The organism is Marinobacter sp. SS21, from assembly GCF_028369065.1.
Lineage (GTDB): Bacteria > Pseudomonadota > Gammaproteobacteria > Pseudomonadales > Oleiphilaceae > Marinobacter.
The window spans coordinates 1-57,193 of the sequence record NZ_JAQNDA010000013.1; the positions used below are offsets into that span (position 1 = coordinate 1).

Genomic DNA, 57,193 nt, shown 5'->3' on the forward strand with positions numbered 1-57,193 from the left:
GATTTTTGCCGGATCTGAGCCCATTCAGGTCGGACGCCTGGAACGAAAAATGCCCCGGAGAGAGTCCGGGGCATTTTTGCTTGGCCGCCTGAAGGCTGTATAACTCGTTTTTACACAGCCTCCATGAGGCGCCCTTTGTGTCTCCGGGGTCAGCGTTACTTGGTGCTGACAAACTCCGGATAGGCTTCCATACCGCACTCGGACAGATCCACGCCTTCGTACTCGTCTTCCTCGCTCACCCGCAGGCCAATCACCGCCTTGATGATGCCCCAGACGAACATGCTGGCCACAAAGACCCAGGCGAAGATGGTGATGGCGCCGATGATCTGGCCGGAGAAGCTGGCGTCACCGTTGGTGACCGGAACCAGCAGCAGACCCAGCAGACCGCACACACCGTGGACGGAGATGGCGCCGACCGGGTCGTCAATGCGCAGCTTGTCCATGGTGACGATGCTCAGCACCACCAGCACACCACCCAGGGCACCGAACAGGGTTGCGGTCAGCGCGCTCGGCGTGGACGGCTCAGCGGTGATGACCACCAGGCCCGCCAGGGCGCCGTTCAGCAGCATGGTGATATCGGCCTTGCCGAACATCAGGCGAGCCATAACCAGGGCGGCAATGGCGCCACCGGCGGCAGCGGCGTTGGTGTTCAGGAAGACCATGGCAACTGCGTGGGCGTTGGAGATGTCGCCCAGCTTCAGTACGGAACCGCCGTTGAAACCGAACCAGCCCATCCACAGGATGAAGGTACCGAGTGTCGCCAGCGGCAGGTTGGCACCCGGGATGGCGCGAATCTCGCCATTGGCGCCGTACTTGCCTTTACGAGCGCCGAGCAGCAGAACACCGGCCAGGGCCGCGGAGGCACCTGCCATGTGTACGATGCCGGAACCGGCGAAGTCGCTGAAGCCCAGATCACCCAGGGAGTAGAGGCCGAACACGGACGCGCCGCCCCAGGTCCAGGCTCCTTCCATCGGGTAGATAAAGCCGGTCATGACCACGGCGAACAGCAGGAAGGCCCACAGTTTCATGCGCTCGGCAACCGCGCCGGACACGATGGACATGGCGGTGGCTACGAACACAACCTGAAAGAAGAAGTCGGAAGCGCCGGAGTAGATGGAGCCGCCTTCGAAGCCGTCTTCACGGCCGGCGAATTCGCCCAGCACGCCGGCCACGTCGACATCGCCCATGCCGGACAGGAAGATGTTGCCGCCGTACATGATGGCGTAGCCGCACACCAGGTACATGGTGCAGGCAACCGCAAACAGGGCAACGTTCTTGGTCAGAATCTCAGTGGTGTTCTTGGCGCGTACCAGGCCGGCTTCGAGCATGGCGAAGCCCGCAGCCATCCACATAACTAATGCGCCGCAAACAAGGAAATAAAAGGTATCTATTGCATACTGCAGGTGAAAGATATTGCTTTCCATTAAGAAGCCCTCCGCACGAGGCTTTTTCAGGTAGTTGGTTTTTTGCGCTGGCTGTTCCGGTAATCGGGGGGCGTATTAAACCGCCTCTTCTCCAGTTTCACCGGTCCGAATCCGGATGGCCTGCTCCAGTTCGGTGACGAAGATTTTGCCATCGCCAATCTTGCCGGTGTTGGCCGCCTTGGTGATGGACTCGATGACCTGGTCCAGCAGGTTGTCGCCAATGGCTACCTCAACCTTCACCTTGGGCAGAAAATCAACCACATACTCGGCGCCGCGGTAGAGTTCGGTGTGGCCTTTCTGGCGACCGAAGCCCTTAACCTCAGTGACGGTAACGCCTTGAACGCCAATCTCGGATAGTGCCTCACGGACATCATCCAGCTTGAAAGGCTTGATGATAGCTGTCACAAGTTTCATTGGTATCTCCTTGGTAATTCCGTCTCAACTACTTTAGGCCAAATTGGCCGGAGTTGAACTCGGGATGCTGCCACCTCGCACACGAATTGTGCGGATTGCGTACGAGGTTATTAGCATCGTGTGTGCCAACGCAAAAAAATCTTATAAAAACAATGGTATGCCTTTTGATTGTTCCGACGCGGTACGTCGTGGCGCCCCATTATAGCGCACATGACGGGTCGTCGATCCATCATGGTGCATGGAGAATGCCCAATTTGGGCCCACGTTTTCCCCAGCCGGCGATCCAGCACTCAGTATGGCAGGACCGGCGATGTGTTACACTCCTTCCCCGTCATATCGATAGCCATGCCCAAGTTCATGTCCGTCATAACATCGAGGTGAATAGTGAAAGGTCCCCAGGATTTCCTGGCCCAGCTCCAGGGTCAGTTTGGTCAGTTCGTTCCCGACATGGCCCGCGCTGCCCGCGACGACTTCGAAAGCCATGCCCGTGCCACTGTGATGTCAGTCCTGTCCCGTCTTGAGCTGGTCACCCGTGAGGAGTTTGATGCCCAGCAGGCGGTGTTGATGCGGACCCGGGAAAAAGTAGAGGCGTTGGAACAGCGGGTTGCGGCACTGGAGCAGGCCCTGACCCGGGATTGATGAGCCAGTGCTGTGCCCAGGGATCGGGTGCGGCCAGCTCGCTTCCCGCAAGGTTTTCCTTGCGGGCCTTGGTTACTGACACCACGATTACTTACACCACGGAAGGTTATTATGCTTGCCACTGTTCATACCCGGGCCTGCCTGGGTGTATCTGCGCCTCGGGTGACGGTTGAGGTGCACCTCTCCAATGGCCTGCCGGCCCTGTCGATCGTTGGGCTGCCGGAAACCGGGGTCAAAGAAAGCAAAGACCGGGTCCGCAGCGCCTTGCTCAACGCCGGCTTCGAGTTTCCCGCCAAACGAATCACCATCAACCTGGCACCGGCGGACCTGCCCAAGGAAGGCGGCCGTTTTGATCTGCCCATCGCCCTGGGCATCCTGGCCGCGTCCGGGCAATTGCCGGCCGAGGCGCTGGCCCGCATCGAGTGCTTGGGCGAGTTGTCGCTGGACGGTGCCCTGCGGCCGGTCAAGGGTATCTTGCCGGCGGTGATGGCCGCCCGCCAGGATGGCCACCAGTTGCTGATTCCCGCCGCCAATGAAGAAGAGGCTTCCCTCGCCGCTGCCGAGGATGTGTTTGCCGCCGGCCACCTGCTGGCGGTCTGCGAACACCTGAGCGGCAGCCAGCGTCTTGCCGCTGTGGGTCCCATGGCGAGCCAGGCCACTCCAACCCAGGGCCGTGACTTGGCCGAGGTGCAGGGTCAGCATGTGCCTCGACGGGCCCTGGAGATTGCCGCTGCCGGCGGGCACAACCTGATTCTGTTCGGCCCGCCAGGGACCGGCAAGAGTATGCTCGCCAGCCGCTTGCCCGGAATTCTGCCACCACTGGCCGATGCCGACGCACTGGAGGTAGCCAGCGTTCATTCCATTGCCGGTATGCCGGTGCGGTCCGGGCGTTGGCGGCAGCCACCCTATCGCGCACCCCACCATACCGCGTCATCGGTGGCACTGGTGGGTGGTGGCAGCAGTCCGCGACCGGGGGAAATTTCCCTCGCCCACCAGGGTGTACTGTTTCTCGATGAGTTGCCGGAATTTGACCGCAAGGTGCTGGAGGTGTTGCGGGAACCGATGGAGTCCGGCGAGATCGTGATTTCCCGCGCCGCCCGTCAGGTGGTGTTCCCGGCCCGATTTCAGCTGATCGCGGCGATGAATCCCTGCCCCTGTGGTTACCGCGGACACCCGGCCATCGAGTGCCAGTGCACGCCCCAGCAGGTCATGCGTTACCAGGCCAAGCTGTCGGGGCCGTTGCTGGACCGCTTCGATCTCCACGTGGAGGTGCCGGTGCAGCCAGGGGAGTTGCTGCTGACGCGGAACCCGCAGGGCGAGAGCAGTGCCTGTGTCAGGCAACGGGTGGAGCAGGCCCGCGCGCGGCAGCTGGCCCGCGGCGCCATCAATGCCAGGCTGGCTGGGGCTCAGTTGCAGGAGGTGTGTCGGCTCGATAGCGGCGGTGAGCGTCTGGTCACCCAGGCGGTGGAACGACTGGGCCTGTCGGCGCGGGCTCTGCATCGGGTGTTGCGGGTAGCGCGGACGGTGGCCGATCTGGCCGGTGCCGACGCGGTACGCCAGGGGCATCTGGTGGAGGCGCTGGGGTATCGCAAGTTGGACCGGCAGCCGACCGGTCGTGGTACCGCCCCGGTCGGCTAGTGGCCCTGAGCGGCGCGGCCCGGTTGCCGTGAGGATACCTCGGACATCTCTGGTAAACTGTGCGTTCTGCCCGGGCCTGATGATCAGGCCCGTCTATTACTCCATCAACGAGCATTGGTTTTTTGAGGACACAAGATGACAGACCGGCCAGAGCAGCCTGATGCTAACCCAATCACCACCCGCCGGGGCATCCGCAGTTTCGTGTTGCGTCAGGGCCGGATGACCGTCGGCCAGAAAAATGCCTTCGAACGATGCTGGCCGCGCTTTGGGCTGACTCGGGAACATGGGGTGATTGATCCCCGTGAGGTGTTCGGGCGCAGCGCCCCGCTGAATCTGGAGATTGGCTTCGGCATGGGTAAATCGCTGGCCGAGATGGCCGCGGCGGCGCCAGAGCAGGACTTTATCGGCGTAGAGGTACACCTACCGGGCGTTGGTGCCCTGCTCAAGGAGGTCGAAGAGCGGGGCCTGGAAAATGTCCGGGTCTATAACGTGGACGCCAATGACGTCATCGACCTGTGTCTGCCGGAGGCGTGTCTCGACCGGGCGATGGTGTTTTTTCCGGACCCCTGGCACAAGAAGCGCCATCACAAGCGCCGCCTGGTCCAGCCGGAGTTTGTGCAGCGAATGCGTCACAAGCTGCGGGTAGGGGGGGTTCTGCACCTGGCCACCGACTGGGAAAACTACGCGGAGCATATGATGGAGGTGATGATGGCGTCGGAAGGCTTTGCCAACACCGAGGCGGGCAGCGCGTTTGCGCCGCGCCCGGACCATCGCCCCATCACCAAGTTCGAGCAGCGTGGCGAGCGCCTGGGGCACGGCGTCTGGGACCTGATGTTCCGGCGAACCAACTGAACCGGCAGCGGGGCGGTCAGGATTATTCGTGATGCAAGGGGTGGCGGCGAGCGGCCCGCAGGATGATCAGGCCCGCCGCGCCGAGCACCAGCCCGGTGAACTTGACCAGGGCGCAGATGGTGGCTGCGAGGCTGACACTGTCGCTGGCGGTGGGCAGGTTGTTGAGCAGCAGGGTGTTCTCGGCCATGTCGCTGAGCCCGGCGCCAATGAACAGGGCCCTGACCCAGTGGCCAATCTTGCGTTCCCGGATGCCGGGCCGGTCCAGCAGCAGATAATTGGTCAATAACACCAGGCAGACCGTATACACCACGACTAATGCGTAATCCAACCACAGGGAAACCTGGGCCCAGAACAGCCCCTGATCACCCCAGCTGGCGATCATGACGCCGGCGCGTTCGGCGGTGGCCGCGAGCTGAAAACTGAATATGCCCTTCGGTGCATCGGGTGATACCAGCAATTGGTTGATGGCGAGCAATCCGCACAGCAGGGCGAGGCTGATCAGTGCGCTCACTTTCAGGCCCCTTGGCACCGCTGGCAGGGCGGGCTCTCGCATCATAAGAATCGCTCCAGCACACTGTTAAGGTATCGTTGTCCGTGTTCGGTGGCCTGCAGCCGGGTCGGCTCCAGCAAACGTTCCGCTCTCAGTTCGTTCAGTATTACAGCAATCGATTCGATGGGTAAACCGGTGCGCTCGACAAACACCGGTTCCGCAACCCCCGCCCTCAGACGCAGCGCGTTCATCATGAATTCCAGGGCCAGTTCGTCGGACTGGATGGTCTGGCTGCCTGCGGTTCGGCTGCCAATGCGATTTAGATAGGCGCCCGGTTGCCGCGTTTTCCAGTAGCGGCGGACACTGCCGTCGGCCAGGGTCACCTTGCCGTGCCCACCGGCGCCCAAGGCCAGGTAATCACCGAAGCTCCAGTAATTGAGGTTATGGCGGGAAGACTGGCCGGCTTGGCTCCAGGCCGACACTTCGTAGTCGTTGAATCCGGCGCTACGCAATCGCGCGGCTCCGGCCTGGTGGATCGCCCAGAGCCGATCGTCGTCCGGCAGCTCCGGTGGGCGGCTGTAGAATTCGGTGTTGGGTTCCAGGGTCAGCTGGTACCACGACAGGTGTGGCGGTTGCCAGGCCAGCGCCGCTTCAAGGTCCGCCAGGGCATCCTCGGGTGTTTGCCCAGGCAGGCCGTGCATCAGGTCCAGATTGAAGTTGCCAAAACCGGCCCCGATTGCAGCCTCGATGGCCTCCTGGGCAGCCTGGTCATCGTGGATGCGGCCAAGGGTCTTTAGTTGCTGGCGGTCGAAGCTCTGGATGCCCAGGGACAGTCGGTTGATGCCCGCCTGAAAGAAGCCCAGGAAACGGTCTTGGTCAACGGTGCCGGGATTGGCCTCCAGGGTGATTTCGGCGTCCGGAGCAATCAACAGCTCCTGGCGCAGGGCATCGAACAGTTGCTGGTAAAACGCCGGCGACATCAGCGAGGGGGTGCCGCCGCCGATAAACACCGTCTGAATGGCCCGCCCTTGAATCAGTGCCCTGTCCTGGTGCAGATCCTCCGCAATGGCCGCCAGATAGTCCGCCTCCGGCGGGGTGGCCTCGAGGGCGTGGGAATTGAAGTCGCAGTAGGGACATTTGCGCACGCACCAGGGCACATGCACGTACAGGCTCAGTGGCACCTGAGCCGGGATCGGTGGCACGGCGACCTCAGCCACGGCTCAGCTGCTGCAGCAACAGCTCCAGGGCTTGGCCGCGATGGCTGAGGCGGCTTTTCTCGGCCCGGCTGAGTTCGGCGGCGCTGCACTGTTTGTCGTCGATCCAGAACACCGGGTCGTAGCCGAAGCCGCCTTGCCCGCGTCGTGCCGTCAGGATCTGGCCGGACCAGCGGCCATGGCACACGATGGGGGTGGGGTCTTCGGCGTGGCGCAGGTAGACCAGCACACAATGGAACTGGGCGCTGCGCTGCGGGGCCGGCGTGGTTTCGAGTGCCGCCAGCAGGGCGTCGATGTTGTCACTGTCGCTGGCATCGGGCCCGGCGAAACGGGCCGAGCGGACCCCGGGCAATCCGCCCAGTGCGTCCACCGCGAGGCCGGAATCATCCGCCAGTGCCGGTAACCCGGTGACGCGGGCGGCGTGGCGTGCCTTGAGAATGGCGTTTTCCACGAAGGTGATGGCCGGCTCCTCGGCTTCGCTCACACCCAGTTCCCGTTGCGGCACCGGGGTCAGCCCCAGTGGCGCCAGCAGCTCGGTCAGTTCCGCCAGCTTGCCGGCGTTGTTGCTGGCAATCACCAGCCGGTTGTCTTGATTGGTCATTCTTCGTTATACAGTGTGTGGGCGAATCGGATCGGTAGGTCGTCACCGGCACCGGTGGGCCGGGCGGTCACGTGGAAGGTCAGCAGCTCGCCGGAGCGGTACTGGAACTCCGAGATGAAGTACACCGCCTCGCCTTCCTGGATGCGGCGGAACGCCAGGAAGCGGGGTTGCTGGATGTCGTTCAGCATCCGTCCCTCGACCTGACCGCTGATGGTGGCCAGACCGCCCAGTTCGTTTTGCTGCATGATGCTGATGTTGAGGATGCCGATGGCCCGACTGCGGGTCAGGTTGTTCTGGGCGGCAATCTCGGGGGTCAGAAAGGTGCTGGGGAAAACGCTGTAATGCACCTGGAAATCACCGAAATCCACCGATTCGGCCAGCGCGGCGAGTGGGCACAGAACCAGGCTGACGATCAGCGCCAGGGTGGAAAAGCAACGGGCGAACGCATTCATGGTCAATCCTCCTGCCGAGTAATCCGGTAAATGGCGATCTGTCCCAGCATGTTCGGCCACAGTCGGCTGAACCAGCGGTCCTGGTGGTCGCCATCCACCACCGTACGGTTCTTGATGCGGAAGTTCTTCCGATAACACAGCGCCTCGAAATCCTTGAACGTGCACAGGTGGATGTTCGGGGTGTTGTACCAGCGGTAGGGCAGGGTTTCCGATTCGGGCATTCTGCCGTGACGCATCAAATACCAGCGTAGTCGCCAGTAGGCAAAATTGGGAAATGTAACGATGCCTTCCCGGCCTAACCGGAGCATCTCATCCAGTACCTTGTCTGGGCGTCGAACCGCCTGCAGCGCCTGAGTCATCAACACCACGTCGAAACTTTGGTCGTCAAAATTCTGCAGCCCCTGGGTGTCGAGGTTTTGCTCGATCACGGCCACGCCCCGGGACATGCAGGTGGTGATGTGGTCGGGGTTGATCTCCAGGCCAAAGCCGCTGGCCTGTTTCTCGCGCTGCAGATGGTCCAGCAGGGTGCCATCGCCGCAGCCGAGGTCGAGCACATGGCTGCCGGGTTTGATCCACTGTTCGATGATTTGCAGATCGGTTCTCATGCGTTGACCTCCCGGGCTACCCGCGCCATGTAGGCGCAGAATACGTCGGTGTACCTGGGGGTGGGGATCAGGAAGGCATCGTGACCCCAGGGGGCGTCGATCTCGGCGTAACTGACTTTGCGGCGGGCCGCCACCATGGCATTCACCAACTCCTCGGACCGCGCCGGGGTAAAGCGCCAGTCGGTGCTGAAGGACAGCACCAGAAACTCGCAGCGGGCATGGGTCATGGCCTCGGCGAGGTTGTTGTCGTACTCGTAGGCCGGGTCAAAATAGTCCAGCGCCCGGGTCATCAGCAGGTAGGTATTGGCATCGAAGGTTTCGGAAAACCGTTCACCCTGGTAACGCAGGTAACTCTCCACCTGGAACTCGGCGTCGTAACCGAACTTGTAGGCCTGGTCCCGTAACTCGCGGCCGAATTTTTCCCCCATGGAGGCGTCCGACAGGTAGGTAATGTGACCGATCATGCGCGCCAGCATCAGGCCACGGCGGGGCACGGTGTCGAAGTCGTGGTAGCGGCCGTCGTGGAATTCCTGGTCACTGGTGATGGCGTTACGGGCGACCTCGTTGAAGGCGATGTTCTGGGCAGTCAGCCGCGGCGTGGAGGCGATGATCAGCGCGTGCCGCAGGCGGTCCGGGTATGACAGGCTCCACTGCAGTGCCTGCATGCCGCCGAGGGAGCCACCCACCACCGCAGCCCAGCACTGGATGCCGAGGCGGTCGGCAAGGGCTGCCTGGCTGTCGACCCAGTCCTTGACCGTCACTACCGGGAAGTCCGGACCATAGGGTTTACCGGTCGCCGGATTGGGGGAGTTGGGGCCGGTGCTGCCATGGCAACCGCCCAGATTATTGAGGCTGACCACGAAGAAGCGGCGGGTATCGATGGGTTTGCCGGGGCCGATGCAGCTGTCCCACCAGCCCGGCTTGCGGTCGTCCATGCTGTGGTAACCGGCAGCGTGATGATGCCCACTCAGGGCATGGCAGATCAGGATGGCGTTGCTGGCGTCGGCATTCAGGGAGCCATAGGTTTCCACCACCAAGTCGTAGCTGTCCAGCGTTTGGCCGCAGGCCAAGGTAATGGGAGTGTCGAAATGCAGGGTCTGCGGGGTAACTACCCCGACAGAATCCGGTGGCAGGGAATCGGGCATCGGCGCGCGTAAGCTTCCTGGTTCGGTCGGTAAAACTCTGACAGAGTGTGGTGGCCGGCGGCACGGGTCCCGGGTGGGCAATGCGCTGGCCAGCCCTGCAGTTTAAAGGCCGCCCTGCAAGGCTGCAACTGTCAGTGTCGCCGACGGTCCGGGACCGCGCCGGACGCTCAGGCGAGGCCGGAAAGCTTCACCACTTTCTGCTGGATCAGGGTCGGAGCCGGTTTGCGGATTTGGCGATGCATGCTCTCCGCCAGTTCCAGCTGTTTGCGCAGCTCGGTGATAGAGGCGAGTAAGCGCGCCCGTTCGGCCTTGCTGTCGCGGTCGTGACGGACCATGTCCCGCAGCCGCCGGATCTGGTGCTCCAATAGCTGCTTTTGCTCCATGGAGTACTGCATGATCGGCAGCAGCGCCTCGCTCGGCCAGCGCTCGACGTCCTTGCGAACCCGCTGGTGCAGGGTGCGGGCTTCGCTCACCAGGATATTGAAAAAGCGCCGGATCAGCAGGTTCTGCTCGGTGAGCAGGTTTTTCGGGTTGAGGCGGAAGCGGTTGGCCTTCTTGCGCAACTCGCGGATTGCAATAACATGGCGACCGGCGCGGAGCGGGATCGGCTCCAGATGGCGGGCGCGGGTGTCTTCGTTGTAACGCCGGTAAATGGCCGCCACCATTTTCTCCGCCAGCTGGCCTTCGGTCATCAGGTTGTTGAGATCGCTCTCCAGCAGCTCGAAGAAATGGTTCATGCCGCGGTTCAGGCCGGCGGTGGTCCAGCTCTTGGTCAGCAGCTTGCGAACCTTGTTGGCATGGCCTTCAAAGCGTTCTTCGCTCACCAATTGATTGAGGGTGATGCCCTGGGACTGCATCAATCGGCGGCTGGAGCGCAGGGTGATCAGCTTCTTGTAGTAGAAGTCGTAGTCGTTCTGGGAGCGGTCGGCGAGCCGGCGCAGGGCGTCGCGGTCGATGTGGGTGTCCGAGCAGGCCTGGAATTCTTCTTCCAGAACCCCCAGACGGCTCTGGATGGCGGCCTGGCTGTTTTGCAGCATGCCCAGCAAGTCATTGATCAGGCTTTGGGTGATCAACTGCTCCTTGTGGACCAGGATGCGGTCGATGATCAGGTTTTCCAGGTTTGGCAGGTTGCTGCGCTGCAGCAGCGCTTCGTCCTTGCGGACCTTGGCCAGCAAGCCCTGCTTGGCCGAGACCGGAATCACATCGGCGCGGTGCATGCCCAGGTGGTCGGCGGTGTACTGCTGGACCCGTTCGATGGCGTCCTGAGTGTGATGCTCGCCCTGCAGGTCGTCCCACAGTACATCGATCTTATTCAGTACCGCAAAGCGTCCGGCGCGATGGTCGGCGTCTTCGGTGTTGATGTGCTCTTTCCACAGGGTCATGTCGCTGGCCGTCACCCCGGTGTCGGCGCTGAGCAGGAAAATGACCGCATGGGCGTTGGGCAGCATGCTGATGGTGAGTTCAGGTTCGGAGCCCAGGGCGTTGAGTCCTGGGGTGTCGAGAATACGCAGGCCGCGTTCGAACAGCGGATGGCGGATGCTGATCTGGGCGTTGCGCCAGGCCGGAATCAGCACCTTGCCGGGAGCGCCCCGGTCCACTTCCAGCATGCTTTCCTCAAAGCCCAGCTGGCGCGCCTCGGCGGGTGTCACGCTCTTGACACGGGCGACCTCGGCCAGCACTTCCCGCATCACCTCGGGATCGTTGTCGTCCAGTTCGTGGTGAACCCAGTGTGCGGGCTGTTTGCGGAGCTGGTGTAACGAGAGGTCGCCGCTGCGGGTTTCCACCGGAAGCAGTCGCAGATAGTTACGATTCTCGGCGCGGTCAAAAAACAGCTCGGTCGGGCACATGGTGGTGCGTCCGGCCTGGGAAGGCAGCATGCGCTGGCCATAATTCGAGAAAAACAGGGCGTTGATCAGCTCGGTTTTGCCGCGAGAGTACTCGCCAACGAACGCGATGGTCAGCTCATCCTCGATCAGCAGTTCCAGGCCGTTACGAATCCGGGTACTGATGTCGTCGGAGAACAGGTCGTTGTCTTGCAGCCAGAGCCGGTAACGGCTGATCTGTCGGATCAGCTCTTTTTTCCAGGCGTGGTAGGCTTCCACCTGTTGGGAGAGGCTCCCGTAATTGTTCATGATATTGACCTTCCCCAATCGTGCAGCGCGATAATCCGAATAATACGACTAAAAATAGCGCGATATCTTCCCGGCGGCTCGGGCTCGCCGCCGAGGGCAGGGCCAGTTCGTGGTCCGGGCAACCGCTGTTGCATTAAAAGTATATAACAATCAGTTGGTTGCCAGCTGAGTTTGGGCGTGTTATGTCCTGTGTTAGTTTGTTAACTATTGCAAACTTGCGAACCAGCCTACAGTCCCACGCCGATCGCGCTCAGGCCTGCCGCCTGGGCCAGACTCTGGATGACCTGGCCGACCACGCTCAGAATCAGGAACACCACTATCGGCGACAGGTCCAGGCCACCTACCGGCGGCATCAGCTTGCGCACCGGTCGCATCACCGGCTCGGTGATCTGGGCCACCAACTGAATGGCGGGATGATGACTCTGCGGCGCGATCCAGCTCACCACCACCACCGCGATGACGGACCAGAAGTAGATCTTCACAATTAGTCCCACCACGGTCAGTGCCGACCAGGTCAGCAGGGTCAGCGGATTGATGCTGGGCAGACCGCCGTTGAGGGTGAACAGGATCAGCAGGTAGGTGAGGCACTGTATCAGTACCGCCAGTACCAGCGAGGCGCCGTCAATGCCGCCCCAGCCAGGAATGAGCCGGCGCAGGGGGCGTAGCAATGGGTTGGTGGCTTTCACCACGAACTGGGAAATCGGGTTGTAAAAGTCGGCCCGCGCCAGCTGCAGCAGGAAGCGCAGCAGCACGATGGTGAGATAAAAGGTGGAGGCGATCTGCAGTACGGTAATGAGGATGTGGGCCAGCATCAAGCTGTGTCTCCGTGTGCGAAAGTGGTCTCTGGATCAGTGGGGCCCGGTCGCCCACCTTGGATCCCGCCGCAGGTGATTGCGCCCTGGGGCGCTCAGTATCTATGGTTTCTCGGCCAGTTCCCGGGCCATGGCTTCCGAGCGTTGATAGGCCGCCTGGAACGCCTGCTGGACCAGTTCGCGCAGGCCGCCGTTTTCAAAGGTGTTGATGGCCTGTTCGGTAGTGCCGCCGGGGGACATGACGTTCCGTTTGAGCTGGGCCGGGTCGTGCTCGCTGCGCGCCGCCATTTCGGCGGCGCCGGCCATGGTCTGGATAGCCAGCTGGCGGGCCGTCGCTGGCGTGATGCCGGCTTGGGTAGCGGCGCTCTCCAGGGCTTCCAGCATCAGGAAAAAGTAGGCGGGCCCGCTGCCAGACAGCGCGGTAACCCCATGCAGCAGGGACTCCTGGTCGACCCAGAGGGCGCTGCCGATGCTGCCGAAGATAGCCTCCACCAGCGCTTTTTGCTTGTCCGTCACCTGTTCATTGGCGAACAGCCCCGCCGCGCCTTTGCCCACCAGCGAGGGTGTATTGGGCATGACCCGAACCAGTGGCAGGCCTCCACCCAGCCACTGATCGAGAGTGTCTGCCGCTAACCCGGCGGCAATTGACACCATCAGTGGTCGGGTGTTCTGGGCGACCGGGGCGATGTCCCGGCACACGTCCAGCATGACCTGGGGTTTGACCGCCAGTATCACCAGGTCGCCCTGCTGCGCGCAGAAGCGGTTGTCTGTGGTCACGCTGACGCCGAAGCGCTTGCGAATCGATTGCAGATGCGGGTCATCCGGCGCGCTCACCCAGATGTTGCCGGCGTCGAAGCCGTTGGCGAGCATGCCGCCAATGATGGCGCTGGCCATGTTGCCTGCGCCGATAAACGAGATGGTTGGTGATGTGCTCAAAGTTCGCTCCACATAACTCGCCGGGTAATTTGAGCCCGATCATAGCAGGATATTGTGTTGTTATCTCATCACTTGGGGCGGCGTGGGCCAAACAGCGCAGTGCCAACCCGGACGCAGGTAGCGCCTTCCTGGATGGCCAGTTCCAGGTCCGCCGACATTCCCATGGAGAGGGTGTCGAGCCCCGCCATGGACGGTAGCGCCTGGCGGATGTCGTCAAGCAGCTGCCGCAGCCGCCGGAAGCTGTGCCGGAGCTCGTCCTCAGTTTGATCCGGATCCGGTATGGCCATGAGTCCCCGCAGTCTGAGTCGGGGCAGTTCGGCCACCTGCCGGGCCAGGATCACGGCCTGATCCGCGCTGCAGCCGGCTTTGGTCGGTTCCTTGTCGATGTTGACCTGAAGACAGATGTTGAGGGGCGGGTGTTGCGGGCTGCGCTGGTCGCTGAGGCGTCGGGCAATCTTTTCCCGGTCCACGGTGTGAACCCAGTGAAAGTGGTCGGCAATCTGCCGGGTCTTGTTGGACTGGATCGGGCCGATGAAGTGCCACTCGAGATCGCTCAGGTCAGACAGCGCCTCAATCTTGGTCAGGGCCTCGTTGAGGTAGTTTTCGCCGAAGGCCCGTTGTCCAACCGCGCTGGCTTGGCGGACGTCGTCGGCGGGGCGGGTCTTGCTGACCGCAAGCAGTGTGACGCAGTTCTCCGGCCGGCCGGCCGCCTCTGTTGCTTTTTGTATGCGCCGGGTTACGCTCTCGATGTTGTCTGCTATGCTGCTCATAGTGTCTGTCTGGCATGGTCGATTTTTGCAGATAAGTCGATACGTTACCCGCAGCTGTTGCAATTGCCAAGCCGGTCAGTGCCGGTGGTTTGGCGCGCTGGGACTTGTGTGCCGGACGCCGGTAGGCCAGCGCTGTTCGGCGTTTGCTTTCTCCGGCTGCCCCGATGTCAGGATAAAAGAATAACCCTCCCGAGGACTCCTATGGATATAACTGAACTGCTTGCCTTCTCGGCAAAACAGGGCGCGTCTGACTTGCACCTGTCCGCCGGTCTTCCTCCGATGATTCGTGTAGACGGTGACGTGCGGCGCATCAATCTGCCGCCGATGGAGCATAAGGAGGTCCATGGCCTGATTTATGACATCATGAATGACAAGCAGCGCAAGGATTTCGAGGAGTTCCTGGAAACCGACTTCTCCTTCGAAGTGCCCGGCGTAGCCCGTTTCCGGGTTAACGCCTTCAACCAGAACCGCGGTGCCGGCGCCGTCTTCCGGACCATCCCGTCCAAGGTATTGACCATGGAAGACCTGGGCATGGGCCAGGTGTTCAAGGACGTGGCGTCGGTGCCCCGGGGGCTGGTACTGGTGACCGGGCCCACCGGTTCCGGTAAGTCCACCACCCTGGCGGCAATGCTCGACTACATCAACGAGAGTCGCTACGAGCACATCCTCACCATTGAGGACCCCATCGAATTCGTGCATGACTCCAAGAAGTGTCTGGTCAACCAGCGCGAAGTGCACCGGGACACCCTGGGCTTTAACGAGGCGCTGCGCTCGGCGCTGCGGGAAGATCCCGACATCATCCTGGTGGGTGAGCTGCGGGACCTGGAAACCATCCGGCTGGCGCTGACCGCGGCGGAAACCGGGCACCTGGTGTTCGGCACCCTGCACACCACCTCCGCAGCCAAGACCATCGACCGGGTGGTGGATGTGTTCCCGGCGGAAGAAAAGTCCATGGTGCGCTCCATGCTGTCGGAATCGTTGCAGGCGGTGGTCTCCCAGACCCTGATGAAGAAAATGGGGGGAGGCCGGATTGCCGCCCACGAGATTATGATTGGCACGCCTGCCATCCGTAACCTGATTCGCGAAGACAAGGTGGCCCAGATGTACTCGGCCATCCAGACCGGCGGATCGCTGGGCATGCAGACCCTGGATCAGTGCCTGGAGCGGTTGTTGAAGAAAGGGCTGATTTCCCGCGAAGCCGCGCGGGCCAAGGCCAAGATGCCGGATAATTTTTAGCGGGCAGGTGCCAGGCGTGCGGGGTTGACCGTTAGCGGCGGCCCGTCACCCTGGGTCATAATGGGCATAGTGAGACAGCCTTGGTGGCGATAGCCTCGGTGAACACACGCTCAGCACGAACAGGCCCAGTGCTAACAGGCTCAGTACTCACAGGCTCAGTACTAACAGGTAACGATCATGGAATTTGAAAAGCTGCTCAGGCTGATGGTTGAGAAAGGGGGCTCGGACCTCTTCATCACCGCCGGTGTCCCCCCCAGCATGAAGGTCAATGGCAAGGTGCTTCCGGTCACCAAGAGCGCTCTGACGCCGGAGCAGACTCGCGAACTCGTTTACGGCTCGATGAACGACAAGCAGCAGACCGAGTTCGAGGCGTCCCACGAATGCAACTTCGCCATCAGCGCCCGTGGCATCGGGCGATTCCGGGTCAGCGCTTTCTTTCAGCGCAATCTCTGCGGCATGGTACTGCGGCGTATCGAAACCAAGATTCCCCAGATCGATGAGCTGAGTCTGCCGGAAGTGGTCAAGGATCTGGCCATGACCAAGCGCGGTCTGATCATTTTTGTCGGCGCCACCGGTACCGGTAAGTCCACTTCGCTGGCGGCCATGCTAGGGCATCGTAACCGGAACAGCCGTGGTCACATCATCTCCATTGAGGACCCGATTGAATTTGTGCACCAGCACCAAGGCTGCATCGTGACCCAGCGGGAAGTGGGCATCGACACCGAGAGCTTTGAGGTCGCGCTGAAAAACACCCTGCGCCAGGCCCCCGACGTGATTCTGATCGGTGAGGTGCGGACCAAGCAGACCATGGAGTATGCGGTCCAGTTCGCCGAAACCGGCCACCTGTGTCTGGCCACGCTGCACGCCAACAACGCCAACCAGGCGCTCGACCGGATCATCCAGTTCTTCAACCCGGACCAGCATCGCCAGGTCTGGATGGACCTTTCCCTCAACCTCCGGGCCATTGTCGCCCAGCAACTGATTCCCACACCTGATGGTAAAGGCCGACGCGCCGCCATCGAGGTATTGATCAATTCACCGCTGGCGTCGGACCTGATCCGCAAGGGCGAGGTGCACAAGCTCAAGGAGTTGATGGCGAAGTCGACCGAGTCGGGCATGCAGACCTTCGACCAGGCCCTGTACCGTCTCTATTCCGACGGCCTGATCACCTACGAGGATGCGTTGGCCTACGCCGATTCCGCCAACGATCTGCGCCTGATGATCAAGCTCGGCAGTGACGCCCACAGCCCGGAGCAGCTGTCGTCCACCGTTGATAACCTGTCGATTCAGGACGATTGACTGGCCGCGGGCGTTTTAGACTTTGGTCGTAGTTGGTTAGCTTTCCAAATGGGTAGCCTTGGCATTTGAGGCCAATGGCCTGACCTGCGTATACTCCGCCGCTCGCACGAATCGGGGGAATTATGCGCAGAGTCACAGGTCTCATCAGCGTTGCCGTTCTGGCCTCGGTGTCGGCATCGGTACTGGCGGGCGGTTTCGCACTCAACGAGCAGAGCGCCAGCGCCATGGGCGTGGCCAATGCCGGCACGGCGGCGAATCCTGAAAACGCCACCACCGTCTTCTTCAACCCGGCCGGCATGAGCCAGCTGTCGGGAACCAACCTGTCCTTCGGTGCCGCGGTGCTGGATATCAAGGCCGAGCTGAATCGTGACTCCGCCAGTGCCCGCACGGCCGCCGGCCTGCCGGTCGATGGCGGCAGTGGCGGCGATTTCGCACCCTTCGCCGTATTGCCCAACCTCTATCTGACCCGGGAGCTCAGCGACAGTGTTGATGTCGGTTTCGGCATCCACGCCCCCTACGGTTTGAAGGCGAATTACGACAACGACTTTGTGGGCCGTTATTTCGCTGACCGGACCGAACTGACCACCATTGCCTTCAGTCCGTCCATCGCGCTGAACGATGGCAACGGCTTCTCCCTCGGCCTGGGGGTCAACCTGCTGTACGCCGAAGGCCGACTCTCCAAGTTTCAGGACTACAGTGCCAATTATGCCCAGGCCCAGGCCCTGGGTTATGGCGGCCCGGCGTTTGAAGACGGTTATTTCGATGTGGAGGGGGATGACATCGCCGTGACCTTCACGGTCGGGCTGCTGTGGGAAATCAGCGACCGCACCCAGGTTGGCCTCTCGGCCCAGTCCGGGACTGAGCTGGAGCTGGGGGGCCATGCGACATTGAGCAACGTGCCGCAGGCCGTCCTGACCCCCGGTGGCTTGAGCTTTGCGTTCGCCGACCTGAACGAGAAGGCGGTTGTACCGCTGGAAATCCCGGAAAGCATCACCGTGGGGCTGCGTCATCGTCTGACCGAGGACGTCACCGTGCTGGCGGGGGCAACCTGGGCCAAATGGAGCCGGTTTGTGGCCCTGGACATCGTCAGTCGCGAAGACGCAGGGGCCATCTCCGCGTTGGGTGGGCCCAAGTTTGGTGACCCGTCCCTGGTGGGCCACGTCTCCGAAAACTGGCGCGATACCTGGCAGGCCAATGTGGGTGTGGACTGGCAGGCGACGCCGTCCTGGGCGCTGAAGGCCGGCTACGCCTACGATCAGTCGCCGGTCAACGAGCATTTCCGTACGGCCCGCATTCCTTCCGACGATCGCCAGTGGCTTACCCTGGGCGCCCGCTACGGGGACCGTGACAGCGGCTGGACGGTCGACGTCGCCGCCGGCGTGTTGTTGTTTGACGATGTGGACGTGGACGAGCGTGAATACACCGTCGACGATGAGCCGGTCGCCGGCGCCGCCAACTTTACCGGCACCTACGAGCTGGATGCCTGGGGCGCTTCGGTGCAATTGAGCCGGGCGTTCTGAGGCGCGGTTGCCGGGGCCTGATGAGTGGCAAGGGGTGGTTCGCGAGTCAGCCTACTTATCAGCCTGGCTTTCAGTCTCCCAGTGCGTCCACGACCTGGCCCCGGTAGATCATCTGGCGTCGTGGCGTGGCGGCGTCCCCATGGTGCTGGTTCGGGCTGGCGCCCGGTTGCCCGGGTTCCGCCACCGCCTGACCGCGATACATCCTTCGGGCGGGTTCGTCGATTTCCGTCTCGGCGTGATAACCGGGAATCTCGGCTTTCAGCCGGCTCCATATCTGTTGCAGCTGGTCTGAGCGGCTCCGGTCGGCGTAGCTGGCCAGTTGCTCGGTCAGGCGTTCATCCGTCAGGTGCAGTTTGATGCCGAATTCCGAGTGGATCAGTCGGCGGCATTGATGGACCAGTTTCAGCCGGCTCGGGTCCAGCAGCCAGCTTCGTTGTGCGGGCATTGAAGGCATAGTTCGGGCTCTTTCGAGTTTTCTTGGCGAATGGTGACCCTCGTGCTGTCTGCTAATGGGGCCGGACAGCGCTCATTGGACGAATGAGGGGCTCGTTACTGACTGAATTTCCTGCGAAATTCGTGCCGTAAAGGGCAGCGGCGCGGAACGGCGGGGGTGGTGGCGAGTTGTTGGCGGTATATTTGTGAAAAAATGTCAAAAAAACGCCCCAAAAGGGGCGTTTTCTCGTGGAGTTGCACCGTTCTGGAGCGGTGTTTAGTGGGCTTCGTCCCAGTTGTTGCCGGAGCCTGCCTCCACCAGTAATGGCACCTTGAGTTCGGCAGCCGCCGACATGCGCTCGACCAGGCCCTGGCGCACCGTCTCCAATGCCTCTGCTTTGACTTCCAGGATGAGTTCGTCGTGGACCTGCATGATCATCCGAGCCTGATCCGGGTGGTCGCGCAGCAACCAGTCTTCCACCTCAAGCATGGCACGTTTGATGATGTCGGCGGCCGTGCCCTGCATTGGGGCGTTGATGGCCGTTCGTTCCGCCGCCTGCTGCATCTGTTTGTTGCGGGCATTGATTTCTGGCAGGTACAGGCGTCGGCCGAACAGGGTTTCGACGTAGCCATCGTCATGGGCCTGTCGGCGAATGTTGTCCATGTAGCTCAGCACGCCGGGGTAACGCTCAAAGTAGCGGTCGATGTATTGTTGGGCGACCTTGCGCTCAATATCCAGTTGTCGGGACAGGCCAAACGCGGACATGCCGTAGATCAGGCCGAAATTGATCGCCTTGGCGCTGCGTCGCTGGTCAGCGGACACCTCTGCGAGATTGACATTGAAGACCTCGGCGGCGGTGGCGCGGTGAATGTCCTCGCCATGGGCAAATGCCTCCAGCAGCCCCTTGTCCTGCGACAGGTGCGCCATGATGCGCAGCTCGATCTGGGAGTAATCCGCCGCCACCAACTGGTAGCCGTCCGGGGCGACGAACGCCTGGCGGATACGCCGGCCCTGAGGGGTGCGAATGGGAATGTTCTGCAGGTTGGGCTCGGTGGAGGACAGGCGTCCGGTGGCTGCCACCGCCTGGTGGTAGGAGGTATGGATACGGCCGGTGCGTGGGCTGATCATGCCGGGCAGGCTGTCGGTGTAGGTGGACTTGAGCTTGCTCAGGCTGCGGTGTTCCAGGATCAGCCGGGGCAGGGCGTGGTCGTGCGCCAGTTCCTGCAGCACGGGTTCGGCGGTGGAGGGCGCGCCCTTGGGCGTCTTCTTCACCACGGGCAGTCCCAGCTTGTCATAGAAGATAGCCTGCAGCTGCTTGGGGGAGCCCAGGTTGAACTGTTCCCCGGCCTCCTGGTAGGCCTCCTGCTCCAGCTCGGCCATGCGTGCGGCCAGTTCCTGGCTCTGGACCTTCAGGCGTTCGGCGTCAACCAGTGCGCCTCGCTGCTCCATGCGGGACAGCACCGGAACCAGCGGCAGATCAATCTGCTCGTACACTTCCTGCAGGCGGCCGGTGTCGGCGAGCTTGGGGCGCAACGCCTGGTGCAGTCGCAGGGTGATGTCGGCATCCTCGGCGGCGTAAGGGGCGGCCTGGTCCAGTTCGATCTGGTTGAAGGTGAGTTGCTTGGCGCCCTTACCGGCGATGTCCTCGAATTTGATGGTCTTCAGGCCGAGATATTTCAGCGCCAGGGTGTCCATGTCGTGCCGGGAGCCGACCGAATTGAGCACGTAGGACTCAAGCATGGTGTCCTCGGCGATGCCGTCAAGGCAGATGCCATGGTTGGCCAGCACGTTTTTGTCGTACTTCAGGTTCTGGCCGACCTTGAGCCGTTGCGGGTTCTCCAGCAGCGGCTTGAGCTTGGCCAGGGTCTGGTCGCGGTCCAGTTGCTCCGGCGCGCCCAGGTAGTCATGGGCCAGCGGCAGATAGGCGGCTTCGCCCGGTTCGATGGCAAAAGAGACGCCGACCACCTCGGCCTTGGAGTAGTTCAGGCTGGTGGTCTCGGTATCGAAGGCGAACAGCGGCGCGCGCTCCAGCCGGCTGAGCCAGTGCTCCAGATCCGCTTCCGTGGTGATGGTCTGATAGTTCTTCTCAATCTCTTCGGTCTGTGCCTGCTCCGGATTGGGGGCGTCGCTGGCCTGGCCGGGGTGGTTCAGTTCCGCCACCCAGGTCTTGAACTCATACTCCTTGAACAGGGTGAGCAGGGCTTCGTCGTCCTGGGGTTGGTGCGCCAGTTCCTGCAGTCCGAACTCCAGTTCCACATCGGTCTTGATGGTGGCCAGTTCCCGGCTCAGCGGCAGTTGCGGCAACGCCTGGCGCAGGTTTTCGCCGATCTTGCCCTTGATCTCGTCGGCATTTTCGACCAGCTGATCAAGATTGTCGTAAGCCTGCAGCCATTTCACAGCTGTCTTGGGGCCGCACTTGTTGACCCCGGGAATGTTGTCCACGGTGTCGCCGACCAGGGTCAGGTAATCGATGATCTGCTCCGGGCTGACGCCGAACTTTGTCGCCACCCCGTCCCGGTCCATGCGGGTGTCGGTCATGGTGTTGATCAGGGTGACGTGGTCGCTGACCAGCTGTGCCATGTCCTTGTCGCCGGTACTGATCACCACGTCGATGCCCTTGCTGGTGGCTTCCTCGGCCAGGGTGCCGATGACATCGTCCGCTTCGACTCCGGACACAATCAGCAGCGGCAGGCCCATGGCGCGAATGATCTGGTGTATGGGTTCGATCTGGCTGGCCAGGTCTTCCGGCATGGGGGGGCGATTGGCTTTGTAGGCGTCGTAAAGATCGTGACGGAAGGTCTTGCCCTTGGCATCGAAGACCACCACCACCCGCGACCCTGGAAAGTCCTGTTCCAGGCGGCGGATCATGCTGATCACGCCCTTAATGGCGCCGGTGGGCTGGTTTTTGCTGGTCATCAGCGGCGGCAGCGCGTGGAAGGCGCGGAACAGGTAGGAAGAACCGTCGACGAGTACGATCGGCGGTGTCGGCTGCTGGCTCATGTCAAATCAATTCCGGATTCTGATTGAAGCGTGGATGGTCTTGTGCAACTCTGGGATAAAGCGTCGGTTTCCGAGCAGAGGTTACCATGAAAACGTTACGAATCCCCGGTTTCAGCCTGCTGTTGGTCGCGCTTCCAATAGCTGCGCTGCCCATAGTGGCGGCAGGCCAGCAGGCCGATCTGCCGGAGGGGGTGGCGGTACCGGAAACGCCGGTGCTCGCGCCGGAATATCGCTCCGCGCCCCAGGAGCCCCAGGTGATCATCCGCGGCGGGGAGCAGCAGGTGATTTACGAGTATCGGGTGAATGGCGAAATTGTCGAAATCAAAGTGGTGCCCAAAGCCGGCCCGCCCTACTATCTGGTGCCTGCCGACGGCGGTGGCTGGTCGCGCACCTCCCAGTCCCGGATTCTGGTGCCCAGCTGGGTGATTTTTCGCTGGTAGGCGTCCGCCCTGGTCAAATCAGATCGACTTTAATCACCTCTGATTTGCGGCTTTCCAGGCCGCTGTTATCCCGTGCCGTAATGGCAAAATCGTAGGCGCCGGACTCAAAGTCAGCGAGTGGGTAGCGGGTGTTATCGGCGCCGTCCACGTCAATCCACTGAAACGCCTGTGTATGCCGGAACCGGTAATAGAGCCGGTAGCCTTGGATTTCACTGAGGTACAGGGCGCTGCCGTTCTCCCGGGTCAAGGGTGCCGTCCATTCCAGGGTCGGACGCGGCGCCTCTGCCACCTCCCGCGAACCGGGGGCTGGCGTTGGATTGGCGAGAGGGGATTCGAAGGTCCGTTTGAAGGTGTTGAGCACCTTGCCTTCCCGCTGTGCCGCCGCTGTGGCGGCGTCCGGCGAGCGGGCGGTGGTGCCGGACTCGTCTTGGCAGCCCGCCACAAACAGCAAGCTGGCGAGGCTGGCGGAGGCCATGGTGCGGACGATTGGCCGGGCTAGTCGGGGAAATCGCATGGCTTGTCCTCGTTGGCCCCTTCCTGGGGCGGTCGGCGGAATGAGAGGCTGGCCTGAATAATGCGGGGAGGCTGGTCCAGAAAATCCAGTCCCGATTATGCGCAACCGGAGTGAGTCATCAAATGACGAAGTTGTAACGAAGTGGGTGGCGGGCGTGGCGGCAGCGCTCCGGCGGCCACAGGCCGCGGCTCGCCTGCCGGAACGGTGCATATCGTGCTCCAGGTCTGGCGTGGTTTAGTATGAACATTCTAATTTTTGACTTTACTCTCCTACATGAATCGGAACGCCGGTAGGGAAATGCCGGGCATTCAAATCGTGTTAAGTAACCACTTACGATCAGGAGAGTCACGATGGGTAAGCTCAAGTCTTATCAAGAGCAACTTCAGGATATCGTTGCCAAGGGTATCAACACTGCGGAAGAACAGCAGAAGAAGCTGGCTGCCAAGCCGTTTGAGTACGCCGAGAAGCTGGAAAGCGAAGTGCGTGAATACAGCGTCAAGTCGCTGCGTGAGCGTTACGACGGTTACAGCGTCTCGCTGTTCGAGCAGCTGCGTGGCCTGAACAGCCGTTTCGGCAGCTTTGCCGGTGAGCTGGTGGCTCGTATCGAGAAAGAAGCCGCCGAAAGCGCTGACGCCGTCGTCGAAGCTGTCGAGGAAGTCGCGGAAGAAGTGACCGAGACCGCCGAAGCTGTAAAGAAAACTGTGACTGAAAAGAAACCAGCAGCCAAGAAGTCGGCTGCCAAGAAGGCTTCAACTACCGCCTGATTTCGGCGTTAGTCAGTGGTCACAAAATGGGTCGCCTTAGGGCGGCCCATTTGCGTTAGGGGCTGAGCGCACAGTTGGCTAACCAGGGGCGGGCGGTTTAGGGGGGAATCCCCCGATGGCTAGGGGGTCGGATTGGGCTCGCTGTCGTAAGGCAGGGTGGCCGGCTCGCCGGTGATCGTTTCGAGGCGGATGATGTCTTCGACAAAGCGTGCACGAACTTTGTCGATCTCCGCATTCTGTTCGGCGATTTCCTGTTCTACATCGAGGATCTGGTTCTGCAGTCGCTGGATCTTCTGCAGGGTTGCTGCGGGAATATCGCGGCCCGAGCGCTCCAGGTTCGCTGCTCGTGTCTGTTCGCTATCAAGCTGATTGGCCAGCACGGAGATGCTGCCTCGCTTGAGTTGACCAAAGCTCTCGAGCTCCTGCAGCTTGCGTTCCATGGCTCGAACGGCTTCGTCCGGGTGGCTGAACCGCTTCAGTAGGGCAAGGTCGCGCTCCTGCTGCAGTTGCAGCTGGTGTTGCCGGGCTACCTCGGCTTCCCGTGCGGCGATTTCTTCTGGGGTGGGCGCAGGGGCAATGGTATTGATGACTCGGCCCCTGTTGTCGAGTATTTCATAGCCGCGCTGCGAGGCCTGCTGGGGTACGGTGCTGCTGATTACGGTCCGACCATTCTCGTCTTTGTAGCGGTACATGCGTGCGTCCGCGATGGTCGCTGCCAATAGCAGCGAGACCGCGAGCGCCGAGCTGAGAATGTTCGTTGTGCGTTTCATAGATCGACGGAGTCGCTCCGGTAATGACGTCGCAGTTGACCGCATCTGTCCAGCCGCAGTGCGCATCCAGTTGTCAGATTAGCAAAAGGCCATTAGATGCCATAGCGCTCCCGATAGGCTGCCACACGTTGAGCGTGGTCGTCGAAACCTGGTTGGGATTGCAGATAGGACAGCACTTGCTCCAGCTTGATGATACTGACCACCGGAATCTGGTAGTCCTGCTCCACTTCCTGAATGGCGGACAGCGTGCCGTTGCCGCGCTCCTGGCGGTCGAGCGCGATCAGCACGCCTGCCGGTTGGGCGCCGGCCGCGTGAATCAGGTCGATGGATTCGCGGATGGCGGTACCGGCGGTGATGACGTCGTCGATGATCAGCACCTTGCCGGCCAGCGGTGCGCCGACAATGTTGCCGCCCTCGCCGTGGTCCTTCTTCTCTTTTCGGTTGAAGGCGAAGGGGCGGTTATCGCCGGCCTGGGAGAGGGCCAGTGCGGTGGTGCAGGCCAGTGGTATGCCCTTATAGGCAGGCCCGAAAATAATGTCATAATTCAAGCCGCTACGTTGCAGGGCCGCGGCATAGGCACGGCTGAGCTGCACCAGATCGTCGCCGGTGTTGAACAGGCCAGCGTTGAAAAAGTAGGGGCTGGTGCGCCCTGACTTGAGGGTGAATTCGCCAAAACGCAGCACGTTCCGGCTAATGGCAAAATCGATGAATTCTTGCTGATAGTCTTGCATGACAAGGCTTCTGGCGAGGTAGGTTCTTTTAAATATGGCTAAAACCGGTATCATACACACAAACCGAATCAGGGAACACGTATGCGGGTAGTATCAATCAGCGTCAATGGCCTCGAGCAGGCCATTGAGCGAGGCTTTTTCGACTGGCTGGGCAGGCAGGATGCTGACGTGGTGTGCGTTCAGGATCATCGCATGCGCGCCTACGAAATTGAGGATCGTCAGCTGATTCCGGAGGGTTACGAAGCCTACTTTATCGACGGTGAGCGCAACGAGGACGGCGGTGTCGGTATCTACACCCGTCACTTCCCCAAGGCCATCATGTATGGCTTTGCCAACGAGCAGGCCGATCGGGAAGGTCGTTTCATCCAGGCGGACTTCGACAAAGTCAGTGTGGCCTGTGTGTTGGCGCCTTCGGCGTTGGGCCAGGAGGATGAGGCCATTGGCGAGGACGACCTGACCGCGCTGGACCATAAGGATGCCTTTATGGACGCCTTCGGTCTGCATATGCAGAAGACCCTGCGTAAGCGCCGCCAGTTTATTTTCTGCGCCAACCTGCAGACGGCCCATCATGTGACCGACGCCAGTTCCCGCTACCACAAGCTCGATGTGTCCGGGTTTCTGCCCCACGAGCGGGCCTGGCTGGATCGGTTGTTTGACGAGATGGGGTGTGTTGATGCCTTCCGGGACATCAACAAGCAGAGCAATCAGTTTACCTGCTGGCCGGAGTGGGCCGAGGGCTGGCGGCGCAATGCCGGCATCCGCATCGACTATCAGCTGTTGACCCCCGGCATTCGCAAGACCATCCTCGACGGCTGGATCGATAACGAGACCCGCTTCTCCGATCACGCCCCGGTGATCATGGATTACGACATCGAGATCGGTCTCTGATACCGATGCTGGTATAGACCGTCCGCGTGTCCGGGGTCAGCGACCTTGCCGGACACGCTACAGGCCTATCCCGGTGCGCTCGTCTGTGGCCCTCCCTGGCCGGAGACGGTCCGGAAAGCTCTTCCTCAACGAACCCGCTTACTTCAGCCTGGTATCAACCAGATGGCGTCAGTCTTCCAGTGCCGCCTTCTGGATGGCAAACACCTTTTCAATGCCCTGCCGGGCCATGGCCATCATGGCGTCCAGCTCATCCTGAGCGAACGGCGCGCCCTCAGCGGTGCCCTGGATTTCGATGAAACCACCCTGGTCGGTCATGATTACGTTCATGTCGGTTTCGGCGGTGGAATCTTCCGGGTAATCCAGATCGGTCACCGGCACGCCCTGGTAGATGCCGACGGACAGTGCCGCCACCATTTGCTGGAGCGGCGAGGTCTTCAGTCGGCCCTGTTTGACCAGGTGGTTGAGTGCGTCCACCAGCGCGACACAGCCGCCGGTGATGGCGGCGGTACGAGTGCCGCCATCGGCCTGAATGACGTCGCAGTCGATGGTGATGGTGTGCTCGCCGAGGGCACGGAGGTCAACGGCGGCCCGGAGTGAACGGCCGATCAGCCGCTGGATCTCCACGGTGCGCCCACCCTGCTTGCCGCGGGCGGCTTCGCGACCCATGCGCGAGCCGGTGGAGCGGGGCAGCATGCCGTATTCGGCGGTAACCCAGCCTTTGCCTTCGCCCCGCAGGAACGGAGGCACCTTGTTTTCCACCGAGGCGGTGCAGATTACTTTGGTGTCGCCAAACTCCACCAGCACCGAGCCTTCGGCGTGACGGGTGTAGTGGCGGGTGATTCGGATGTCTCTGGGTTGTTCCGGCGTTCTTCCGCTAGGGCGCATAGGTAGAATGTCCTGCTGGTGCGTGGCGCTGACCGGGCGTGCCGGTGCGGTGAATGGAAAGGGGCGGCAGTATATCACGGGGCGGTGTCACTGAATAAACGACGGCGCTGCCATTGGCCGGAAGGCGGTGCAGTGGCGGTAGGCGTCGGTAAGTTCGCGGCGGTGGCCAGCACACTGCTAAACTAGAGGGCATCTGTATTTACTCAGCTTTCGGAGCCGCCATGATCAGAAGTATGACCGCTTTTTCCCGTCAGGATGCTCAGGGCGAATGGGGCGCATTGACCTGCGAGATCCGGGCCGTTAACCATCGCTATCTGGAGCCTTCGTTCCGGTTGCCGGACTCGCTGCGGGAGCTGGAGAACCGGTTTCGCGAACATCTGCGCAGCCAGTTGAAACGGGGCAAGGTGGACGTGGGCGTGCGCATTCAGCTGGCGGATTCCGCCGAGCAATCGTTTGTGATCAACCATGATCTGGCGGAGGCGCTGAACGATGCGGCCAACCAGATCAACCGGATTCTTGACAACCCTGCCCACATCAATGCCCTTGATATCATGCGCTGGCCCGGCGTCATGGCCTCGCCGGAGCAGGATATGGAACCGATCCGGGCGGCTGCGATCAGTCTGTTCGAGCGTACCGTCGCCGACTTGATGGAGGCCCGTGAGCGCGAGGGTGAACGTCTGCGGCCTTTGTTCGAGGAGCGGCTGGCGAGCATGCAAAAAATGGTGAAGGAGGTGCGGGCGGCGATGCCCGAGCTGCTTGAGCGGCAGGCGCGTCAGCTGCGGGAGCGGTTTCAGAAGGCGCAAGTGGAGCTGGAGCCGGATCGCTTGAGCCAGGAAATGGTGATGCTGGCCCAGAAGTCCGATGTGGCGGAGGAGCTGGACCGGCTGGATGCCCATGTCGGTGAGGTGCTGGAAACCCTGCAAAGCAGCGACGCCATCGGCCGCCGCCTGGACTTTCTGATGCAGGAGCTCAACCGCGAAGCCAATACCCTGAGCAGCAAGTCCATCGACGCCCGGGTAACCCGGGTGGCGGTCGATCTCAAGGTGCTGATAGAGCAGATGCGGGAGCAGGTGCAGAACCTCGAGTGATCGCCGGGCCGGGTGCGATGCCCGGTTGATCCCCGTATAATCGCCGGTTTCTGCGTTCAATGTCTGGAGAGCACGCGTCAATGAGCCAAGTTGAGAAAGGCACCCTGTACGTAATTTCAGCCCCCTCCGGTGCGGGCAAGACCAGTTTGGTGGCGGCCATGCTGCAGCAGGACGGTGCCCTGGGTGTGTCGATCTCCCACACCACCCGTCCCATGCGTTCCGGTGAGGAGGACGGCGTCAACTATCATTTCGTCAGCCGCGACGAGTTTGAGGCGATGATACAGCGCGATGACTTCCTGGAGCATGCCGATGTGTTTGGCAATTACTACGGCACCTCCCAGCGTTGGGTGCAGCAGGCCCTCGACCATGGCCAGGATGTGATTCTCGAGATCGACTGGCAGGGCGCGGCCCAGGTGCGCCGACTGATGCCGGAGTGCGTGGGGATCTTTATCGTGCCGCCGTCACCGGAGGTGTTGCGCCAGCGCCTGATCGGGCGCGGCACGGATGAGGCCGAGGTCATTGAGCGACGACTGCGGGAGGCGGCCGAAGAGTGCAGTCATGCCCTGGAGTTCGACTACCTGGTGGTCAATGACGACTTCGACACCGCGTTGGCGGACCTGTTGGCGATCGTTCGCAGCCGACGGCTGCGGGTGGAGCCGCAGGAAGTGCGCCACGCCGATCTGTTGACCCGATTGGTGTCCGGTTAGTATTGGCTGTATACAAATTGAACCGGCGTCAGTAAACTACGCGGTCTGCTAAATTGCGCGTCGGCGGGAGGGATTGGCCTGCCGGTGCAAGTCACCAGTTATCATGTTCTAGTCGGGGAGTGTTATGGCTCGAGTTACCGTTGAAGATTGCCTGGAAAACGTGGATAACCGCTTTCAGCTGGTTATGTTGGCCACCAAGCGTGCCCGCCAGATTGCCACCAAGGGCCACGAACCAATGGTTCCGGAAGAAAACGACAAGCCCACCGTGTTGGCGTTGCGGGAAATTGCCGAAGGCAAGGTAACCCGTTCCCTGCTTCAGGAAGACGACGACGAATAAAATCCGTTGTCGCCCCAGGGTGGGGCATTGAATTCTGTCCATACGGTTTTATAGTGTATAGAAAGGGCTCGGTGCCCTGACCGTAGATGGGCATCGGAAAACCCGGGTGCGCGCATCCGGGTTTTTTTGTCCGGCCCAGCAAGTGTCATTGGGAGGTGCGGTGTCAGCGGAGCCTACAGTCGAAGGCCTGGCCAGGGAACTTAGCAGCTATTTGGATACAACCCGCATCAACCAGGTGCGGCGGGCATACTATTACGCCGAACAGGCCCATGAGGGGCAGCGACGGCGCAGTGGTGAACCCTATGTCACCCACCCCTTGGCGGTGGCCAGCATTCTGGCCGAGCTGAAGCTGGACCATCAGAGCCTGATGGCGGCGATGTTACACGATGTCATCGAAGACACCGGCATTCCCAAGGATGCCCTGGCCGATCAGTTCGGCGAATCGGTGGCCGAGTTGGTGGATGGGGTCAGCAAACTGACCCAGATCGAATTCCGCTCGCGTGCCGAAGCCCAGGCGGAAAACTTCCAGAAAATGACCCTGGCTATGGCCCGGGATATTCGGGTCATCCTGGTCAAACTTGCCGACCGTCTCCATAACATGCGTACCCTGGGCCCCCTGCCCTTTGTCAAGCGCCAGCGCATTGCGACCGAGACGCTGGATATCTATGCGCCGATCGCCAACCGGCTGGGAATGCACTCGATCTGTACCGAACTGGAGGATTTGGGCTTCTCCTCGCTCTACCCCATGCGTTCGCGCTACATTTCCCAGGCGGTGACCAAGCTGAGGGGCAGTCATCAGGAAATCATCGAGGAAATTCGCAGCAGGCTGGAAGAGAAGCTGACCGAACGGGGGCTGCCGGGGCGGATCATTGGTCGCGAGAAACATCTGAACAGCATCTACAACAAGATGAAGTTCAAGCAGAAGTCGTTTCACGAGATCATGGACGTGTACGCCTTCCGCATTATTACCGATAGCGAAGACGACTGTTACCGAATCCTGGGCGCCGTTCACAGCCTCTACAAGCCGTTGCCAGGACGCTTCAAGGACTATATAGCCATGCCCAAGGCCAATGGCTACCAGTCCCTGCACACTACGTTGTTCGGCATGCATGTCAATATCGAGATCCAGATCCGTACCGAGGAGATGGAGCACATTGCCAACAACGGCATTGCCGCACACTGGATGTACAAGAGCGATCAGTCCAGCATCGCTAGTGTCAACCAGAAGCGGGTGGACCGCTGGGTGAAAGGCTTGATGGAAATGCGTGAGCGGGCGGACGATTCGCTGGAATTCATCGAGCACGTCAAGGTCGACCTGTTTCCGGATGAAATCTACGTGTTTACGCCCAAGGGCAAGATCATGGAATTGCCCAGTGGCGCGACGCCCGTTGATTTCGCCTACGCCATTCACACCGACATCGGCAACGCCTGTGTGGCCTGTCGCATCAATCGCAATTTGGGCTCGTTGAGTCAACCGCTGCAAAGTGGCCAGACCGTGGAGGTCATCACCGCGCCCGGCGCCCGGCCCAACCCGGCGTGGCTCAGCTTTGTGGTCACCGGCAAGGCCCGCAGCAGCATCCGCCACGTGCTCAAACACCAGAAACGAACCGAATCGGTGGATCTGGGCAAGACGCTGCTGAAGAAGTCCCTCAATGGCTTTGGCAAGAAGCTGGCGGATCTGTCCGACAGCCAGGTGGCGGCGGTGGTACAGCACAATCAGGTAAATAGCCTGAACGACCTGCTCAGCGAGATAGGCTTGGGCAATCGCATGGCCTACCTCATTGCCCGCCAACTGGTCAGTGGCGAGGTCGGCCCCGACACTACCGAGGCCGATCTGAAACAGCCCAATGGCGGCTTTGGCCGCTCACCGGTGACCATTCGCGGCACCGAGGGTTTGCTGGTGCGATTCGCCCAGTGTTGCAAGCCAATCCCCGGTGATCCGGTGGTTGGGGTGATGGATACCGGCAATGGTATGCTGATTCACTCTGACACCTGCTCGCGGATACCGGAAGATGATGACGCTCGGGCTCGATTGACCCACCTCAAATGGGCCAAGGACATCACCGACGAGTTCTCCGTGGAGCTGAGGGTCGAGCTGGAGCGCCAGCGTGGCGTGATTGCCGAAGTGGCCAGTGCGGTGGCGTTGGCCGATGGCAATATCGAACGCATCAGCGTGGAAGAGCAGAATGCCCGGCTGGGGATCGTCAGTCTGGTGGTGCACGTCAACGGCCGCCGCCACCTGGCGCGTGTCATGCGACGGGTGCGCAATATCCGGGCGGTGACCCACATCAGCCGCATCCGGCATTGAATCGGCGCCAGTGCGCGGGTTGGCCAGATAGCGCTGGCCGGCAGTTGACAGCGTCGCGGTGCGGGGCGACGATGGCGGTTTTAGTGAGAAGGACCCAAGGTCATGACCAACAAATCCGTGATTCAGACTGATAATGCGCCTCAGGCGATTGGCACCTATTCCCAGGCGGTGAAAGCGGGCGATACCGTGTACCTGTCCGGCCAGATTCCGCTGGTGCCGGAAACCATGGAAGTCGTTGCCGGCGACTTCGCCGACAAGACCCGGCAGGTGTTCGATAACCTCAAGGCCGTCTGTGAGGCCTCCGGCGGCGGCCTGGAGGACATCGTCAAGCTCAACATCTACATGACGGACCTGAGTAATTTCGCCACCGTCAATGAGGTCATGGCGACGTACTTCCACGAGCCGTATCCCGCCCGTGCCGCCATCGGCGTGGCGTGCTTGCCCAAGGGCGTGCCGGTGGAAATGGACGCAGTCATGGTACTGAGCTGATCCCCGTCAGCCTGCGACCGGCCGCCCAGCCCCCTGCCGGCCGGTCACTCGCCGCGTTCCTGCTCGATCATCTCGCCGTAACCGGCCCGGTAGTCCGGGTAACGAAAGCGAAACCCGGTTGCCAGTAACCGCCGGTTGTCGCAGCGCTTGCTGCCGGCCCGCCCAGCCGTGCGGGCATCCGGCTGCGGTGGCGCGCAGGGCACCTGCGTCCGCACCCACGTGACCACTTCATCGAGGCGCGCCGGCTCGCAGTCGCTGGCAATGTAATGATCGGCCAACGACTCGCCAGCCAGGGCCATCCCCAGCAAGTGCGCCACCGCCGCTGCGGCATCGGCCTCATGGATCCGGTTGCTGTAGGGCCCGGGTTGGGCGGGGTTCATCTCGCCACGCTGCACCGCGCTCAGGAAGCGTCGGCGGCTGGGGCCGTAGATGCCGCTGAAGCGCACCACCGTGGCGGGAAACGGACCGGACAAGGCGGTCTGCTCGCCCTCCAGGATGCGTTGACCGCTGTGCCGCAAGGGCGCGGTGGCGCTGTCCTCGGTCACCCAGCTGTCATCGTCCTGGTGGTAGACGCTGGTGCTGCTGATAAACACCACCCGTTTCACTGGATGGCCGGATACGGCGGTGAGCAGGTTGCCAAGGCCGGTCACATAGGCCTGGCGGTAACCCTCATCGTCGTAACGCCCCGGTGTGAGGCAATAGACGATGGCGTCCAGCGCCGGCGGCAATTGCGTGTTCAGCTGTTCCGGCGCCAACAGATCCGCTGCCACCGGCTGAACGCCCGCGGGCACTTTGTTGGCGTTGCGGCGTAAACCGTACACCGTTGCCTGGGTGCTCAGCTGGCGGGCGATCATGCCGCCCAGGGCGCCGCAGCCGGCGACCAGAATCCGGGGTTGGCCCGGTGTTTGAGTGATTGCCATAATCAATATCAATCCTTATGCTTCATCCAAGAAGGCTATGAACTGCGTTTTTCAGGCGGTCATGCCCCATTCCGCATGACCGCCTGACCACAGTAACGTTCTGACCGGAGCATTCCATGACCCTCACCGAATTGCGCTATGTTGTTACTCTGGCCCGAGAAAAGCATTTTGGCCGTGCAGCGGAGCGATGTCACGTCAGCCAGCCCACGTTGAGTGTCGCGGTCAAGAAGCTCGAAGATGAACTGGGGGTGCCGCTGTTCGAGCGCAGCAAGAGCAGTATCCGGGTCACCGAGACCGGGCAGCGCATCATCGAGCAGGCGCAACGGGTGCTGGATCAGGTGGGGGTGATTCGGGACATGGCCCAGGACGGCAAGAATCAGCTCAGTTCGCCGCTTAAAGTGGGTGCCATCTACACCATCGGTCCCTACCTGTTTCCCCACCTGCTGCCGGAATTGCGGCGGGGGGCACCGGACATGCCGTTGTACATTGAGGAAAACTACACCGCCAACCTGCGTCAGAAACTGCGCCACTCGGAACTCGATGCCATCATCGTGGCGTTACCCTTCGAGGAACCGGAGGTCGTGACCCTGCCGCTCTACGACGAACCGTTTGTGGTGTTATTGCCGGCCAGGCATCCTCTGGCGGACTCAGCGGAACTGACGCCGGAGCAGCTGGCGCAGGAACAGATGCTGTTGCTGGGGCCGGGACACTGTTTCCGCGATCAGGTGCTGGAATCCTGTCCGCCGTTGGTGGAGGCCGTCACCCGCCGAACGCACAGCGCGGGATCGCCGGCGCTGGTGACCGAGGGCAGCTCGCTGGAAACCATTCGCCATATGGTGGCCTCGGGGCTGGGAATTACGGTATTGCCGTTGTCCGCCGCCACCGCCATGCAATATCGGGAGGACATCCTGGTGGTGCGCCCATTCGCCCCGCCGGTGCCGTTCCGTACCGTGGCCCTGGCCTGGCGGGTGACCTTCCCCCGACCCAAGGCCATCGACATGCTGCGGCTGGCCGCCGGTCAGTGCCGGGTTATGGAACGGGCCCGCGAGGAAACCCCGGTCACTTCCGTCAGCGCCTGAGCTCATCATGACCTCGTTGGCGGATCTACCGGTCACCACGCTCAAGGGCGTCGGCGCCGCACTGTCGGAAAAGCTGGCCAAGCTGGGTATCCACTCCCTGCAGGACCTGCTGTTCCACTTGCCCTATCGTTACGAGGACCGCACCCGGGTTGTGCCGATGGGTAGCCTGCGGGTCGGCGACGTGGGCGTGGTGGAAGGCGAGGTGGTCAAGAATGATCTGGTGATGGGACGCCGTCGCAGTCTCCAGGTGACCTTACGGGACGATTCCGGGTTCCTGGTGCTGCGCTTTTTCCACTTCAATGCCGCGCAGAAGTCACAGTTGTCTCCGGGCAACCGGGTCCGCTGTTTTGGCGAGGTAAGGGCCGGCCGCTCCGGCTATGAGCTGTATCACCCCGAGTACGAGGTGAACCCGCCGCCGATGGACGCCCCCGGCAGCGCTACCCTGACCCCGGTCTACCCACTCACCGAAGGCATTCAACAGCCACGGGTACGGAACCTTTGTCGCCAGGCGCTGGCCTATCTACAGCGTTATCCCATTCGCGAACTGTTGCCGGAGTCGTTGCTGGCTGATTATCAGCTACCGGGCATCAGCGCCGCCGTTGCGCTGGTGCATGCGCCGCCGGCGGATGCCAACGTGGCGCAGCTACTTGCCGGCACGCACCCGACCCAGCAACGCCTGATTATGGAGGAGCTGCTGGCACACCAGCTCAGCCTGCTTCAGGTCCGCGAACAGATCCGGCAACGCCAGGCGTTGGCGCTGTTGCCCCAGGGCGACCTGGTCCAGCGCTTTGTGGCGCAGTTGCCGTTCAAGTTGACCGGCGCCCAGCTGCAAGTGGGCGCCGAGGTCCGCCAGGACATGAGTCAGCCGCTGCCCATGCTGCGTCTGGTACAGGGCGATGTCGGCTCCGGTAAAACCGTGGTCGCCGCGCTGGCGGCCTTGCAGGCAATCGCCGCCGGTGCCCAGGTGGCCTTGATGGCACCCACTGAGATTTTGGCCGAACAGCATTACAACAGCTTCCGGCAGTGGCTGGAGCCGCTGGGTATCGGGCTTGCCTGGCTCTCCGGCAAGGTCAAGGGCAAGGCCCGCACCGAGGCGCTGGCGCGGGTTGCTCATGGTGAGGTGGGGATCGCCATCGGTACTCATGCGCTGTTTCAGGATGACGTGGCCTTCCAGCGCCTGGCGCTGGTGATTGTGGATGAGCAGCATCGCTTTGGCGTGCATCAGCGGCTCGCCTTGCGGCAGAAGGGGGTGGATGGCGACCTGGCACCGCATCAGCTGATCATGACCGCGACGCCGATTCCCCGCACTCTGGCGATGAGCGCCTATGCCGATCTCGACACCTCGGTGATCGATGAGTTGCCGCCGGGGCGCAAGCCGATTGATACCGTCGCGGTACCGGATAGCCGTCGGGACGCGGTGATCGAGCGGGTGCGACAGGCTTGCGCTACCGGGCGTCAGGCCTACTGGGTGTGTACGCTGATCGAAGAGTCCGAGGCCTTGCAATGCCAGGCGGCGGAGGCCACCGCCGCGGCCCTGGCCGAACGGCTCCCAGAGTTGCAGACTGGGCTGGTCCATGGTCGCCTGAAGGCGGCAGAGAAGGCGGAGGTGATGTCAGCGTTCAAGAACGGCGAGCTCGATCTGCTGGTGGCGACCACGGTGATCGAGGTCGGGGTGGATGTGCCGAACGCCTCGCTGATCATCATCGAGAACCCTGAACGGCTGGGGCTGGCCCAGTTACACCAGCTCCGCGGCCGGGTGGGGCGGGGCAGCGACGCCAGTTTCTGTGTGCTGATGTACCATCCGCCGTTATCCCAAAATGGTAAGGCCCGATTGCAGGTGTTGCGGGACAGCCAGGACGGTTTTGTCATTGCCGAAAGGGACCTGGAAATCCGTGGCCCGGGGGAGGTGTTGGGGACGCGCCAGACCGGATTAATGCAGTTCCGGCTGGCGGAGTTCGAACGCGACAAAGGCTGGATAGAGCCCATCCGGGAGATGGCGCCGCCGTTACTGCGGGAGCCGGAACGGGTCGGCGCGCTGGTACGGCGCTGGCTGGGGCAACGCACCCGCTATGGCGAGGTCTAGCGGGCCGCTGGATAACGCTGAAGGGCAGCGATGACCTGGGGTGATTGCGAGGCTCGGCAAGTCCCGGTTCTCGGCCCCGACGGGCCCAGAGTCATCTATAGTGCATAATAACCAGACGATGTGGGGCTTCGGCAATGTTCGCGACCTGCCAGCCACAGCGTAGGGGATGGCGAACTGTAGCCGGTGGCGCGTGAGACCGGTTGGCCCAAGGGGCCTTTGAACAACAAGGGGAAGACCATGGAACTGCCCGTCATCGTCCGCCAGGCTCTGGGGGACTCCGCCGAGCACGTCGAACTGAAAGACGTATCCTCCACCGAGACCGGGGCGCAGGCCCTGAGGATGGTACTGCTCAACGACGATCAGGGACGGGTTCAGGTGATCTGTCGCAACCGGGACCTTATCGATATCAATGCCCTCAACAAACAGCTGAATCGGGACCTGCGCATGATGCCGGGCTCGGATCAGTTGCTGGTACGAGAGCGGACGGGCTTGCGGGACTTACCGGCATTGCCGTCACTGACCGGCCTGCCCACCGTCGTCGACGTGGCGGTTGACGACCTGGCGGTAATCGCACTGAACCTGATCGACCAGGGCGTAACCATCATGCTTAAGGGAGCCGAGTTCAAGGAGCTGAGTGCCGGCGCTCAGCGGATGCCAATTGCGGTTGAGCCCCAATCGGTGGGAGTGAATCGCAATCGGCCGGATCGCGATTTGGAGCAGTTAACCGATGCCATCAAGCGGTTTACCGGTTTGCGCATCAAGCAGCGACTGGATGACACCCTGGAGCTACCGCCCCTGCCGGAAACCGCACAGCGTATTATCCAGCTCCGGGTGAACCCTAATTCCATGGTGGGGGATCTGGTGGACATCGTCGAGAGCGATCCCAGTCTGGCGGCGCAGGTGGTCAGTTGGGCGTCGTCGTCGTTTTATGCCGCCGCCGGCCAGATTCGCTCGGTCTACGATGCGGTGTGCCGGGTGCTTGGGTTCGATCTGGTGATGAACCTGGCGGTGGGGCTGTCTCTGGGGCGTGCCATGGCGCAGCCCCAGGACCGGCCTGAAGGGTACGTGGACTACTGGCAGCAAGCCATTTGGCAGGCACAGGCCGCGGGGCTTCTGGCCAGCCTGATGCCCCGCGGCCAACGCCCGGCCTTTGGTCTGGCCTATCTGTCCGGGCTGTTGCACAACTTCGGCTACCTGGTACTTGCCCATATTTTTCCGCCTCATTTCAAGCTGGTCTGCCGTTCACTGGAGATCAATCCGCAGGTGGATTCGTCGCTGATCGAGCATTTCTTGCTGGGTATTACCCGTGAGCAGATTGGCGCCCAACTGATGGCTAACTGGGGTATGCCGGATGAGGTGACGGTGGCGGTTCGCCACCAGAAAGATCCCGACTACGACGGTGAATACGATGTCTACCCCAAGTTGCTCTGGTTGGGGCGCCAACTGCTCACCGAAAGGGGCATCGCCCTTGGCGCTGGCGAGCGGGTGGCGGATTCATTCTATCAGGAGCTGGGCCTGGACAAAGCCAAGGTTGCTGAGCACTTCGATGAGCTGGTGGAAGCTAAAGACAGCGTCCTGGCCATCGCCGGCATGATGCAGGGCTAATCAGTGGCTCCCTGGGTGAGCGAATCATAGACCAAAAAAAGCCGGCCAAATCGGCCGGCAAGTTCACCCGCTAGTTGCAGATCATTCCACTCATGAGATGGGCGCTATGGGCGTCGTAGACGGGCAGCGCAGACTGCTCCCCGGCAGTCCCCCTCGTTGGCCCCTACGTTAAAGCTAGTCAATCTTTTGCAAAAGAACAGGGATTCGGGCCGGGTTCGAAAGTGTGAACCGGCCTCTATTTTTTGGCGCCGCTGGATGGAATTGATTTAACTGGCAAAATGAAGGCTGGTGCATCGCGCTCAGTTACAAAACGTTACAAATGCGTCTGGCCTCAGAAGGGATGCTGGCGGAGCGCGGAGGCGGCCCGCTGAATGGCCTCCGCATGCTGACTTTCGATGGCGAAGCGATCCTTGTCCAATTTTCGGATGAACTTCAGGTCGGTGTCCTGGCGTGTCTGGTGGGTAGGCATGTGCTGGATCTGATCATGTACTTGCTGAAAGACCTGATACGGCGCCTGGGTCAGCAGTTCCGGATCGATCAGCTCCAGCAGCCCCTTGAGTCTCAGGCAGGCCTCCGAATATTCCACCTGGTTTTCCTCAATCGCCATGGCCAGTACCCGGATGCTCTCAACGATCTGAGTGCGTCGCTGGGCCTGAAACGCCGCGTGCTTGCGTTTCAGCGCCTTATCCTTCCGTAGCAGTCGCAGCTGACGGCCGATGAATGCCGCCAGCAAGACGATGGCGATCAGCCCCAATACGATGAGCGTCCACTGTAACCCGATGGGCATGACTGGCTGCTCCCTGCGGCTCAGGCGCGTTTGCGTACGCGGTCAGCCCGCCAGAGGCGAACCTTGACCGATTGACCGTTGAGCGCGGAGGTGCCGCTCAGGGTATCGATCTCGTCGTCGCGCACGACGTCGTTGATGCTGGCTCCGGCGTGGGCGGCGGCGACGGTTTGTCCGGTGCCCTCGCGGTTATGGCCCCAGCCATGGGGAATCGACACCACGCCGGGCATCACATCCTCGGTGATTTCCACCGGCAGCACCACCTGGCCAACCGGACTGGATACTTCGGCGGAGTCGCCAGCTTTCAGCCCGCTAAGGGAGGCATCCCGGGGATGAATCATCAGGGTGCAGCGGTCCTTGCCTTTGACCAGGCGCTTGCTGTTGTGCATCCAGGAATTATTACTGCGAACATGGCGCCGTCCGATCAACAACAAGCCATCCTCCTGGGGGCGGGTTAGCCGTTGATAGAGCCGGTCCAGGTCGCGCAGATAGCGTCGAGGGGCGAGGTTGATCTTGCCATCACGGGTGTAGAGTCGCTCGGGCAGGCAAGGCTGGAGCGGGCCCAGGTCGATGCCGTTGGGGCAGGCCGACAGCGTGTTGAGGGAGAGACCCTTGGGCATCGCTTGCCAGCGCCGATTCATCGGGCTCAGGGCGGCCAGTACCCGCAGCGGATGCCGCGTTGGCAGGATGTCCTGGATCAGGTCGATGGCGGGCTCTGCCAAGGACCGGACCGGGCCGAGTTCCTGGCCATAGGGACCGCTGCGCAGCAGCAAGTCGAGAATCGGGTCGGGCCCCAGTCGCTGGAAGGCGCGCCAGCCCAATTCGGAACGCAGCGGTAGGCGCCCGCCGTGGCTCAGCTTTTCCAGCCGGTGGGCCAGGCCCAGCAGGATTTGCCAATCGTGGCGACTGTCCGGCGTGGGCTCGAACAGGGCTTCGCTGTATTTGGCGGTATTGCGAACCGAAAACAGATTGAAGATCAGGTCGTAATGACTACGTTCCAGGGCGGCGGTGGGCGGCAGGATCACGTCGGCATGTCGGGTGGTTTCATTCAGGTAGTAATCCACCGACACCATGAACTCCAGACCGCCTAAGGCCTCTTCCAGGCGTCCACCGTTGGGGCTGGACAGCACCGGGTTGCCGGCGATGGTGACGAAGGCGCGGATCTGCCCCTCGCCGGGGGTCAGTATCTCATCCGCCATGGTGCTGGCCGGGAACTCACCGCCAAATTCCGGCAACTGACGCACCCGGCTACGGCGACGGTCGAAGTGCCCTTGTTGGCCTGAAAGGGCGCCCAGGGCGACCAGGTCGATGGCGGGTTGGGTAAACATCACGCCGCCGCTGGCGTCCAGCTTGCCGGTCAGAATGTTGAGCACGTAAATCAGCCAGGTGGCGACGCCGCCGTGGGCCTGGGTGCTGGTGCCGATGCGACCGTAAATGGCGGCTTTGGGGGTAGTGGCCAGCTCGCGCGCCAGCTTGCGGATGGCGTCCGCCTCAATGCCGGTGTGTTTGCTCACCGCCTCCGGGCGATAGGGCAGCGAGGCCAGCCGCAACAGGTCGACGTCCTTGAGCCAGGTTTCCGCCTGTCCCGGGTCCACCCGCTCTTCTTCAAACAGGGTGTGGACCATGGCCATTAGCAACAGGGCATCGGTACCGGGGCGAATGAAATGGAAGTCATCAGCGACGGCTGCGGTTTCGGTGCGCCGGGGATCGATCACCACCATGCGGCCGCCCCGCTGTTGCAGCGCCTTAATCCGGCCGCGGAAATCCGGCACCGTCATCAGGCTGCCGTTGGAGGCCATCGGGTTGCCGCCAATGCAGATGAACAGCTGGGTGTGGTCGATGTCGGGGATAGGGAACATCAGCTGATGGCCGAACATTTCCAGGCTGGCAAGCATGTGGGGCAGCTGGTCGTTGGAGGTGGCGGAGAACCGGTTCTGGGTACCCAGAGCCCGCAGGAACGGCAGATTGGCCACCAGGGCGCCGTGGTTGTGGACATTGGGGTTGCCCAGGTAGACCCCCAGGGCATTGCGGCCCTGTTCCGTGCGAATGCGGTGCAGGCGGTTGGCCACAAGATCCAGGGCCTCGTCCCACTCCATTTCCTGCCAGCCGTCACTGGTGCGCCGGATCGGTTTGCGCAGACGGTCGGGATCCTCATGCAGATCCTTCAGCGCTACGGCTTTTGGACAGATGTGGCCCTGGCTCAGCGGATCGTCGGCATCGCCCTTGATGGACTCGATGCGGCCGTTGTCCACCTCAATAGCAACGCCACACATGGCCTCGCAAAGGTGGCAGGTGCGATAGTGGGTTCCGTTTTCCATGGCGCTCTCCAGTTCTCCCCAGTCCTCTCCGTAACGACGCTGATCGCTCGGGTTTTGCAGTTTCACGAGGCAACCAGATTAGCAGGAAAGCGGGGGTGGGGGGAAATGCTGAACACAGGCAAAGGCGGCCATAAAAAAGGCCAGCCCGGAGGCTGGCCTGTCAGATCAAGGACGTTCTCAGTACCGCTCAGGAATTTCCTTGATGGGGTTGGAGATGAAGTTGAGCCAGACGCCTTCGGCCGGAATCTGCAATGGAATTTCCACATCGACGAAACCGAAGCTGACCGCATTCACCGTGATGTTCTCCAGCACGGCATTGCGCTGCTCGATCTGCATGCGGCCATCGTCAAAGAAGGTGATGGGCCCCGACAGCTGCAGCTGCACCGGCTTGCTGTAGACGTCATGGCTGGTGACGCCACTGAGGTTGGGCGCATCCAGGGTCAGGTCGGCAGTGATGCTGAAGGTCGGCCGGCCATCCTCGCCCTCGCTGATGAGACCCTCAACCAACCCCAGCGGGTTGTCCTCGGTAGGCTCGCCGTAGGTCATGCGCATGATCTGGGTGCCGGTTTCGGAGGTGATGTCGGCGCCAAAGATCAGGTTGGCGCTGACGATCACCGTGGCGGACGTGGTGGCCAGCTGGGTCGGGTACAGCAGTACCCGCACGCCAATCTGGTTGCCGCTTTCATCGAACGCCGGCCCCATGACCTCGGTATCCAGGCCGTAGGTCTGGTAGATGAACTTGTTCTCAGGGCAATCCGCGTTATCCGGGGAGCAGCCAACCCGTGCCGGACCAGCGCTACTTTGCCCGTCAACGATCGTCAGCTTGGCGGCGTTAGGTGTGGGCAGGAAGCCGCCAGCGCCATCGCTTTCGTGGGTGAATGGCTCCAGGCAGTCAGTGCCGTCCGGGGTTGGGCAATCCACCACGTAATTGGAGTTGGTGTCCCGCACCGGGAAGTTGCGCAGTTGCAGAAACACGCTGGACTGCGGTTCGGTGCCGGTGAAATAGATGCTCAGGTCCGGTCCGCCCACATCGCTTGGGTCGACCAGCAGATCGGTTTGCAGCGGCATGCCGTCTTCGGAACAGAGCAAGGTGCCGGAGGCGCAGTCACCGTCTACCGCCGAGCGCAGGGTATAGCGATACAGGCCGCCCACTTCCCAGGCGTCGTCCGGGTAGAACCGGACCCGCTGCTGGTTGAGCTCCAGTCGGCCGGTCACGATTTCCCCGGTACCGACGGCGCCCGGCGCGGCCGGATCGGCGATTCTCTCCACCACAAAACTGCTGGCGTTGACCGTATCCAGGTCCATGGTCTGGGAGAACTGCACCGTGATCGGGCGATCTTGCGGCAGCGTGGTCACCGGCAGCTGATCACGCACGGTGCCTCCCGGCGCGTCATCATCGCAGGTGCCGTGGCTGCCGTTAACCAGGTCCAGGCCCTCGGTCACACAGGGGTAGCCCGGGTAGGTGGTCAGCGCGATTGGCGAAACGAACGCTGCCTCGGTGCCGTCTTTGATGGCGGGCAGGGCAAAGGCCAGCGTCTGGGAGCTTACTCCGTTGCCAGCCAGATCGGTCAGCGAACCGCTGATCTGCAGCGAGTAGTCAACACCGTGCTGCAGGCCGCCGACCGGGTTCAACACCACTACGGTGCCGTCCAGCTTGCGGCGCAGATCGGAATCCGCCACCGGCACACCGTCGGCCAGCAGGGTGAAGCTGCCGGCCAGGCTGTCGCCGTCCAGGGCCTCATCGAAGTTCAGCACGATGGGGTCGCCCGGGCGCTGCATCTGGTCTCGATCACCCGGCAGGGCCTCGTCCGGACCCGGCATCCAGCTTAACAGCTGCGGTCCGGTGGTGTCCGCGGTACGGGCGTCCAACGCGTCCAGTTGCGCCTCGGCATTGGTATCCGCCTCGATACGGAAGGCAATGGTGGAATTGGACAGCTCCCGGCCCAGCAGGGAGGGCTCGACCATGCCGATGGCGTCGATGGTCAGCACGCCGTCCTTGACGATGGCAATCCCGCTCAGCTCAACCCCCAGCAGATCCTGGGACAGACCGGCGTTGGCCAGGGCGTCCTCGGTGTTCATCGACACGTCCATAAACAGCTTGACGTGGCGAGGCGCTTCGCCGGAATCACTGTAGGGATTGGGGTAGAGGTAACCGGTGGCGTCAGCCAGCATGTTGACCTTGATTTGGCCGGTGGTCTGAATGCGGTTGGTTTCCGAATTGATGACCGGGATTGTGCCGTTGACGTTGAGATCCAGAGAGCTGCTCAGCAACAGACTGCCTTTCGGCACCCGCAGGGGCACAGGTTCGTCCCCGGGGAAGCTGGGCGCGTAGGCCAGCTCGGCGTAGAGCCCGCCGGTTTGCTGGGACGGCCCGGCGGTTCCCATCAGTACCGAGTTCAGGGTAACGCCATTGATGATCTCGCCATTGAGTATCGAGCGCTGGGCCTCGGCCTCCGCTTGTCCGGCCAGCAGCCCGGAATCGACCGCCTCCTGGAACAGGATTACCGTCGGGCCGGTGTCTTTGGGCGTGAAGTCGGCGCTGTAGTTCAGGGTCTGTCCGGCCATGTTTGGCAGGTCGGTCACGACGACCGAATAGCTGGCGCCAGCCGTCAGGGCATCGCCGACCATGCCGCACTGGCTCGGTTCGTCGGTGGTGCAGGGGTCGATGGTCACATATCGGCCTTTGACCAGAACGGTCGCCGGCACGGTATTACCGTCAGCATCCTGAAGGCTGATCGAACCTCCCATCTCCCGCCATTCCGGATGGACTGGCTGGGTCAGGCGCAGGCGGAAGGTGGAGAAATCCATGGGGCGGAAGAAGCCGTCGGCGGACGGGATCATCTCATCCACTGCGAAGGTGGCGCTGAGGTTATCCAGTCCGGCGATGCCGGTCAGGCCGGCTCGGGTCGAGAACTGGATGCCATCCGCGCCAATGGCGTTGGGTGTGGGTACGGCGCGGTTGCCTTCCGCCTGCAGGGTGCCATCGAAGGTGATGGTGTAATCGGTGCCCGGCTTCAGCTGGCCGGTTGGGGACAGCTTGAGGCTGCGGCCACCGTCAATGGCGGTCACTGTAAACGGGACGTTGCTGCCGCCGTCGTTGATGAGGATTTTGCTGGTCAGCTCCTCGTCGGTGATGGCGTGGGAAAATCGCAGGATGAGGTCAGCCTTGGGGCTGACTTCCGACTGGCCGTCGGCCGGGAACGAGTAGATGGTCGAGCCCGGCACGACGACTTCGTTCATGGTTTGCTTATCACCCCCGCCGCAGGCTGCCAGCAGCAGCGCGGGGGTCAATGCCAGTATCTTATTGTATTTCATGGCAGACACCTCGTAATCAGAACTTCAGCGTGATGGAACCGGTGATGATGTCTACATCGCCATCGGTGGTGGCCACAATGTTGTTGCTCTGCTGGCCATCCGCACGTGTGTTACTCAGGGTGAAGTCCCGCTCTTCCAGCATCTGGTGCTGGTAACCGATGTCCAGGCGTACCGGGTAGGTCAGGTAGCGGGTGCGGGTGTACTCGGCGCTCAGGCCCAGGCCGATGATGTACTTGTCGTTATCGAAGTAGTTCACGTCCGGGGTGCTGTCGCTCTTAAGCGGGGATTCCTGGTAGGCGAGTCCCAGGGTGACACCAAAGTGCTGGCCAAGCTTGACCTCGGCGCCGATACGAGGGATCAGGATGTCATCGAATTCAGCCATGGCCTGGTCTTTGATGCTGTCCTGGTCGAATTTTTCTTCCAGATCGGACCAGTTCTGCTGTTCCAGGGTGACGCCGACTCGCCAGCGATCGGTGCTGTACTGGGCGCCGATCGAATACACGGAGGGCTCGAAGGAGTCATAGGTGGCGACCGCCAGAATCAGCGGAGCGCTCGCCGGAATGAGTCCGGGAATGATGGTCTCGGCGGCTACTGTGGTTTTGGCATAGGAGCTGGTTCGATAGGCCGCGGCGGCCTCGAAGCCGTCCAGCCAGCAGTCCGAATTGGGGCAGAAGGTTTCGCCAAAGTTCACGGTGGAACCCAGGATCGTGCGCAAGGACGGTTCGGCACTGACTTCCAGGGCTTCGTACTGGGTGTTACCGGCCAGATCCGTGGTCACCGACATGGAGGCGGTAGACTGCAGGGTGATGCGGGCAGAGGCACCGACGTCAATGCCCCGCCACAGGGTCGTCGCGCCCCCCAGATTCAGGAACAGCGGCTGACGGCCGTAATTGAAGAACTGGCCTTCGACCCCGGTGGTGGACTCAAACGCCATCATCTCTTTGCTGAACTTTTCCACGCCCGCGACAAAACCCAGATACAGCGGATGATTCAGCCGGGTCAGTGAGCTCAGGTCGGTCTTCATGCCGATCAAGACCTGCTGGCTGGGGGAGTTGGAGAGTACGTCGCCGTCACGATCCGCAGCGGACGCCCGCAATTCCTGTTCCGCGTGCAGAATGCCGCCGGTCAGCTCACCGCGAGGATCTTTCGCCAGGTACGAGGGGTTGTAATAAGTGGCCGACACCTGGCTGTTGAACAGAGAGAGAGCCTGGGCGGACCCCACGTCGGTGGGCAGGAGGCCGTAGCTGGTTGGCGTTTGCCCCATGTTCGCGGAGGCGTTGAGGGACAGGCCGGAGGATGCTACTGCAACGGCCAGTGACAGGGTCCGCAGGGACCAGCGGGAGGAAGCTACCATGGATCACACTCCAATTATGATTTTTATCCTGTGTGACGCTTGTGCATGACAAGGTCTACTTACGAGTTCTTATTGAAAGTGGCACTTTTGTTCGAAAACGAGTCTATCCGTCTTGTCATATTAGGACTTTGGCTTAACTGACAGTCTCGGGCGTCGAGAGAACCAGTAGTTGACAGTTTCTTATGTCTCCCGGTCGCCGCCAGCGTCGGTGCTTTCCGTGTCAGTGCTGGGCTTAGGCACCTGCTGGTGCGCAACGCGAACCGGGCAGCTTGCAGAAAGTGAACGCAGACCCGAGAGTCCCCCCATGATAGTGATTATTCAATCGTACCGTGGGGGGGTGGTCGGGCCTTTTATGGCAAGTTTTGTAGTGAAATTGTGACAACGCTGGCGAGTTTTGTTGGGGAGACGCCTGGCAGGATTCCGCAGGCTGCTTAGCTCTCCGGAAACGCGGTCCACCGCGCCAGCCAGTTGCTGCGGGCCAAGGGGTTGACGGCGCCCTGGAACAGCGCCGACTCGTCGAAGAACTCGCTTTCCGGTGGTGGCGTCGCCCTCATCTGGCGGAGCTGAACCCGGGGCGCGAAGTTCGGCGAGGTCAGGTGGCGGGCGGTGTCATGCAAGGCGCTTTCCAGGCGAACGCTGTTGGCTTGGGCGGGCAAGCGGAGCCACTGGCTTTCATCGAACCCGAGATCGTCGTCACCAGTGCCGGATTCCACCGGGCCACGGCCAAGGTTGCCGGTGTTGGCGAGCAGGTTATTGCTGAAAGTCAGGGCCCGGCTGTTGACCAGGCTATAGGCGTCATCGCGGGTGTCGAGGGCTTCGATGGCGTAGCTGTCGATCAGCATGTTGTGAAAATGTCCCCCTGACCCTTCCCGAATCAGCAAAGCCCGGTGTTGCTTGGCGGCCAGGCCGGCTCCGGCCAGGGTCACGTTGTAGAACACCGGTTCCGAGCGGGGGAGGGCGTGGTGGTCATCGCCGTTGTTGTCGCCCTCAAAGGCATTGTCGCCCACGTCCGGATGCTGCTGGATGACGGCAAACTGAACCCGTCCGCTCCAGCCCCAGTCCCAGTCGATGCTGTCGTCGGCAGCGCCGGATACGACAATATTTTTCAGATCGACGGTACCGCCGAAGAGTTCAATGCCGTCATCCAGGGCGCGATGCACCTGAACGTTGCGGACGATGGTATTGCTGCCGCAGCCGCCCAGGGTCAGGCCATTGAGTTCATTGTCCCGATAGACCTCGAAGCCGGCGAATTCGATACGGGCATACTCGATGACGCCGCAGTTGTCGGTGGGATCGTTGCCACCGAACCGGCCCCGGGCGTCGCCTTCATGCAGGCCCTCGATGGCGGCATTGGGCTGATTGACGGGGGCCTTACCCAGCAGCACCAGGCCGCCCCAGTCCCCCCGCTGCCGCTCGCCTTCCGGCTGGCTGCTGGTGAAGACCACCGGCCGATCGGCCTGGCCGCGGGCGAACAGCTGGCTATCGCGGGTGACGATCAGCGCGGAGCCATTCTCCCCTTCAATGGTGACGCCGGGCTCAATGGTCAGGCTGGCGCCCTCGACAAAGACGGTGTTGGTCAGTATGTAGCGGTTACCGGATTGCCAGACAGTGTCGGTGACGATATCGGAGCCGATGCGGATGGCGCGGTTTTCAAAGGCGGTGAACCCAGCCACCGCGCCGACCGCAACGCACAGGGCGGGCAGGATTACCAGCGAGTTACGGCTCAGCCAGCCTGGTTTTGCCGCGCGGGTTGCGGTGGTGGTGATCCGAACGTGGTCCTGGCTTCTGGCTGTGAGGGGCTGGCCGGTGTCGTTGGCCTGTATTTCACGGACCAGGGCGCACAGTTCCGGGGTGCCCTTGTCGGCCACCCGGCGCAGGACATCGCTGCGGTAGCCCGGCTCCCGTAACAGGGCGTTGAGGTGGACAAATTCGACGCCAGGGCAGGCGCCTTTGTCGATGCGGCGTTTGAGTTGCCAAAGTTTTTCGACCAGTTGGGCTGACATGAGAACGGCTCCAGATAACATGTGTGGCCCGTTCTACCAACCGATGATGACGGTAATGTGACAATGGTCACATAATTGGTCTATGCCGATGACCTGCTGGCCTTCATCAAAATGACATACAGGTTCGGTTAACTTGCGCCCCTACTGTGATGCCGGAAAAAGGGAGATATCCACCTTGAATGATGTTGCTAATTGCCCGGGATCGGCCGTCCCACAGGTGGTCTGGTCGACAGATTGGCTCAGGCTCGTTGCCTACGGTGAGCGCGATGGCTGGGGGGAGTATGCTGCAAACTGGTACGAGGTCGAGCTGGAAGGCGGCGAGGTGCTTTTCAGATCCAGCAGCTATTACGCGGCTCAACATTTCCTGGAAATGCTGACAGAGCCCTATCGGAGGCTGTTGGCGGCCTAGCTTCGTGGGGTTGAGGTTGGGCTGTAACGGTTGACGGGGGAGGGGCGAAGGACCCGAAGGCCCTTCGCCAGGGTTCTGGAAGGTGCGCTACCTGAGTTTCCGGATACTACTCAGGATTCTCAACGTCAGACCCGCTGAGCGCGTCGCCGCGTGAAGGCAAAGCCCATCAGGCCCAGTCCTAGCAGAGCGAGCGTTGCTGGCTCGGAGACCACTGCACTGGTTGCGTACAGGGTGACATGGGACAGCCCGCCGCCTCTGGCGAAGACGTTCAGGAACGACCAATCGCCCGAGGACACGCCATCCTGGAGCGAGTAGACGAACCACTCGTCTGGGTTGTTCCCTGTTCCAAACTTGAACGCAATTGCGCCGGCGTCGTTGTCATCCCAGAAGCTGCTGTCAAAGCTCCAGGTGCCGCTGCCATTGTTCTGCGTAAACATCAGGTTATATGGGTTGGAATCGTCAGATTTACTGGCGGTGGTATAGCCGGCGCCTTCTGCGCTGTTGAGGAACAGATCGTTCGCCGGGTTGCCGGTCAGGTTGCCCACGCCGGATGCCAAACAAGCCGAAACCTGACTGTCGTCGATGGACATGCGATTTCTGGTCGCATCGCCATCATCGTTACAAAGAACCGGTGCCGCAAGTGCGCTTCCTGTATAGATGATGCCCGCCAGCAATCCCGCCAGCGTTGAGGTTATGACTTTTGAGGTTATTCTCATCTCAGTACTCCCATTCCGAGACACTAGGTTGTGGTGCGCAGGTAGTGCGATTGTCGTGCGCAGGTAGGGCGTAGCAGGAACTAAACCAGCAGGCATAAAAACATTGTAAAACAGTGTGAAATCCAGGTGGCGAAGGTATTGGGAATAGAGTGTGTAAATAACATTGACGGTGGGTCAGTCGCGGTCTACGGCGTTTATGGCGTGCGGTGACGGTCAGAGGGGTGTGGTAGACCGATGGTCGGGCGCTTTGATGAACATCGTGAATTAAATGCCTTTATAAAACAATGGCCTATGTATTTTTATGATTGCATCGAATTTACGATCATTTTTGAAACATTGTTAAATATCGGCGGCCGGATTTGCCAAAAAAGCTGACAGCGACTAGACGTTCGCGTCCTGTGACGTCATAACTGCCTGATCTGCTTGGGCGGTACACTGTGCGGGTTCTTTAACAGCCTGCGGAGAATGTTGGCTGGCTGGGGAAGTGCGCGACCGAAAGGAGTGGTGGGCCCAGCTGGGCGTAGCAGGTAACAGCGGAAGCGCAGCTTTCGCCCTGCGAAGCGACAAAAATCTTGGATTTTTGGCTGGAATAGTCCGCTGAGGTTCAGCGCGACTGAAAGGAGTGGTGGGCCCAGCTGGGCGTAGCAGGTAACAGCGGAAGCGCAGCTTTCGCCCTGCGAAGCGACAAAAATCTTGGATTTTTTGGCTGGAATAGTCCGCTGAGGTTCAGCGCGACTGAAAGGAGTGGTGGGCCCAGCTGGACTCGAACCAGCGACCAAGGGATTATGAGTCCCCTGCTCTAACCAACTGAGCTATAGGCCCTTTTAAGACTTGCAAGCGTTTCTCGGGAAAGGAGAAAACGGGCGCCATTATACCGGTGTGGTCTGGCGCCCGCTACTGTTGTGGTGCTTATCCGTTGCCCTGGTCGTCGATAAAGCCGCGCAGGTGGTCGGAGCGGGAAGGGTGGCGCAGTTTGCGCAGGGCCTTGGCCTCGATCTGACGGATACGTTCGCGGGTCACGTCGAACTGTTTGCCGACTTCTTCCAAGGTGTGGTCGGTGTTCATTTCGATGCCGAAGCGCATGCGCAGTACTTTGGATTCACGGGCGGTCAGGCCGGCGAGTACCGAGCGGGTGGCTTCCCGGAGACCTTCAGCAGTGGCGGAGTCCACTGGCGACAGCGCCTGGATGTCCTCGATGAAATCCCCCAGATGGGAGTCTTCGTCGTCGCCGATCGGTGTTTCCATGGAAATCGGTTCCTTGGCGATCTTGAGCACCTTGCGGATCTTGTCTTCCGGCATGTCCATGCGCTCGCCCAGCTCTTCCGGGGTGGGTTCGCGGCCCATCTCCTGTAGCATCTGGCGGGAGATGCGGTTGAGCTTGTTGATGGTCTCGATCATGTGCACCGGGATGCGGATGGTGCGGGCCTGGTCCGCGATGGAGCGGGTGATGGCCTGACGGATCCACCAGGTGGCGTAGGTGGAGAACTTGTAGCCGCGGCGGTACTCGAACTTGTCGACGGCCTTCATCAGGCCGATGTTGCCTTCCTGGATCAGGTCCAGGAACTGCAGGCCGCGGTTGGTGTACTTCTTGGCAATGGAGATAACCAGACGCAGGTTGGCTTCCACCATCTCCTTCTTGGCGCGACGAGCCTTGGCTTCGCCGATGGAAACGCGTCGGTTGATTTCCTTGATGTCCGGGATGTCGAGATCCACCTCGGCCTGGATGTTGGCAATACGTTTCTGCAGGCGAACGATTTCGTCCTGGCGTTCACCCAGATCGGCAGCGTAAGGTTTGCTGCTCTTGGCGAGATCTTGCGCCCAATCCAGGTTGGTTTCGTTGCCGGGGAACCACTTGATGAAGTCCTTGCGCGGCATTTTGCACTCGCGCACGCAGATCTGCATGATGGCCCGCTCGTTCTCACGCACCATTTCGTTGGTGGAGCGGACAACGTTCACCAGTTCGTCGAATGCCTTGTTGCCCAGTTTGAACGGAGCGAACACGTTGCCCAGCTCGTTCAGGGCGTCCTGGGTGGCCTTGTCGGCACGACCCTTCTTGCTCAGCAGGGCCTCGGCGGCGGTCAGTTTTTCCTGAAGAAGTTCAAAGCGCAGCCGGGTTTCTTCCGGATCCGGGCCGTTATCGGTGTCTTCATCGCTGGAATCGTCATCGTCGTCGGTATCGGGTTCCGTCTGGGATTCCTCGCTGGTGTCTTCTCCCATGAACGGCTCGGCATCGTCGGGGTCAAGGTAGCCGGTGACGATGTCACTGATGCGGCCTTCGTTCTCGATGATGCGCTCGTACGCCTGAATCACGGTGCCGGCGGTGCCGGGGAAGTGGGCGACCGCGGCCATAACGTCGCGGATGCCTTCCTCGATCCGCTTGGCGATAACGATCTCGCCCTCACGGGTCAGCAGTTCGACGGTGCCCATTTCCCGCATGTACATGCGGACTGGGTCCGTGGTGCGGCCGGCATCGGTTTCCACAGCGGCCAGGGCGGCCGCGGCTTCGGCGGCGGCGGCTTCGTCGGCGGTGGAATCGCCGTCGGTCATGAGCAGGGTGTCGGCGTCTGGAGCTTCCTCGCAGACCTGGATGCCCATGTCATTAATCATGCGGATAATGTCTTCGACCTGATCCGGGTCGGCAATATCCTCCGGGAGGTGGTCGTTTACCTCGGCGTAAGTCAGGTAACCTTGTTCCTTGCCTCGGGCAATGAGGTCTTTCAAACGTGATTTTTGCGAATTGCCTGACATAGACACCCTATGAACTCGCTGATAAGAGGAAAAAAGTTAAACAGCCATTATAGCTGTCACGTGGTTGCTCTGCCACCGGTTGGTTAGATGGTGATCAACCTGTTAAGTTTCAAGTCCCGTGCTTACTCCTGGGTCTGCTGCGCCAGTTTCTTGAGCTCTTGGCGTTCCTCGTCGCTGAGGTCGGCCAGGCTGCGCTTTTGGGTCAGCAGGGCGGCTAATCGCTGTTTGCGGGCCGCCTCCTGGTTCGGATGGAGCATCTCCCGCGCCAACTCCAGGGTGCGGTCCCTGGAGGGGATGTGCTCGATGCCGTCGAACAGCCGGAAAAACCGGTTGCGGGCGCTGTCGTCCAGTGCCAGTCGACTGATGAGCTGTTTCTGGCTGGCGAGCCGGTGCTCAAGTATCCAGTCGGCAAAGCCGCGGGCCTGATGCAGTTGGCGGTCGCTCCGGCACAGCTCCAGTGTGTCAGCCGCCAATTCTGGGGCTTCCACCAGCGCCAGGCACAGGGCACTGTCTTTGCTAAGGCGAACGTCTATACGCTCTTCCTGGACCCGGGGGCGCCGGTCGCCATAACGGCCGGACTTGAAGTCCCCCGCCCCCCGTGACGCTCTGCCTGGTCCCTGCCAATCCCTGCGGCCGCCGCACAGGCGTAGCATTTCGTGCCACATGGCATCCCGCAGGGTGCTCTTCGGCATTTTGTTCAGCAGCGGCTCAACGCGCGCCCTTAGTTCTCCTCGATGCTCGGGTACAGCCAGGTCGAGTCCTGCCTGCTGGCGATCGAACAGGTAGCGGGACAGCGGCGTCGCGCTATCGATGCGCTGTTGAAAGGCTTCCTGGCCTTCTTTGCGCACCAGTGTGTCTGGGTCCTCGCCATCTGGCAGCATCAGGAACTGCAAGTGCAGGCCATCGGCCAGCAGTTCCAGTGCGTTATCCATGGCCCGGTCAGCGGCGCGGTAACCCGCGGTGTCGCCGTCGAAGCAGAACACCAAATGCCGCGCCTGCCTGAGCAGGGCGCCAAGGCTGTCCTGGTTGGTGGCGGTGCCCAGCGTGGCGACGGCGTAGGGAATGCCGTGCTGCGCCAGCGCAATCACGTCCATGTAGCCTTCCACCACTAACAGTCGGTCGAGCTGGCGAACCGCCTGTTTGGCTTCGAACAGGCCGTAAATCTCCCGGCTCTTGTGAAAGACATCCGACTCCGGAGAGTTGATGTACTTGGCCTTGTCGTCCCCCAGGGTGCGGCCGCCGAACGCGATCGTCTTACCGCGACTGTTGCGGATCGGGAACATAATCCGATGGCGAAACAGGTCCCGCGGTCGGTCGAAACGGTTGGAAACGGTCCCGGTTTCGAGTAGCGGTCCCTGCAATTCCGGGCTTGCGGCGTCAAACAGTGCGGTGCCGGTGCCCGGCGCGTAACCGATCTGATAGCGTTCGATGACGGCGGCATCCAGGCCGCGCTGCCGCAAGTAGTCCCTGGCAAACTGGCCCTGACTGCTTTGCAGGGCATTGCGATATAGCTGGTTGGCGAAGTCCAGCGCATCGGTCAGGGTTCGGGTCTGCTGGATCTCCTGGCGGGCGCTCTGGTCGTAGGGAACCTCCAGGCCGGCGCGCTTGGCCAGTTCCTCGACGGCGTCGGTAAAGCCAAGGCCATCAAATTCCCTGACAAAACTGATGGCGTCGCCGTGGGCGCCACAGCCAAAGCAGTGATAAAACCCCTTGTCCGGGCGAACATTAAACGAAGGTGTCTTCTCATCGTGAAATGGGCAGCGTGCCTTGTAATTGCTGCCGGCCTTCTTGAGCGTAATCCTCGACCCGATAAGCTCCGCCAGATCGATTCGGTCCAGCAGGTCTTCGACAAAGCGTTGAGGGATCAGACCGCTCATGGAAGCTCCGGTTGTGCAGGGGGCTCTGGTAACGACTCACCATAGCCAAAAATGCCGCCGAAGCCAGGCCCCGGCGGCATTTTTGTGGTAACCAGCATTCACGGGGAATGCGGCGACCCTAGGCTTGCAGGCAAACGAGTTCTGTACGGCTCAGTACAGGCGCTCGAACTTGCGCTGTTCCCGCTGCAGCTTCTTGAGATGACGCTTGACGGCGGCGGCGGCTTTGCGCTTGCGAACGGAGGTCGGCTTCTCGTAGTGCTCGCGACGACGAACTTCCGACAGGACACCCGCTTTCTCGCAGGAACGCTTAAAGCGACGCAGGGCTACGTCAAACGGCTCATTCTCTTTCACTTTAACAGCTGGCATTCGAAAATCACCTACCTAATAAGTTCGGTTTCAGTTTTGGAAGATGTGCAGACAGGTCTACTTGTACCCGTTTGCGGTACACAGCGACTCGGTGCTCGCCAGCCTTGTGCTGCACGTCTTCAATGATAACGCCTGGTGAAATTGGATAAAACTCGACCAGTGCGAGATTAGGGGCGGCAATAATAGCGCTTTGTGCTGGCGTGGGTCAATGGTTGGTTAAGTATTGTGCCGGAGGGGATCGGAAATCTGCTAGACTTCGGCATCGAAATTCACCCCCTTCAAGAGGCCTCCTGACTATGTTGGTGCTCGGCATCGAAACCTCCTGTGATGAAACCGGTGTGGCGTTGTACGACAGTACGCGGGGCTTGCTGTCGCACGCATTGTTCAGTCAGGTGGACCTGCACGCCGATTATGGCGGCGTGGTGCCCGAGCTGGCGTCCCGTGACCATGTTCGCAAGCTGTTGCCATTGTGTGATGAGGTCCTGGCCGCTGCCGGCAAGCAGCGCAGCGATCTCGAAGGCATCGCCTATACCGCCGGTCCCGGGCTGGTGGGCGCGCTGATGGTGGGTGGTTCGGTGGCCCACGCACTGGGGTTCGCACTGGGGATTCCGGTGTTGGGGGTGCATCACATGGAGGGCCACCTGTTGGCGCCGATGCTGGAACACAGTCCGCCAGCGTTTCCCTTCGTGGCGCTGCTGGTGTCGGGAGGCCACACTCAGCTGGTGCAGGTGGATGGCATCGGGCAGTACCGGTTGCTGGGCGAATCGGTGGATGACGCTGCCGGCGAGGCCTTTGACAAGGCCGCCAAGATGCTGGGGCTGGACTATCCCGGTGGTCCCAGGGTAGCGGCGTTGGCGCAGCAAGGCCGGGATGGAATTTACCGGTTCCCGCGGCCGATGACCGATCGGCCCGGGCTCGAGTTCAGCTTCAGTGGCCTTAAGACCTACACCCTCAACACCGTGGCGGCGGCCGAGCAGGATGGCGTGCTCGATGACCAGGTCCGGGCCGACATTGCCCGGGCGTTTGAGGCGGCGGTGGTGGATACCCTGGTGATCAAGTGCCGCCGGGCGCTTGAGCAGACCGGCTGCAAGCGACTGGTGATGGCGGGCGGGGTCAGTGCCAACCGGCGGCTGCGGGAATCGCTGGAAACCAAGGTGGGACAGCTTGGCGGCAGTGTCTACTACGCCCGCCCGGAATTCTGCACCGACAATGGTGCGATGATTGCGTACGCCGGTTGCCAGCGGTTGCTGGCTGGGCAGCAGGACGGGGAACGTATCGTAGCGGTGCCCCGTTGGCCAATGGATACCCTGCCGTCACTGTCGGAGCCGCGGACGAACGGCTTGGCGGATTAGATTGACGGGACGCTAGAACCTGGATTCCCGTCCTTGCGCCAGCCGGATCAGGTTGTTGCGGTGACGCACCACGATCAGCAGTGCCAGCAGCCCGAACAGCGGCAGTGTCTCTGGCTCCAGTACGGCACTCACCAGCGGGCCGCAGCCAATGGCGACGACGGAGGCCAGGGCCGAGATGCGCCATCGCCACATCATCATTCCCCAGATGGCACTGATCACCAGTGTGGTCACCGGCGCCAGCGCCAGTCCTCCGCCGAGGGCGGTTGCCACACCCTTGCCGCCCTGGAAGCGGTAGAACAGCGGCACCATGTGCCCGGTTACCGCGCACAGCGCCACCATCGCCTGGGCAAAGACCGACAACTCCGCCCAGATGGCCAGCCAAACCGGAAACCAGCCTTTCAGGGCATCCAGAACCAGCGTGGCCAGGGCCGGTGGCCAGCCGCCGGTGCGGTATACGTTGGTGGCGCCGGGATTGCCGGAGCCCTGGGCCCTTGGGTCTGGCAGCTTCCACAGCCGGCATACCGGAATCGCAAAGAGCACCGAGCCGGTCAGGTAGGCCAGCAGGCAAAGCAGTACCGTCAAGACAGGATCGTTCAAGGGCAGCATGGGCAAAGACGTGGACCCGGCATTTGTGCGAAAATCCCACCGCGTAACCGGTGAGGGTGAATGCCCTACAGTATAGGCGGGGACCTGGTCATTCAATTAGCGAACGGTCGGAGATCCGAAGTCGAACGTTTGCATGCAATCAGAGGTAGTTCGAAGGTGACGGATTCGGTGTTGATCGAGGGCCTGGCCGTTGAGACTGTGATCGGTGTCTATGACTGGGAGCGGGAAATCACCCAGCGACTGCTGATCGATCTGGAGCTGGCCTGGGACAATGCGGTACCGGCAGCCCAGGATGATGTTGCCCTGGCGTTGGATTATGCCGCCGTCAGCGAGCGGGTTTGCGGCTACCTTCAGAAGCGCCAGCCGCAACTGCTGGAAACGGCGGCGGAAGGGCTGGCTGCCTGTCTGCAGCGGGAGTTCGGCGTGCGTTGGTTGCAGCTGACGATTCGCAAGCCCGGCGCGGTGCCCCAGGCCCAGTCGGTGGGCGTCAGGATTGAACGGGGGCAACGCCAGTGAGCGAGCCGGTGGCGGTCTACCTGAGCATCGGCAGCAACATCGACCGCGAGCATTATGTCTGCGCCGCGCTGGACGCGCTGGCGGATCGCTTTGGTGAACTCAACATCTCCTCGGTGTACGAGAGTGAGGCGGTGGGGTTTGACGGCGAGCCGTTCCTGAACCTGGTGGTGGGTATCCAGACCGCTATGCCGGTGGCGCAGCTGTCCCGGAATCTCAAACAGATCGAGTCGGATAACGGCCGCCGGCGCAATGTTGCCCGGTTCAGTCCGCGCACCCTGGATCTGGACATCCTGACCTACGGCGATAGTGCCGGCTGTATTGACGGGGTCGAACTGCCGCGGGGCGAAATCCTGAAAAATGCCTTCGTGCTTCAGCCGTTGGCTGAGGTGGCCCCCGCCGACAGGCATCCGCTGACGGGCCAGAGCTATGGCGCACTCTGGCGTGCCTACCGCAGTGACCAGAAACTCTGGGTTGTGCCGTTCCGCTGGCGTGGACGGGTGGTTTCGCCGCGTGCCAACGCAACGCCGTCAATACCGCCGGGTCAGTGACCGTTGTGGTGACGGTTGCGGAATAGCTCAATCAGGCCAGCGGTGGAACTGTCCGACACCTCGCCATCCGCCGTTTTGCCCAGCAGGCGCTGCAGAATATCCTCACCAAGCTGCTTGCCCAGTTCCACTCCCCACTGATCGAACGAATCCACGTCCCAGATCACGCCCTGCACATAGGTTTTGTGCTCGTACAGGGCGATCAGCGCGCCGACGGTTCGGGGGGTTGCCCGTTCAAACAGCAGCGTGTTGCTGGGCTTGTTGCCGGGAATCACCTTGTGGCGAGCGAGCCGCTCCACGTCGGCGGGTGATCGTCCCTGGGCTTCGAGCTCGGCGCGCGCCTCCGCTTCGGTCTTTCCTTGCATGAGGGCCTGGGTTTGACTGAGGCAGTTGGCGAACAGGATCGCGTGGTGATTGGCTACCGGGTTGTGGGTCCGTAACGGAATGATGAAATCCGCTGGCGACAGGCAGGTGCCCTGGTGCAGCAACTGGTGGTAGGCGTGCTGGCCGTTGGCGCCGGCGCCGCCCCAGATGATGGGGCCGGTCTGGTAATCCACCGGGTCACCGGCGTTGGTCACGCACTTGCCGTTACTTTCCATGTCAAGCTGCTGCAGGTGCGCTGGCAGGCCGCGCAGGTAGTGGTCATAAGGCAGGATGGCGTGGGCGTCGGCGCCCCAGAAGTTGTTGTACCAGACGCCAAGCAGGGCCAGAATCACCGGCAGGTTCTGCTCCAGTGGCGCTTCGCGGAAATGGCGATCCATGGCATAGGCGCCCGCCAGCAGGGCGCGGAAATTCTCCATGCCGATGGTCAGTGCCGTGGGCAGGCCGATCGCGGACCACAGGGAATAGCGGCCGCCGACCCAATCCCACATCGGAAAGATGTTTTGCTCGGCGATGCCAAAATCGATGGCGGCCTGGGGTTTCGCGGTCACCGCGACGAAGTGTTTGCCAATCTGGTCTTCGCTGCCGCCGTTGTGCAGGAACCATTCCCTGGCCACTTTGGTGTTCTCCAGGGTTTCCTGGGTGTGGAACGATTTCGATTGGATCAGGAAGAGCGTGGTTTC

Annotated in this window: 50 protein-coding genes and 1 tRNA gene (1 of these 51 cut by a window edge); 20 read left to right on the top strand and 31 right to left on the bottom strand. The window is 61.5% G+C overall.

The features are described 5' to 3' along the window. Positions 1 to 155 precede the first annotated feature (155 nt). The gene (locus tag N6L25_RS15450; protein WP_271982016.1) at positions 156 to 1,424 is read right to left on the bottom strand and encodes an ammonium transporter; all 1,269 of its coding nucleotides are present in this window, start codon (positions 1,422 to 1,424) and stop codon (positions 156 to 158) included. A gap of 75 nt (positions 1,425 to 1,499) precedes the next feature. After that, on the bottom strand, positions 1,500 to 1,838 hold the full coding sequence (gene glnK / locus N6L25_RS15455) for a P-II family nitrogen regulator (RefSeq protein WP_004578958.1): 339 nt from the start codon (positions 1,836 to 1,838) through the stop codon (positions 1,500 to 1,502). Between the two features lie 384 nt (positions 1,839 to 2,222). On the opposite strand from glnK, the gene N6L25_RS15460 reads away from it, so the two are divergent. From N6L25_RS15460 to trmB, 3 genes are all read left to right on the top strand, one after another. Next, on the top strand, positions 2,223 to 2,477 hold the full coding sequence (locus N6L25_RS15460) for an accessory factor UbiK family protein (RefSeq protein ID WP_271982026.1): 255 nt from the start codon (positions 2,223 to 2,225) through the stop codon (positions 2,475 to 2,477). A gap of 111 nt (positions 2,478 to 2,588) precedes the next feature. Continuing rightward, a complete protein-coding gene (locus N6L25_RS15465; protein WP_271982028.1) occupies positions 2,589 to 4,115 on the top strand; it encodes a YifB family Mg chelatase-like AAA ATPase in 1,527 nt (508 codons plus the stop codon). A gap of 135 nt (positions 4,116 to 4,250) precedes the next feature. Beyond that, the gene (gene trmB, locus N6L25_RS15470) at positions 4,251 to 4,967 is read left to right on the top strand and encodes a tRNA (guanosine(46)-N7)-methyltransferase TrmB (RefSeq protein ID WP_271982031.1); all 717 of its coding nucleotides are present in this window, start codon (positions 4,251 to 4,253) and stop codon (positions 4,965 to 4,967) included. A gap of 22 nt (positions 4,968 to 4,989) precedes the next feature. Here trmB and N6L25_RS15475 read toward each other — a convergent pair whose 3' ends face one another. The 10 genes from N6L25_RS15475 to N6L25_RS15520 form a co-directional block, all read right to left on the bottom strand. Beyond that, positions 4,990 to 5,523 (bottom strand): hypothetical protein, encoded by a 534-nt coding sequence (locus tag N6L25_RS15475; RefSeq protein WP_334312400.1) that lies wholly within the window; start codon positions 5,521 to 5,523, stop codon positions 4,990 to 4,992. Continuing rightward, complete coding sequence (gene hemW / locus N6L25_RS15480; protein WP_271982032.1) at positions 5,520 to 6,674, bottom strand: radical SAM family heme chaperone HemW; 1,155 nt, start codon at positions 6,672 to 6,674, stop codon at positions 5,520 to 5,522. Before hemW ends, N6L25_RS15475 begins: the two co-directional genes overlap by 4 nt. Further along, entirely contained in the window at positions 6,667 to 7,272 is a 606-nt protein-coding gene (rdgB, locus tag N6L25_RS15485; RefSeq protein ID WP_271982034.1) for an RdgB/HAM1 family non-canonical purine NTP pyrophosphatase, read from the bottom strand. Before rdgB ends, hemW begins: the two co-directional genes overlap by 8 nt. Next, positions 7,269 to 7,724 carry a DUF4426 domain-containing protein gene (locus N6L25_RS15490; protein ID WP_271982037.1) on the bottom strand — a complete coding sequence of 152 codons (456 nt, stop codon included), beginning with the start codon at positions 7,722 to 7,724 and terminating at the stop codon, positions 7,269 to 7,271. Before N6L25_RS15490 ends, rdgB begins: the two co-directional genes overlap by 4 nt. Positions 7,725 to 7,726: 2 nt before the next feature. Next, positions 7,727 to 8,329: a methionine biosynthesis protein MetW gene (gene metW / locus N6L25_RS15495; RefSeq protein ID WP_271982039.1), complete on the bottom strand. Its 603-nt coding sequence runs from the start codon at positions 8,327 to 8,329 to the stop codon at positions 7,727 to 7,729. After that, on the bottom strand, positions 8,326 to 9,474 hold the full coding sequence (gene metX / locus N6L25_RS15500) for a homoserine O-succinyltransferase MetX (RefSeq protein ID WP_271982041.1): 1,149 nt from the start codon (positions 9,472 to 9,474) through the stop codon (positions 8,326 to 8,328). The genes metW and metX overlap by 4 nt, the downstream gene beginning before the upstream one ends. A 167-nt stretch (positions 9,475 to 9,641) precedes the next feature. Beyond that, positions 9,642 to 11,606: a dynamin family protein gene (locus N6L25_RS15505; protein ID WP_271982044.1), complete on the bottom strand. Its 1,965-nt coding sequence runs from the start codon at positions 11,604 to 11,606 to the stop codon at positions 9,642 to 9,644. A 227-nt stretch (positions 11,607 to 11,833) separates the two neighbouring features. Further along, positions 11,834 to 12,418, bottom strand: a complete 585-nt coding sequence (locus N6L25_RS15510) for a YggT family protein (protein ID WP_271982046.1) — start codon at positions 12,416 to 12,418, stop codon at positions 11,834 to 11,836. Positions 12,419 to 12,520: 102 nt separating this feature from the next. Further along, the gene (gene proC / locus N6L25_RS15515) at positions 12,521 to 13,354 is read right to left on the bottom strand and encodes a pyrroline-5-carboxylate reductase (RefSeq protein WP_271982048.1); all 834 of its coding nucleotides are present in this window, start codon (positions 13,352 to 13,354) and stop codon (positions 12,521 to 12,523) included. 68 nt (positions 13,355 to 13,422) lie between these two features. Next, entirely contained in the window at positions 13,423 to 14,124 is a 702-nt protein-coding gene (locus tag N6L25_RS15520) for a YggS family pyridoxal phosphate-dependent enzyme (protein ID WP_271982050.1), read from the bottom strand. A 201-nt stretch (positions 14,125 to 14,325) separates the two neighbouring features. Here N6L25_RS15520 and N6L25_RS15525 point away from each other — a divergent pair, with 201 nt between their 5' ends. The 3 genes from N6L25_RS15525 to N6L25_RS15535 all read left to right on the top strand — a co-directional run bounded on the left by N6L25_RS15525 (position 14,326) and on the right by N6L25_RS15535 (position 18,179). After that, positions 14,326 to 15,360 (top strand): type IV pilus twitching motility protein PilT, encoded by a 1,035-nt coding sequence (locus N6L25_RS15525; protein WP_271982052.1) that lies wholly within the window; start codon positions 14,326 to 14,328, stop codon positions 15,358 to 15,360. Positions 15,361 to 15,537: 177 nt separating this feature from the next. Continuing rightward, on the top strand, positions 15,538 to 16,659 hold the full coding sequence (locus N6L25_RS15530) for a PilT/PilU family type 4a pilus ATPase (protein ID WP_271982054.1): 1,122 nt from the start codon (positions 15,538 to 15,540) through the stop codon (positions 16,657 to 16,659). Positions 16,660 to 16,781: 122 nt separating this feature from the next. Next, entirely contained in the window at positions 16,782 to 18,179 is a 1,398-nt protein-coding gene (locus N6L25_RS15535; protein ID WP_271982056.1) for an OmpP1/FadL family transporter, read from the top strand. 70 nt (positions 18,180 to 18,249) lie between these two features. On the opposite strand, the gene N6L25_RS15540 is transcribed toward N6L25_RS15535, so the two are convergent. Both N6L25_RS15540 and polA read right to left on the bottom strand, forming a co-directional pair. Further along, a complete protein-coding gene (locus N6L25_RS15540) occupies positions 18,250 to 18,633 on the bottom strand; it encodes a hypothetical protein (RefSeq protein WP_271982058.1) in 384 nt (127 codons plus the stop codon). A gap of 255 nt (positions 18,634 to 18,888) precedes the next feature. Continuing rightward, positions 18,889 to 21,612, bottom strand: coding sequence for a DNA polymerase I (gene polA, locus N6L25_RS15545; protein ID WP_271982060.1), 2,724 nt, complete (start codon positions 21,610 to 21,612; stop codon positions 18,889 to 18,891). A gap of 86 nt (positions 21,613 to 21,698) precedes the next feature. Here polA and N6L25_RS15550 point away from each other — a divergent pair, with 86 nt between their 5' ends. After that, positions 21,699 to 22,052: a DUF2782 domain-containing protein gene (locus N6L25_RS15550; protein ID WP_271982062.1), complete on the top strand. Its 354-nt coding sequence runs from the start codon at positions 21,699 to 21,701 to the stop codon at positions 22,050 to 22,052. Positions 22,053 to 22,065: 13 nt separating this feature from the next. Here N6L25_RS15550 and N6L25_RS15555 read toward each other — a convergent pair whose 3' ends face one another. After that, a complete protein-coding gene (locus tag N6L25_RS15555; RefSeq protein ID WP_271982064.1) occupies positions 22,066 to 22,566 on the bottom strand; it encodes a fibronectin type III domain-containing protein in 501 nt (166 codons plus the stop codon). 350 nt (positions 22,567 to 22,916) lie between these two features. Between N6L25_RS15555 and N6L25_RS15560 the strand changes: the two genes are divergently transcribed. Continuing rightward, complete coding sequence (locus tag N6L25_RS15560) at positions 22,917 to 23,330, top strand: hypothetical protein (RefSeq protein WP_271982066.1); 414 nt, start codon at positions 22,917 to 22,919, stop codon at positions 23,328 to 23,330. Positions 23,331 to 23,449: 119 nt separating this feature from the next. Here N6L25_RS15560 and N6L25_RS15565 read toward each other — a convergent pair whose 3' ends face one another. Together N6L25_RS15565 and pyrE are read right to left on the bottom strand one after the other, a co-directional pair. Further along, positions 23,450 to 24,100, bottom strand: a complete 651-nt coding sequence (locus N6L25_RS15565) for a DUF4124 domain-containing protein (protein WP_271982068.1) — start codon at positions 24,098 to 24,100, stop codon at positions 23,450 to 23,452. A 92-nt stretch (positions 24,101 to 24,192) separates the two neighbouring features. Then, entirely contained in the window at positions 24,193 to 24,831 is a 639-nt protein-coding gene (gene pyrE, locus N6L25_RS15570; protein ID WP_271982070.1) for an orotate phosphoribosyltransferase, read from the bottom strand. An 81-nt stretch (positions 24,832 to 24,912) separates the two neighbouring features. Here pyrE and N6L25_RS15575 point away from each other — a divergent pair, with 81 nt between their 5' ends. Next, on the top strand, positions 24,913 to 25,719 hold the full coding sequence (locus N6L25_RS15575) for an exodeoxyribonuclease III (protein WP_271982073.1): 807 nt from the start codon (positions 24,913 to 24,915) through the stop codon (positions 25,717 to 25,719). Positions 25,720 to 25,887: 168 nt separating this feature from the next. Here the strand turns inward: N6L25_RS15575 and rph are convergent, their stop codons facing one another. Continuing rightward, positions 25,888 to 26,604, bottom strand: a complete 717-nt coding sequence (gene rph, locus N6L25_RS15580) for a ribonuclease PH (RefSeq protein ID WP_271982075.1) — start codon at positions 26,602 to 26,604, stop codon at positions 25,888 to 25,890. Positions 26,605 to 26,825: 221 nt separating this feature from the next. Here rph and N6L25_RS15585 point away from each other — a divergent pair, with 221 nt between their 5' ends. The 5 genes from N6L25_RS15585 to N6L25_RS15605 all read left to right on the top strand — a co-directional run bounded on the left by N6L25_RS15585 (position 26,826) and on the right by N6L25_RS15605 (position 31,533). Next, positions 26,826 to 27,692: a YicC/YloC family endoribonuclease gene (locus N6L25_RS15585; protein WP_271982077.1), complete on the top strand. Its 867-nt coding sequence runs from the start codon at positions 26,826 to 26,828 to the stop codon at positions 27,690 to 27,692. An 80-nt stretch (positions 27,693 to 27,772) separates the two neighbouring features. After that, positions 27,773 to 28,399, top strand: a complete 627-nt coding sequence (gmk, locus tag N6L25_RS15590) for a guanylate kinase (protein ID WP_271982080.1) — start codon at positions 27,773 to 27,775, stop codon at positions 28,397 to 28,399. Between the two features lie 124 nt (positions 28,400 to 28,523). Then, positions 28,524 to 28,736 (top strand): DNA-directed RNA polymerase subunit omega, encoded by a 213-nt coding sequence (gene rpoZ, locus N6L25_RS15595; protein ID WP_271982082.1) that lies wholly within the window; start codon positions 28,524 to 28,526, stop codon positions 28,734 to 28,736. A gap of 160 nt (positions 28,737 to 28,896) precedes the next feature. After that, a complete protein-coding gene (locus N6L25_RS15600; RefSeq protein WP_271982084.1) occupies positions 28,897 to 31,044 on the top strand; it encodes a RelA/SpoT family protein in 2,148 nt (715 codons plus the stop codon). Positions 31,045 to 31,146: 102 nt separating this feature from the next. After that, positions 31,147 to 31,533: a RidA family protein gene (locus N6L25_RS15605; RefSeq protein WP_271982085.1), complete on the top strand. Its 387-nt coding sequence runs from the start codon at positions 31,147 to 31,149 to the stop codon at positions 31,531 to 31,533. A gap of 44 nt (positions 31,534 to 31,577) precedes the next feature. On the opposite strand, the gene N6L25_RS15610 is transcribed toward N6L25_RS15605, so the two are convergent. Then, positions 31,578 to 32,453, bottom strand: a complete 876-nt coding sequence (locus N6L25_RS15610) for an NAD(P)H-binding protein (RefSeq protein WP_271982088.1) — start codon at positions 32,451 to 32,453, stop codon at positions 31,578 to 31,580. Between the two features lie 116 nt (positions 32,454 to 32,569). Here N6L25_RS15610 and N6L25_RS15615 point away from each other — a divergent pair, with 116 nt between their 5' ends. The 3 genes from N6L25_RS15615 (at position 32,570) to N6L25_RS15625 (ending at position 37,220) form a co-directional block, all read left to right on the top strand. Beyond that, positions 32,570 to 33,532: a hydrogen peroxide-inducible genes activator gene (locus tag N6L25_RS15615; protein ID WP_271982090.1), complete on the top strand. Its 963-nt coding sequence runs from the start codon at positions 32,570 to 32,572 to the stop codon at positions 33,530 to 33,532. Positions 33,533 to 33,539: 7 nt separating this feature from the next. Beyond that, positions 33,540 to 35,615, top strand: a complete 2,076-nt coding sequence (gene recG, locus N6L25_RS15620; protein ID WP_271982092.1) for an ATP-dependent DNA helicase RecG — start codon at positions 33,540 to 33,542, stop codon at positions 35,613 to 35,615. 237 nt (positions 35,616 to 35,852) lie between these two features. After that, on the top strand, positions 35,853 to 37,220 hold the full coding sequence (locus tag N6L25_RS15625) for an aminoacyl-tRNA deacylase and HDOD domain-containing protein (protein ID WP_271982094.1): 1,368 nt from the start codon (positions 35,853 to 35,855) through the stop codon (positions 37,218 to 37,220). A gap of 331 nt (positions 37,221 to 37,551) precedes the next feature. Here the strand turns inward: N6L25_RS15625 and N6L25_RS15630 are convergent, their stop codons facing one another. From N6L25_RS15630 to rpsU, 10 genes are all read right to left on the bottom strand, one after another. Further along, entirely contained in the window at positions 37,552 to 38,007 is a 456-nt protein-coding gene (locus N6L25_RS15630; protein ID WP_271982096.1) for a DUF2489 domain-containing protein, read from the bottom strand. Positions 38,008 to 38,027: 20 nt separating this feature from the next. Next, complete coding sequence (locus tag N6L25_RS15635; RefSeq protein WP_271982184.1) at positions 38,028 to 40,322, bottom strand: molybdopterin-dependent oxidoreductase; 2,295 nt, start codon at positions 40,320 to 40,322, stop codon at positions 38,028 to 38,030. A 177-nt stretch (positions 40,323 to 40,499) separates the two neighbouring features. Then, positions 40,500 to 43,637, bottom strand: coding sequence for an Ig-like domain-containing protein (locus N6L25_RS15640; protein WP_271982098.1), 3,138 nt, complete (start codon positions 43,635 to 43,637; stop codon positions 40,500 to 40,502). A 16-nt stretch (positions 43,638 to 43,653) separates the two neighbouring features. Then, complete coding sequence (locus N6L25_RS15645) at positions 43,654 to 44,991, bottom strand: OmpP1/FadL family transporter (RefSeq protein WP_271982100.1); 1,338 nt, start codon at positions 44,989 to 44,991, stop codon at positions 43,654 to 43,656. A 431-nt stretch (positions 44,992 to 45,422) separates the two neighbouring features. Next, positions 45,423 to 46,994 carry a hypothetical protein gene (locus N6L25_RS15650; protein WP_271982102.1) on the bottom strand — a complete coding sequence of 524 codons (1,572 nt, stop codon included), beginning with the start codon at positions 46,992 to 46,994 and terminating at the stop codon, positions 45,423 to 45,425. 534 nt (positions 46,995 to 47,528) lie between these two features. Continuing rightward, on the bottom strand, positions 47,529 to 48,119 hold the full coding sequence (locus N6L25_RS15655) for a PEP-CTERM sorting domain-containing protein (protein ID WP_271982104.1): 591 nt from the start codon (positions 48,117 to 48,119) through the stop codon (positions 47,529 to 47,531). Between the two features lie 745 nt (positions 48,120 to 48,864). Then, positions 48,865 to 48,941: transfer RNA gene (locus N6L25_RS15660), tRNA-Ile, on the bottom strand. A gap of 87 nt (positions 48,942 to 49,028) precedes the next feature. After that, positions 49,029 to 50,867 (bottom strand): RNA polymerase sigma factor RpoD, encoded by a 1,839-nt coding sequence (gene rpoD / locus N6L25_RS15665; RefSeq protein ID WP_271982106.1) that lies wholly within the window; start codon positions 50,865 to 50,867, stop codon positions 49,029 to 49,031. 122 nt (positions 50,868 to 50,989) lie between these two features. After that, positions 50,990 to 52,744 carry a DNA primase gene (gene dnaG, locus N6L25_RS15670; RefSeq protein ID WP_271982108.1) on the bottom strand — a complete coding sequence of 585 codons (1,755 nt, stop codon included), beginning with the start codon at positions 52,742 to 52,744 and terminating at the stop codon, positions 50,990 to 50,992. 150 nt (positions 52,745 to 52,894) lie between these two features. After that, on the bottom strand, positions 52,895 to 53,110 hold the full coding sequence (gene rpsU, locus N6L25_RS15675) for a 30S ribosomal protein S21 (protein ID WP_072794797.1): 216 nt from the start codon (positions 53,108 to 53,110) through the stop codon (positions 52,895 to 52,897). A gap of 296 nt (positions 53,111 to 53,406) precedes the next feature. Between rpsU and tsaD the strand changes: the two genes are divergently transcribed. Then, positions 53,407 to 54,462: a tRNA (adenosine(37)-N6)-threonylcarbamoyltransferase complex transferase subunit TsaD gene (gene tsaD / locus N6L25_RS15680; RefSeq protein ID WP_271982114.1), complete on the top strand. Its 1,056-nt coding sequence runs from the start codon at positions 53,407 to 53,409 to the stop codon at positions 54,460 to 54,462. A 12-nt stretch (positions 54,463 to 54,474) separates the two neighbouring features. Here the strand turns inward: tsaD and plsY are convergent, their stop codons facing one another. Then, a complete protein-coding gene (gene plsY, locus N6L25_RS15685; RefSeq protein WP_271982117.1) occupies positions 54,475 to 55,068 on the bottom strand; it encodes a glycerol-3-phosphate 1-O-acyltransferase PlsY in 594 nt (197 codons plus the stop codon). 156 nt (positions 55,069 to 55,224) lie between these two features. Here plsY and folB point away from each other — a divergent pair, with 156 nt between their 5' ends. Both folB and folK read left to right on the top strand, forming a co-directional pair. Then, on the top strand, positions 55,225 to 55,584 hold the full coding sequence (gene folB, locus N6L25_RS15690; RefSeq protein WP_271982120.1) for a dihydroneopterin aldolase: 360 nt from the start codon (positions 55,225 to 55,227) through the stop codon (positions 55,582 to 55,584). Continuing rightward, the gene (gene folK / locus N6L25_RS15695; protein ID WP_271982122.1) at positions 55,581 to 56,132 is read left to right on the top strand and encodes a 2-amino-4-hydroxy-6-hydroxymethyldihydropteridine diphosphokinase; all 552 of its coding nucleotides are present in this window, start codon (positions 55,581 to 55,583) and stop codon (positions 56,130 to 56,132) included. Before folB ends, folK begins: the two co-directional genes overlap by 4 nt. Here the strand turns inward: folK and pgi are convergent. Continuing rightward, positions 56,126 to 57,193 carry the 3' portion of a glucose-6-phosphate isomerase gene (gene pgi / locus N6L25_RS15700; protein ID WP_271982124.1) on the bottom strand. 600 nt of this gene lie beyond the right edge of the window, so only the last 1,068 of its 1,668 coding nucleotides appear in the window; the start codon falls outside the window, past its right edge; the stop codon is at positions 56,126 to 56,128. The genes folK and pgi overlap by 7 nt on opposite strands.

Coding starts and splice junctions, on each gene's coding strand:
- N6L25_RS15450 (WP_271982016.1), bottom strand. CDS start 1,424: ATGGAAAGCAATATCTTTCACCTGCAGTATGCAATAGATACCTTTTAT.
- glnK (WP_004578958.1), bottom strand. CDS start 1,838: ATGAAACTTGTGACAGCTATCATCAAGCCTTTCAAGCTGGATGATGTC.
- N6L25_RS15465 (WP_271982028.1), top strand. CDS start 2,589: ATGCTTGCCACTGTTCATACCCGGGCCTGCCTGGGTGTATCTGCGCCT.
- trmB (WP_271982031.1), top strand. CDS start 4,251: ATGACAGACCGGCCAGAGCAGCCTGATGCTAACCCAATCACCACCCGC.
- N6L25_RS15475 (WP_334312400.1), bottom strand. CDS start 5,523: ATGATGCGAGAGCCCGCCCTGCCAGCGGTGCCAAGGGGCCTGAAAGTG.
- rdgB (WP_271982034.1), bottom strand. CDS start 7,272: ATGACCAATCAAGACAACCGGCTGGTGATTGCCAGCAACAACGCCGGC.
- N6L25_RS15490 (WP_271982037.1), bottom strand. CDS start 7,724: ATGAATGCGTTCGCCCGTTGCTTTTCCACCCTGGCGCTGATCGTCAGC.
- metW (WP_271982039.1), bottom strand. CDS start 8,329: ATGAGAACCGATCTGCAAATCATCGAACAGTGGATCAAACCCGGCAGC.
- metX (WP_271982041.1), bottom strand. CDS start 9,474: ATGCCCGATTCCCTGCCACCGGATTCTGTCGGGGTAGTTACCCCGCAG.
- N6L25_RS15505 (WP_271982044.1), bottom strand. CDS start 11,606: ATGAACAATTACGGGAGCCTCTCCCAACAGGTGGAAGCCTACCACGCC.
- N6L25_RS15510 (WP_271982046.1), bottom strand. CDS start 12,418: ATGCTGGCCCACATCCTCATTACCGTACTGCAGATCGCCTCCACCTTT.
- N6L25_RS15520 (WP_271982050.1), bottom strand. CDS start 14,124: ATGAGCAGCATAGCAGACAACATCGAGAGCGTAACCCGGCGCATACAA.
- N6L25_RS15525 (WP_271982052.1), top strand. CDS start 14,326: ATGGATATAACTGAACTGCTTGCCTTCTCGGCAAAACAGGGCGCGTCT.
- N6L25_RS15530 (WP_271982054.1), top strand. CDS start 15,538: ATGGAATTTGAAAAGCTGCTCAGGCTGATGGTTGAGAAAGGGGGCTCG.
- N6L25_RS15535 (WP_271982056.1), top strand. CDS start 16,782: ATGCGCAGAGTCACAGGTCTCATCAGCGTTGCCGTTCTGGCCTCGGTG.
- N6L25_RS15540 (WP_271982058.1), bottom strand. CDS start 18,633: ATGCCTTCAATGCCCGCACAACGAAGCTGGCTGCTGGACCCGAGCCGG.
- polA (WP_271982060.1), bottom strand. CDS start 21,612: ATGAGCCAGCAGCCGACACCGCCGATCGTACTCGTCGACGGTTCTTCC.
- N6L25_RS15550 (WP_271982062.1), top strand. CDS start 21,699: ATGAAAACGTTACGAATCCCCGGTTTCAGCCTGCTGTTGGTCGCGCTT.
- N6L25_RS15555 (WP_271982064.1), bottom strand. CDS start 22,566: ATGCGATTTCCCCGACTAGCCCGGCCAATCGTCCGCACCATGGCCTCC.
- N6L25_RS15560 (WP_271982066.1), top strand. CDS start 22,917: ATGGGTAAGCTCAAGTCTTATCAAGAGCAACTTCAGGATATCGTTGCC.
- N6L25_RS15565 (WP_271982068.1), bottom strand. CDS start 24,100: ATGAAACGCACAACGAACATTCTCAGCTCGGCGCTCGCGGTCTCGCTG.
- pyrE (WP_271982070.1), bottom strand. CDS start 24,831: ATGCAAGACTATCAGCAAGAATTCATCGATTTTGCCATTAGCCGGAAC.
- N6L25_RS15575 (WP_271982073.1), top strand. CDS start 24,913: ATGCGGGTAGTATCAATCAGCGTCAATGGCCTCGAGCAGGCCATTGAG.
- rph (WP_271982075.1), bottom strand. CDS start 26,604: ATGCGCCCTAGCGGAAGAACGCCGGAACAACCCAGAGACATCCGAATC.
- N6L25_RS15585 (WP_271982077.1), top strand. CDS start 26,826: ATGATCAGAAGTATGACCGCTTTTTCCCGTCAGGATGCTCAGGGCGAA.
- gmk (WP_271982080.1), top strand. CDS start 27,773: ATGAGCCAAGTTGAGAAAGGCACCCTGTACGTAATTTCAGCCCCCTCC.
- rpoZ (WP_271982082.1), top strand. CDS start 28,524: ATGGCTCGAGTTACCGTTGAAGATTGCCTGGAAAACGTGGATAACCGC.
- N6L25_RS15605 (WP_271982085.1), top strand. CDS start 31,147: ATGACCAACAAATCCGTGATTCAGACTGATAATGCGCCTCAGGCGATT.
- N6L25_RS15610 (WP_271982088.1), bottom strand. CDS start 32,453: ATGGCAATCACTCAAACACCGGGCCAACCCCGGATTCTGGTCGCCGGC.
- N6L25_RS15615 (WP_271982090.1), top strand. CDS start 32,570: ATGACCCTCACCGAATTGCGCTATGTTGTTACTCTGGCCCGAGAAAAG.
- recG (WP_271982092.1), top strand. CDS start 33,540: ATGACCTCGTTGGCGGATCTACCGGTCACCACGCTCAAGGGCGTCGGC.
- N6L25_RS15625 (WP_271982094.1), top strand. CDS start 35,853: ATGGAACTGCCCGTCATCGTCCGCCAGGCTCTGGGGGACTCCGCCGAG.
- N6L25_RS15630 (WP_271982096.1), bottom strand. CDS start 38,007: ATGCCCATCGGGTTACAGTGGACGCTCATCGTATTGGGGCTGATCGCC.
- N6L25_RS15635 (WP_271982184.1), bottom strand. CDS start 40,322: ATGGAAAACGGAACCCACTATCGCACCTGCCACCTTTGCGAGGCCATG.
- N6L25_RS15640 (WP_271982098.1), bottom strand. CDS start 43,637: ATGAAATACAATAAGATACTGGCATTGACCCCCGCGCTGCTGCTGGCA.
- N6L25_RS15645 (WP_271982100.1), bottom strand. CDS start 44,991: ATGGTAGCTTCCTCCCGCTGGTCCCTGCGGACCCTGTCACTGGCCGTT.
- N6L25_RS15650 (WP_271982102.1), bottom strand. CDS start 46,994: ATGTCAGCCCAACTGGTCGAAAAACTTTGGCAACTCAAACGCCGCATC.
- N6L25_RS15655 (WP_271982104.1), bottom strand. CDS start 48,119: ATGAGAATAACCTCAAAAGTCATAACCTCAACGCTGGCGGGATTGCTG.
- rpoD (WP_271982106.1), bottom strand. CDS start 50,867: ATGTCAGGCAATTCGCAAAAATCACGTTTGAAAGACCTCATTGCCCGA.
- dnaG (WP_271982108.1), bottom strand. CDS start 52,744: ATGAGCGGTCTGATCCCTCAACGCTTTGTCGAAGACCTGCTGGACCGA.
- rpsU (WP_072794797.1), bottom strand. CDS start 53,110: ATGCCAGCTGTTAAAGTGAAAGAGAATGAGCCGTTTGACGTAGCCCTG.
- tsaD (WP_271982114.1), top strand. CDS start 53,407: ATGTTGGTGCTCGGCATCGAAACCTCCTGTGATGAAACCGGTGTGGCG.
- plsY (WP_271982117.1), bottom strand. CDS start 55,068: ATGCTGCCCTTGAACGATCCTGTCTTGACGGTACTGCTTTGCCTGCTG.